The organism is Streptomyces sp. NPDC057302 (genome assembly GCF_042667685.1).
Lineage (GTDB): Bacteria > Actinomycetota > Actinomycetes > Streptomycetales > Streptomycetaceae > Streptomyces.
The window spans coordinates 1-57,671 of the sequence record NZ_JBHUZJ010000052.1 but is presented as its reverse complement, the minus strand read 5'-3'; the positions used below and the strand labels follow the sequence as shown (position 1 = coordinate 57,671).

The window sequence follows — 57,671 nt, the reverse complement described above, 5'->3', positions numbered from 1 at the left end:
GCAGGTCGGCGACCTCGTCCCACATCCGGGCGTTCGACAGCATGCCGTGCAGCAGGACGAACGGCCGGTGCGCGGCCTGCGGCCCGCCCGCGGGCCGGTGCCGGACGTTGAGGGAGACGCTCTCTGACACGGGGATACGAAGGGATTTCACAGGCGGGCCCTTGGGATGGGGGGCGAGGCGATGACGTGGGGCGGGGACGGGGCCGGCCGTGCGCGGCGACGCACGGCCGGGGCCGGGTCCGGGCGGCACGGAGTCAGGGGCGCTGCGCCGTGGCGAAGATGTAGCCGAGCTCGGGCATCTTGCCGAGCGCTGCCTGGTTGTGCAGGAAGAGGTCGTATCCCTCGACGCCGATGATGTCGACGTACTCGTCCCGGTGGGCGCGGATCCACTCGACGTAGCCGTCGTAGGTCTTGGCGGTCTCACGGGTGATGTCGGTCAGCTCCAGGACCGTGAAGCCGGCCGCGCGGAAGATGCCGGGGTAGTCCCCGATGTCGGTCAGCGAGGCGTAGATGGTGGTGTCGCTGACGGTCGCGGTCCGCGGCTGGCCGGGGTCGGGGTTGAGATAGACCATGTCGGCGATGGGCATCCGCGCACCGGAGCACACCACGCGGTTCACCTGGGTGAGGACCTGCTGCTTGTCGGGCATGTGGAGCATGGACTCCAAGGCCCAGGCGTGGTCGAAGGAGCCGTTGTCGAACGGCAGGTTCATGGCGTCGATCTGCTCGAACCTGACCCGGTCGCCGAGGCCGGCCTCCTGCGCCCGCCGGTTGCCGCGCTCGACCTGCCGGGCGCTGACGGAGATGCCGACCACCTCGACGTCGCGGGCGCGGGCCAGCTGCATGGCCGGAGTGCCGTTGCCGCAGCCGACGTCGAGGATGCGGTCGCCGGGGCGCGGGTCGAGGCGCCGGATCATCTCGTCGGTCATCTGGACCATGGCCTGGTCGAACGTCGCCGTGTCGTTGTCGTCGAACCAGTAGCCGTAGTGCAGGTTGCCGTCCCCGAGCTGGGTCATCAGGTCGAAGACCTTGTGGTCGTAGTAGTCGCCGATCTTGCTGGGCTCGGGGGCGACGGTCTTGTTCACCGTCGGGGGCTTCTTGGTCGTCGCGTTCTTCGTCATGCCGCCAGCGTCACGGCGCCCCTGAGGCCGTCACAACCCCACCCCCGCCCCTCAACAACCCCACCCCGCCCCCACCCACCCCTTCTCGTGAAGGGGGTCCGTCGCGTTCTTGTCGGGATCCATACGGGGCCGGTGGTACCCAGCGGAAAAAAATGAGAGTACGCTCCGACTAGATATTGAACTCTCGTTAGGAGGTGGACTCTCGTGTCTGATCTGGGTTCCCGCAGGTGGTGGGCCGTCGGAGCGCTTGTGCTCGCGTCGATGGTCGTGGGCTTCGATGTGACGATCCTGAGCCTGGCGCTGCCGGCCATGGCCGACGACATGAACGCGAACAACGTCGAGCTCCAGTGGTTCGTCACGTCGTACACGCTGGTGTTCGCGGCCGGGATGATCCCCGCCGGGATGCTCGGGGACCGGTTCGGGCGCAAGAAGGTGCTGCTCACAGCCCTGGTGATCTTCGGCGTGGCCTCGCTGGCCTGCGCCTACTCCACGGACTCGGGCACTTTCATCGCCGCGCGTGCGGTGCTCGGCCTGGGCGCCGCGCTGATCATGCCGACCACGCTGTCGCTGCTGCCGGTGATGTTCTCCGACGAGGAGCGGCCCAAGGCGATCGGAGCCGTGGCGGGTGCGGCGATGCTCGCCTACCCCCTGGGGCCGATCCTGGGCGGGTACCTCCTCAACCACTTCTGGTGGGGATCGGTCTTCCTCATCAACGTGCCGGTCGTGATCCTCGCCTTCATGGCGGTGTCCGCGTGGCTGCCGGAGTCGAAGGCCAAGGAGGCCAAGCGGTTCGACGTGGGCGGCCTGGTGTTCTCCAGCGTCGGCCTGGCCGCGCTGACCTACGGAGTGATCCAGGGCGGCGAGAAGGGCTGGACGGACGTCACGACGCTGGCGCCGATGATCGGCGGTCTGCTCGCCCTGGTGGTGTTCGTGCTCTGGGAGAAGAGGGTGACCGACCCGCTGGTCGACCTGGCCCTGTTCCGCTCGGCACGGTTCACCTCGGGCACCGTGATGGGCACACTGATCAACTTCACCATGTTCGGTGTGCTGTTCACGATGCCGCAGTACTACCAGGCGGTCCTGGGCACCGACGCCATGGGCAGCGGATTCCGGCTCCTTCCGATGGTCGGCGGTCTGCTCGTGGGCGTGACGGTCGCCAACAAGGTCGCCAAGGCGGTCGGACCGAAGACCGCGGTCGGCATCGGCTTCGCGCTGCTGGCCGCCGCCCTGTTCTACGGCGCCACCACGGACACCAGCAGCGGCACAGGACTCGCGGCCGCGTGGACAGCGGCCTACGGACTCGGACTCGGCCTCGCGCTTCCCACGGTCATGGACTCGGCCCTCGGCGCGCTGTCGGAGGACAGTGCCGGTGTCGGCTCCGGCGTCAACCAGGCCATCCGTACGCTCGGCGGAAGCTTCGGTGCCGCCATCCTGGGATCCATCCTCAACTCCGGTTACCGCGGCCAGCTCGACCTTGACGGAGTGCCCGCAGCCGCCAAGGAGGCGACGCAGGACTCCGTGTTCGGTGGCCTGGGAGTGGCCAAGGCGATCAAGTCCTCGGATCTCGCCGACTCGGTGCGCTCCGCGTTCGTCCACGGTCTGGACATCGTCCTGGTGGTCTCCGCGGCCCTCGGCCTGGTCGGAGTGCTGCTGGCCGTCGTGTGGCTGCCGCGCAATGTTGGCCAGAGCACCCCGAAGACCGCAGAATCTGAGCATGAAGCCGCAGACGCAGTCTGACCAGGCCAAAACGGTGCCTGGCCTGAGAGAACGCAAGAAAGCCAGGACCAAGGCCGCAATCCAGCGGGAGGCGGTGCGGTTGTTCAGGGAACAGGGCTACTCGGCCACGACCATCGAGCAGATCGCCGAGGCCGCCGAGGTCGCTCCCAGCACCGTCTTCCGCTACTTCGCGACCAAGCAGGACCTGGTCTTCTCTCACGACTACGACCTGCCCTTCGCGATGATGTTCCAGGCACAGTCGCCCGACCTGACGCCGATTCAGGCCGAGCGGCAGGCGATCAGCTCGATGCTGAAGGACATCAGCGAGCAGGAACTGGCCCTGCAGCGTGAGCGGTGGGTGCTGATCATCTCGGAGCCGGAGCTCTGGGGGGCCAGCCTGGGCAACATCAGCCGGACCATGCAGGTGATGACCGAGCAAGTGGCCAAGCGGGCGGGACGCGCACCGGGCGATGCCTCGGTACGTGCCTACACCGGGGCCGTGTTCGGAGTGATGCTGCAGATCTCGCTGGAGTGGGCGAACGATCCGGAGATGGACTTCGCCACGGCCCTGGACGAGGCGCTGTACTGCCTGGAAGCCCTGAAGCCCTGAAGCCCTGACCAAGGCTGTCGCCGATATCGGACAGCCACCGAAGGAAGGGGCGGGACAGCACCCCGCCCCCACCAGAACGTCGTACGCGGCGGCCCCCCGTCCGCCACGTGCGGCCCCCGCGTGCCCCCGGAGCCAACCCGCGGGGCACGCGGGACCCCACAAGAAAAGACGACCGCGCGCGCCCACCGTCCCCCCGGCTGCCGCGTACGGTCCCCCCTGGCGCGCTCCGACCTCCCCCGGCCGAGCGCGCCAGGGACTTTCCCCGTCAGGTGCCCGTGACCGCCGGCGCCGTGGGGCGCCCCGCCCCCAGGGCGGCGGTGATGATGCCGGCCACCTGCTCCTGACAGGTGTCGAGATAGAAGTGGCCGCCGGGCAGCACCCGCAGGTCGAAGGCGGCGCTGGTGCGCTCCTGCCAGGTCGCGGCCTGCTCGGGCGAGGTCCGCCCGTCCGCGTCACCGATCAGCGCCGTGATCGGACAGCCGAGCCGCTCAGGACCGGGCGGCTGGTAAGTGCCCACGGCCCGGTAGTCGGCCCGCAGCGGCGGCAGGACGAGGGCCTGCAGCTCCGGGCTGCTGAAGAACCGCTCGTCGGTGCCGCCCATCGCCCGCAGATGCGCCAAGAGGTCCCCGTCGCCGAGCGCCCGCGCCGAGCCGGCCGGCCGGTAGGGCCGCGCGAGGCCCCCGGAGGCAAACAGGTGCGCCGGCAGACCGGGACCCGCCGAGTCACCAGGACCCGCCGTGTCCCGAAGCCGCCGCGCCACCTCGAAGGCGACGATGGCACCCAGACTGTGCCCGAACAGGGCGAACGGAAGCCCGTCGGAGGGCAGTTGGCCGACGACGCCGTCGGCGAGGGCGGCCACCGATTCCAGGCACGGCTCCTGATGACGGTCCTGCCGCCCCGGATACTGCACGGCCAGGACCTCGATGCCGGGGGCGAGCAGCCGCGAGAGACCGAAGAAGTAACTCGCCGAGCCGCCCGCGAACGGAAAACACACCAGCCGCACCGGTGCCCGCGCGGTGTCGTGGTACCGGCGCAACCACACCCCGGTCCCGGTCGTCCCCGCCGCCTGAACCGTGCCCCTGTCCATCGCTCTCCCTCTCGTCCTCGTCCCGCTGCCGGTGCCGCTCGCGGGCGATGCTGGCGGCAGGCCATAGCGCCCGGCTAAAGCGGCAGGCGGCAAGGCGCGGTTTGGTTCGCCTTTAGAGACCCCGCCCACGATGAGCCCGGTACTCGTAGCGATCTCCGATTTCGGACCGGGAGCGCCTTTAATGTTTTGTGGCAGCCAGTTGTCCCCCTCGCGACAGCAACTGACGTGATGGCCACGTCCTCCACCGGCACGGGTGTCAGCCACGAGCCGATCGCCGTCGTCGGGATGGCTTGCCGACTGCCCAAGGCGCCTGATCCGGCCACTTTCTGGCAGCTGCTGCGTGAGGGTCGCAGCGCTGTGGACGACGCCCCGCCCCGGCGTCGGCAGGAGGACTCGGGGCTGTACGGGCCTGGCGGCTACCTGGACCGCATCGACGGCTTCGACGCCGCCTTCTTCAACATCAGCCCGCGCGAAGCAGTGGCGATGGACCCGCAGCAGCGGCTGCTCCTCGAACTGAGCTGGGAGGCTCTCGAGGACGCGGGCATCCGCCCGCCGACCCTGGCACGAAGCCGCACCGGTGTCTTCGTGGGCGCGTTCTGGGACGACTACACCCACGTACTGCGGCGGCAGACGGCGCAGGGCGTCTCCCGGCACACCATGACCGGCGTGCACCGCAGCATTCTGGCCAACCGCGTCTCGTACACCTATCACCTGGCCGGGCCGAGTCTGACCGTGGACACCGCCCAGTCCTCCTCGCTGGTCGCCGTGCACCTGGCCTGCGAGAGCCTGGCGCGCGGCGAGTCCGAGCTCGCGTTCGCGGGCGGGGTCAACCTCAGCTGCTCCCCGGAGACCACGGAGCTTGCCGCGGCCCGCTTCGGCGGCCTCTCGGCGAGCGGCCGCTGCCACACCTTCGACGCACGCGCAGACGGTTTCGTACGCGGTGAAGGCGGCGGCCTCGTGGTGCTCAAGCCGCTCGCGGCGGCACTGCGCGACGGCGACACCGTGTACTGCGTGATCCGGGGCAGCGCCGTCAACAGCGACGGCGCCACCGACGGCCTGACCCTGCCCAGCGGGCAGGCGCAGCAGGACGTGGTGCGCCTCGCCTGCGAAGAGGCGGGGGTGCGGCCGGACGAGATCCAGTACGTCGAACTGCACGGCACCGGCACCCCGGTCGGGGACCCGATCGAGGCCGCCGCACTCGGCGCCGCCCTCGGCCGCGACAAGGCGCGCGCGACACCGCTGGCGGTCGGCTCCGCCAAGACGAACGTGGGCCACCTCGAAGCCGCCGCCGGGATCGTCGGACTGCTCAAGACGGCCCTGAGCATCCACCACCGGCAGTTGGTGCCGAGCCTGAATTTCACCACCCCCAATCCGGCCATCCCGCTGGGCGAGCTCGGTCTGGCCGTCCAGGAGGAACCGGGAGGCTGGCCGCGCCCCGATCAGCCCCTGATCGCCGGGGTGTCCTCCTTCGGCATGGGCGGCACCAACGCCCATCTCATCGTGGCCGCGGCACCCACCCGGCCCGTCGCCCCGGCACCGAAGGAGCCTGCCCGGCCCATGGCCGCGCCACCGGTGCCGTGGACGGTCAGCGCCCACAGCGCCCCCGCGCTGCGCGCACAGGCCGGCCGGCTGCGCGCACATCTGGCCGCCCGCCCCGCTCCCGACGCCGCGCAGGTGGGACACGCGCTGGCCGCCACCCGCGCACCTCTCGCCCACCGCGCGGTCCTGCTCGGCGGCGACACCACCGACCTGCTCGATTCCCTCGGCGCGCTGGCCGAAGGCGGCGAGAGCGCCTCCGTGGTGAGCGGCGAGGCGGACAACGACGGCAAGCTGGCCTTCCTGTTCAGCGGCCAGGGAGCACAACGCCTGGGCATGGGGCGTGAGTTGTACGCCGCGTTCCCGGTCTTCGCCGAGGCCCTCGACGAGGCGTTCGCGGCGCTCGACGTCCATCTGGACCGCCCGCTGCGCGAGATCGTCTTCGGTGGCGGCGACCGCGTTGGTGACGGCGACCCTGCTGCTGACGGCGGCGCTGCCCAGCAGCAGGCGCTGCTCGACCAGACCGCCTACACCCAGCCCGCGCTCTTCGCCATCGAGACGAGCCTGTACCGCCTGGTGACCTCCTTCGGCCTGAAGCCCGACTACCTACTGGGCCATTCGGTCGGCGAGATCGCCGCCGCCCACGTGGCCGGCTGCCTTTCGCTGGAGGACGCCAGTGCCCTCGTGACCGCACGCGGACGCCTCATGCAGGCGGTGCACGCGTCCGGCGCGATGGCGGCATGGCAGGCGAGCGCGGACGAGGCGGCCGACATGCTCGCCGGGCACGAGGAGTCCGCCACCGTGGCCGCCCTCAACGGCCCCGCCTCCGTGGTGATTTCCGGCGACCGCCACACCGTCGAGGAATTGACCGCCGCCTGGCGGGAACGCGGCCGCAAGGCGAGCCTCCTGAAGGTCAGTCACGCCTTCCACTCGCCGCACATGGACTCCGTACTCGACGACCTGCGCGCAGTCGCCGACCGCCTGACCTTCCGTACGCCGGTCATCCCTGTGGTCTCCAACGTCACGGGCCGGCCCGTGACCGGGGACGAGCTGGCCGGTGCGGACTACTGGGCGCGGCATGTGCGCGAGCCCGTGCAGTTCCTCGCGGGTGTGCGCGGGCTGTGCGAGAAGGGCGTGACCACCTTCGTGGAGCTCGGACCGGACGCGCCGCTGTCCGCGATGGCCCGCGAGTGCTTCCCCGTGGCCGCGGACACGAACCGACCGCGTCCCGCGGCCGTGGCGGTCTGCCGCCGAGGCCGCGACGAGCCGCTCACGTTGCTGACGGCCCTGGCGCAGGCGTATGTGCGCGGCGCCGACGTCGACTTCACGAGCGCCTGCGACGAGCCCGCCGCGGAGCGCCGCGTGAGCTTGCCCACGTACGCCTTCCAGCGCGAACGCCACTGGCCCGATGCGGCACCTGCCCTGGAACGGGCAACGCACGTCGAGGAAGCGGAGGCGGGGCGCGTCGAGGAAGCGGAGCACGCCGCTGGGCAGGCCGAGCACACGGTGCTCGCCGGGCGGCTCGCCGGGCTTTCGGTCGCCGACCAGGAGCGCACCCTGCTCGGTCTGGTCGCCAAGCAGGTGGCGGTGGTGCTCGGTTCCCCCTCCGGCACCGTCGAGACCGCCCGGACCTTCAAGCAGTTGGGCTTCGACTCGATGGCCGCCGCGGAGCTGAGCGAGCGGCTCGGCACGGTGACCGGCCTGCCGCTGCCCGCCACGCTCACCTTCGACCACCCGACCCCCCTGGCCGTCGCCGGACACCTGCGCGCGCAGATCACCGGTACGTCGGCCCAGGCCGCCTCCGTTCCCCTGCGCGCGAGCGATACCGACGTGGACGCGGGCACCGACGCGGACACGGATCCGGTCGTCATCGTGGCCATGAGCTGCCGGTATCCGGGCGGCGCCAATTCACCGGAGGACCTGTGGCGCCTTGTCGCCCAGGGAGGCGACGCGGTCGGTGCGTTCCCCACCGACCGCGGCTGGGACCTGGAGCGGCTCTTCCATCCCGATGCTGCGCAGTCGGGCACCAGCTCCACGCGCCAGGGCGGATTCCTCTACGACGCCGCCGACTTCGACGCGGAGTTCTTCGACATCAGCCCGCGCGAGGCACTGGCCATCGACCCGCAGCAGCGCCTGCTCCTGGAGTGCGCGTGGGAGGCGTTCGAACGGGCCGGCCTGGACCCGCGTGCGCTCAAGGGCAGCCCCACCGGCGTCTTCGTCGGCATGACCGGGCAGGACTACGGGCCGCGGCTGCACGAACCTTCCCAGTCCACCGACGGCTACCTCCTGACCGGCAACACCCCCAGCGTGGCCTCGGGCCGTCTCTCGTTCAGCTTCGGCCTGGAAGGTCCCGCCCTGACGGTGGACACCGCCTGCTCCTCCTCCCTGGTCACGCTGCATCTGGCGGCCCAGGCGCTGCGGCGCGGCGAGTGCGACCTGGCCCTGGCCGGGGGCGCCACCGTGCTTGCCGGACCGGGCATGTTCACCGAATTCTCCCGTCAGCGCGGGCTCGCCCCTGACGGACGCTGCAAGCCGTTCGCGGACGGCGCCGACGGCACGGGCTGGGCCGAGGGCGTCGGCCTGGTCCTCCTTGAACGTCAATCCGAGGCACGGCGCAAAGGCCACAAAGTCCTGGCCGTCCTTCGTGGCTCGGCCATCAACCAGGACGGTGCCAGCAACGGCCTGACCGCACCGAACGGCCCGTCTCAGCAGCGCGTCATCCGCGCCGCGCTCACGGACGCCCGTCTCGAGGCGGACGGGGTCGACGTGGTCGAGGCACACGGCACCGGCACCACGCTGGGCGACCCGATCGAGGCGCAGGCGCTGCTTGCCGTGTACGGGCAGGGCCGCCCGGCGGAACGGCCGTTGTGGCTGGGCTCGGTGAAGTCCAACATCGGTCATACGCAGGCCGCCGCCGGTGTGGCCGGTGTGATCAAGATGGTGATGGCGCTGCGGCGCGAACTGCTGCCCGCCACCCTGCACGTCGACGAGCCGAGCGGGCACGTGGACTGGTCCGCGGGTGCGGTACGGCTGCTCACCGAGCCGGTCGCCTGGGCGCGCGGCGAACGTCCGCGCCGTGCCGCGGTGTCCTCCTTCGGCATCTCCGGTACGAACGCGCATCTGGTTCTGGAAGAGGCGCGGCAGGAGGCGCAGGAGGAGGGAACGGAGCAGGAGGAAGGGCCGGGATCCGTGGACGGCGCGGTGGTGCCGTGGGTGGTATCCGGCCGCACCGCGGAGGCGCTGCGCGAACAGGCCCGCCGCCTGGACGAGTTCGCGGCCGAGGGTGCGTCCACGGTGGATGTGGGCCGGTCGCTGGCCACCACGCGGTCGGTGTTCGAGCACCGGGCGGTGGTCGTGGGCCGTGATCGGGAAGCACTCCTTGCCGGACTCGCGGCGCTGGCCGAGGGCAAGGTGTCGCCGGACGTGGTGTCAGGAGCGGCGGCCGGTGCCCCCGGTCCGGGGCCGGTCCTCGTGTTTCCGGGGCAGGGCTCGCAGTGGGTGGGCATGGGCGCTCAACTCCTGGCGGAGTCAACGGTGTTCGCGGCACGGATCGCCGAATGCGAGCAGGCTCTCTCTCCGTACGTCGACTGGTCCCTGGCCGAAGTGCTGAGCGGAGACGGCAGCGAACTGTCGCGCGTGGAGGTCGTGCAGCCGGCCCTGTGGGCGGTCATGGTCTCGTTGGCCGCCATGTGGGCCGAGTACGGGGTCATCCCGGCCGCGGTCGTCGGCCACTCCCAGGGCGAGATCGCCGCGGCCTGCGTGGCCGGTGCGCTCACCCTGGAGGACGGCGCCAAGATCGTGGCGCTGCGCAGCCTCGCGCTCAGGAAACTCTCCGGGTCCGGCGCGATGGCCTCCCTCGGGGTGGGTCAGGAGCAGGCCGCGAAGCTCATCGACGGGCACCCCGGGGTGGGCATCGCAGCGGTCAACGGGCCCTCCTCCACAGTCATTTCGGGCCCACCGGACCAGGTGGCCGCCGTGGTGGCCGACGCCGAGGCGCGCGAGATGCGGGGCCGCGTCATCGACGTGGACTACGCCTCGCACAGTCGGCAGGTCGACGCCATCACCGATGAACTGACCCGCACCTTGGCGGGCATCCGCCCCGCATCGGCCTCCGTCGCGTTCTACTCGGCGGTGACCGGATCCCGGATCGACACCGAGGGTCTGGACACCGACTACTGGGTCACCAATCTGCGCCGACCGGTCCGCTTCGCCGACGCCGTCGCCGCGCTCCTCACCGACGGCCACCGGATCTTCATCGAGTCCAGCAGCCACCCGGTGCTGACGCTGGGCCTGCAGGAAACCTTCGAAGAGGCAGACATCGACGCCGCAGTCACCGTCCCCACGCTGCGACGCGAGGACGGCGGACTGTCCCGCCTCGGCCTCTCGCTGGCACAAGCCTTCACCGCCGGGTGCGCGGTCAGGTGGGCGAGCTGGTTCCCGGCCACGCGCACCGCCGCCCTCGAATTGCCCACGTATGCCTTCCAGCGTTCCCGCTACTGGCTGGATGCCCCGGTCGGCACCCAGGACGCGGCCGGTCTGGGCCTGGCCACGGCCGGGCACCCGCTCCTCGGCGCGGCCGCCGACCTCGCCGAGGGCGGCATACGCCTGTTCACCGGCCGCATCAGCCGGCACAGCCACCCGTGGCTCGCGCAGCACACGCTCTTCGGTCACGCCGTCGTGCCCGCATCGGTCCTCACGGAGTGGGCGCTGCGGGCCGCGGACGAAGCCGGGTGCGCGGCCATCGACGACCTCACGCTCGAGTCCCCGCTGGTGCTGCCCGAAGCCGCGGGTGTGCAGGTGCAGATCGTGGTGGGCCCGGACGACCGGCAGGGCGGGCAGCGTCAGCGTGACCTCCACATCTACGCCCGTCCTGACGGGGCGGCAGCCCTCGACGGGGACGCGCCCTGGACCTGCCACGCCAGGGGTCAGCTGGTCGCCGAGTCTCCTGGGCAGCCGACCGCGAAGGCTCCGGACGCGGTGTGGCCGCCGTCCGGCGCCGAACCCGTCGACCTGAGCGGCTTCTACGAGCGCGCGGACGCGACCGGTGTCGGCTACGGTCCCGTCTTCCAGGGGCTGCGCGCCCTGTGGCGACGGGGTGCGGAGCTGTTCGCCGAGGCGGTACTGCCGCAAGAGGCACCTGACGCCGACGGATTCGGCATCCACCCCGCCCTCCTCGACGCCGTACTGCAACCGGCGGTCCTTGGTGTGCGCCCACCCGAGGCCGGTCAGGTGTGGCTCCCCTTCGCGCTGAGCGGGGTGTCCCTGTGGGCGACCGGCGCGACCTCCGTGCGTGTGCGTCTTTCGCCGCTGGACGGTCAAGCGGATCAAGCGGATCGAGTGGATCGAGTGGAAGGAGCGGGAGGAGCGGAGCGGGCGAAGTCGGCGGGATCGGAGGGGGAGCCCGGGGGCTTCGCCGACCAGGCCGGGCGTACTTGGCAGGTAAGTGTCAGTGATCCGACCGGGGCCGACGTACTCACCTGCGAGGGGCTCGTCCTCGTAGCGGCGGAATCGCGGCAGCTGCGGGCCGTCGGCGAGCGCACTCCCGATCTGTACGCGCTGCGGTGGATCCCGGTATCGGCCTCGGTACCGGCCTCGGTACAGGCGCAGGGTTCGGCCTCGGACCCGGCCGACCCGTCCACTTGGGCGAGCCTGGGTGAGGAGTACTCGGGCCTGGATGCCCTGATGGCGGCCCTGGACTCCGGGGCTCCGGCTCCGCCCGTCGTCCTTGCCACCACCGGCGGCAGCTTGACCGGGGACGAGGCAGCCGACGGCTTGGTCGCGGCGGAGCGGACCGACACGTTGATCGAGCGCTGGCTCGCCGACGCGCGCCTCGCCGGCACCCGTCTGGTGCTGACCACCCATGGTGCAGTCGCCACCGGCGACGGACGTCTCCCAGCCCCTGCGGCCGCCGCGGTCTGGGGCCTCGTCCGCAACGCGCAGGCCCAACACCCCGGCCACTTCATCCTCATCGACACCGACACCGACACGGGTGCTGGGATCGGGGCAGGCGCGGAGGCGCTGGAGCAAGCCGTGGCAACGGCGATCGCAGCCGACGAGCCCCAACTCGCCCTGCGCGCCGGTCGGGTCCTTGCACCCCGCTTTGCACCCCCCACTCAGCCCGCCGTGGACGAGCCGCAGCCGCTCGACCCGGAAGGCACCGTGCTGCTCACGGGGTCCGCCGGTGGCCTGGTAGGCGCGCTCGCCGAATATCTCGTACACACCGGGCAGTCAAGGAACCTGCTCATCGTCTCCGGTGGCGTGGGCGGTGAACTCGCGGAGGTTGCGGACCGGTTGATGGAGCAGGGTGCCACCGTTCAGTTGGCTGCCGCGGACGTGGCCGACGCGTCCGCCTTCGCCGAAACCATCGTGGAAGCCATCGCCGGTATCGACGCGAACCACCCCCTCACCGGAGTCATCCACGCCACCGCCACCGCCACCGACACCGACACCGACAACGAGACCGCCGCCAACCCCGCCGGCGACACTGCTACGGACAAGGACGCCTCCCTGCACGGCGCGTTCGGCCGGACATGGGCGGCGACGGCAGGGGCCGCGGCTGCCCTGGCCGCCGCGACGGCCCACTTGCCCCGGCCCCTCGCCCTGTTCGCCCACCTTTCCCCGGCCCAGGCGGCCCTCGGCATCCCCCAGCCGGCGGCAGACGCCGCAGCCGACGCCTTCTGCGAGGCACTCGCCCTGCAGCGGCACGTAACCGGCACGACAGGTCTGGCCCTGGCCTACGGACCGCCCGCCGCCCCGAGGCCCGGCATCCAGGAGACGGCACCCGGCCAGGTGCCCGCCCTGCTCGACACCGCACGCGCGCATGGCGGCCCCCTCCTGCTGGCGGTTCCGCTGGCAGCCCGAGCCCTGGCCGCAGAGGGCGCCGCGACCCTGCCCGCACCGCTGCGTGCCCTGGTCGCCGCGCAGACCCCCGTCCGGCGCACCGCCGCGAGCCGCAGGCCTCCCACGGACTGGGCAGGCCGCCTGGCCCCCCTGTCCGCCGCCGAACAGCTGCGCCTGCTCATCGATGCCGTACGCACGCACGCCGCCGGAGTCCTCGGCCGCACCGACCCGGGCGCGCTGCGCGGCGACGCGACGTTCAAGCAACTGGGTCTGGACTCGCTGACCGCAGTCGAGCTGCGCAACCGGCTGGTCGAGGACACCGGACTGCGCCTGCCCACCGCCCTCGTCTTCCGATACCCCACCCCCGCGGCCATCGCCGGGCACCTGCGCGAGCGGCTGACCGGGCAGGACAAGGACAAGGACCACGTCGGCGGGGAAGCCCCCCAAGCGCCCAGCGGACCTCTTACCGCCGGGTCCGTGCTGAGCGACCTGACCCGTATGGAGAACACGCTGACCGCGGCCGCCGACCAGCTTCCCCACGGGGACACGGGCGAGATCACCACCCGGCTCGAGGCGCTCCTGGCCCGGTGGAAGACCACGAACATCGGGGCGGACGACGACAGCGCCGCCCATCGGCTCAAGGCCGCGTCCGCGGATCAGATCTTCGACTTCATCGACAACGAGCTTGGTGTCACGCACGACACCTCGCGCGCGACCCCCACTCCGAAGGCCGGGTGACCCCACATGGCTAGCGAAGAGCAACTGGTCGAATATCTGCGCCGGGTGACCACCGAACTCCACGACACGCGGCAGCGCCTGTTGCAGGCGGAGGACCGACGGCAGGAACCGGTGGCCCTGGTCGGCATGGCCTGCCGCTTCCCGGGCGGCGTGGCCTCGCCGGAGGATCTGTGGGACCTGGTCGCTGCGGGCAAGGACGCGATCGAGGACTTCCCCACGGACCGGGGCTGGGACCTGGAGGGGCTCTACCACCCCGACCCCGCCCACTACGCCACCAGTTACGTGCGCCACGGCGGGTTCGTGGACGACGCGAGCTCCTTCGACGCCGACTTCTTCGGCATCAGCCCGCGCGAGGCGCTGGCGATGGATCCGCAGCAGCGCTTGATGCTGGAGACGTCCTGGGAGCTGTTCGAGCGCTCCGGCATCGACCCCGTCACCCTCAAGGGCAGTCGCACCGGCGTCTACGCCGGGGTGTCCAGCGAGGACTACATGTCCCAACTGCCGCGCATCCCCGAGGGGTTCGAAGGACACGCCACCACCGGCAGCCTCACCAGCGTCATCTCGGGCCGGGTGGCCTACAACTACGGCCTGGAAGGGCCCGCGGTCACCGTCGACACGGCCTGCTCCGCCTCCCTGGTGGCGATCCACCTGGCAGGCCGGGCGCTGCGCCAGCGCGAGTGCGACCTGGCCGTCGCGGGCGGTGTGCTCGTGCTGTCCAGCCCTCTGATGTTCACCGAGTTCTCCCGTCAGCGCGGGCTGGCCCCCGACGGCCGCTGCAAGCCGTTCGCAGCCGCGGCCGACGGCACCGGCTTCTCCGAGGGCATCGGCCTCATCCTGCTCGAACGGCTCTCCGACGCCCGCCGCAACGGCCACAACATCTTGGCCGTCATCCGCGGCTCCGCCGTCAACCAGGACGGCGCGAGCAACGGCCTGACCGCCCCCAACGACGCCGCGCAGGAACAGGTCATCCGTGCCGCCCTGGCCGACGCCCGGCTGGCCCCAGCCGATGTGGACGCGGTCGAGGCGCACGGTACCGGCACCAAGCTCGGGGACCCCATCGAGGCCGGAGCCCTGCTCGCCACCTACGGCCAGCACCGCGATCGCCCTCTCCTGCTCGGCTCCCTCAAGTCGAACATCGGCCACACCCACGCCACCGCCGGTGTGGCGGGCGTCATCAAGACCGTCATGGCGATCCGCAACGGCGTGGTGCCCGCCACCCTCCACGTCGAGGACCTGAGCCCGCATGTCGACTGGGACGCCGGAGCGGTCGAGGTGGTCACCGAGCCCACTATGTGGCCCGACACCGGCCACGCCCGTCGCGCCGGGGTCTCGGCGTTCGGGATCTCGGGTACGAACGCACATCTGATCCTGGAGCAGGCGCCTACGCCGGACGAGGAGTCCGACGAGGTCGTGCGGCGAAAGTCACCGGAGCCCTCGCAGGGTTCGGTGGTTCCGTGGGTGGTCTCCGGCCGGACCGAGGACGCACTGCGCGAACAGGCCCGCCGCTTGGGTGAGTTCGTGGCGGGCGACGCCGAGGCGCTGCCCGCGGAGGTCGGCTGGTCGCTGGCCACGACGCGGTCGGTGCTGGAACACCGGGCCGTGGTGGTGGGCCGGGATCGCGAGGCGCTGAGTGCTGGGCTTGAGGCGTTGGCTTCGGGTGAGGCGAGTGCCGGTGTGGTGTCGGGGGTGGCTGGGGACGTAGGGCCTGGTCCGGTGCTGGTGTTTCCGGGACAGGGTTCGCAGTGGGTGGGCATGGGTGCCCAGCTGCTTGATGAGTCGCCGGTGTTCGCGGCGCGTATCGGTGAGTGTGAGCGGGCTCTTTCGCCGTACGTGGAGTGGTCGCTGACCGGGGTGTTGCGCGGGGATGGCGCGGAGCTGTCGCGGGTGGAGGTTGTGCAGCCGGTGCTGTGGGCGGTCATGGTCTCACTGGCTGCTGTGTGGGCCGACCACGGGATCACCCCGGCCGCGGTCATCGGCCACTCACAGGGCGAGATGGCCGCCGCGTGTGTGGCCGGGGCGCTGTCTCTGGAGGATGCGGCACGCATTGTGGCTGTACGCAGTGACGCGCTGCGGCAGTTGGCCGGGCACGGCGACATGGCCTCTGTGGGCACGGGGGCCGAGCAGGCTGCTGAGCTGATCGGAGACCGGCCCGGAGTATGCATCGCCGCTGTCAACGGGCCCTCCTCTACGGTGATTTCTGGGCCGCCCGAGCACGTCGCTGCGGTGGTCGCCGAGGCCGAGGCACGCGGCCTGCGGGCCCGCGTCATCGACGTCGGCTACGCCTCCCATGGACCGCAGATCGACCAACTCCGCGACGAACTCACCGAACGGTTGAGCGGCATCCGGCCCACGGCCACCGAGGTGGCGTTCTACTCCACGGTTACCGCTGAACGTACCGACACGACTGCCCTGGACACCGAGTACTGGGTCACCAACCTGCGCCAACCAGTCCGGTTCGCGGACACCATTCAGGCCCTGCTCGAAGACGGCTACCGCCTCTTCATCGAAGCCAGCCCCCACCCCGTACTCAACCTCGGCATGGAAGAGACCATCGAACAGGCGCAGATATCCGCCTCCGTGGTCCCCACCCTCCGCCGTCACCACGGCGACACGACTCAACTCGCTCGGTCCGCCGCCCAGGCCTTCACCGCGGGCGCGGACATCGACTGGCGTCGCTGGTTCCCGACCGACCCCACCCCCCGCACCATCGACCTGCCCACCTACGCCTTCCAGCGTCGCCGCTACTGGCTTGCCGACACCGTGGGGCGTGACGCTGATGGGGCTCGGGCCGGGTCGGGGCACGCGCAGTTGCCCACCGCTGTCGCCCTCGCCGACGGGGGAGTGGTGCTCAACGGCAGGGTCTCGGCCAAGAGCGGTGACTGGCTGAGTGGGCATGTGGTGGCGGGCACGACGCTTGTGCCGGGTGCCGCGCTGGTGGAGTGGGTGCTGCGGGCTGCCGACGAGGCGGGCTGCCCCACTCTGGAGGAACTGACCCTTCAGGCACCGCTCGTGTTGCCCGAAACCGGTGGCCTACAGGTCCAGGTCGTCGTGGGCGCGGCGGACGAGCAGGGCCGACGCGACGTACGCGTACATTCGCGTCCGGAGCAGGACGCGGCGGTGTGGGTGTGTCACGCCGTGGGTGAGCTCGGCCGCGAGTCGGCTGTCCGGCCGTCCCAGCAGGTCGGGCAGTGGCCCCCGCCGAATGCCGAGCCGGTGGACGTGACCGGCTTCTACGAGCGAGTCGCCGCTGACGGATACGCATACGGCCCCGCGTTCCAGGGCCTGCGGACGCTGTGGCGGCACGGTCAGGATCTGCTGGCCGAGGTCGAGCTGCCCGAGCAGGCCGGTTCGTCGTCCGGATTCGGGATCCACCCTGCCCTGCTGGACGCCGCCTTGCACCCGCTCCTCGCGCAGCGAAGCCAGGCGGCGTCCGATGACGGGCAGGTGCTGCTGCCGTTCACCTGGGGCGGTGTTTCGCTGTGGGCCACCGAAGCGACCACCGTGCGGGTACGGCTTGCGGGGCTGAGCGGGGGCGCCGAGGAGACCGTGCGCCTGACGGTGACCGACCCCGCCGGCGGCCCTGTGGTGGACGTGGCGGAGCTGCGGTTGCGGTCGACCAGTGCCCAGCAGGTGCGGGCCGCCGCCGCGGGGGCGGGCACGGACGGGCTCTACGAACTGCGGTGGAATCCGCTCGCGCTGCCGGCTGCCGTGGACGGCCGTGGAGCGGTCGGCAACGCCGCTTCGGTGACCCTTGGCGATCTCGACTTGGGCCTGGAGAGTTACCGGGACATGAGTGCGCTCGCCGACGCCACGGCTTCCGGCACTCCCGCGCCCGACACGATCCTTGCGGCCGTTGACCCCACCAGTGAGGACGAACTCGCCGTCACAGTAGGCGTATTGGCACTCGTTCAGGAATTCCTGGGAGCGCCGAGCCTTGAGCAGGCGCGGCTCGTGCTGGCGACGCGTGGCGCGGTTGATGTGGCCGACCTAGGAGACGGCACAGGGACAGGCGAAGGCGCGGGCACGCTGCGTGCGCCCGACCTGGCGGGTGCGGCCGTGTGGGGTCTCGTGCGCAGTGCGCAGTCGGAGAACCCGGGGCGGTTCGTGCTGCTGGACACCGACGGGCCGCTCACTCCCGCGAGCCACGACTTCGTCGTGGACGCGGTGCGGTGCGCCGTGGACGCACAGGAGCCGCAAGTGGCCCTGCGCGGCGACCGGGTGTTCGTCCCCAGGTGGGCGCGGGCCACCGAACCCGCGGAGCTGGCGGGGCCTGACGGGACGCCGGCCTGGCGCCTTGTGGGCGGGCGGACCGGAACGCTGGACGCCGTCACGGCGGTCGCCTGCGAGGAGGTGCTGCTGCCGCTGGAGCCGGGGCAGGTCCGCATCGCCGTACACACGGCAGGCGTCAATTTCCGCGACGTGCTGATCGCGCTGGGAATGTACCCGGACGCGGGCGCACTGCCGGGTACCGAGGCGGCCGGTGTGGTGACCGGGATCGGGCAGGGCGTCACGCATCTGTCGGTCGGCGACCGCGTGATGGGAATGGCGGACGGCGTGTTCGGGCCGTGGGCGGTCGCTGACGCGCGGATGCTGGCCCCCGTCCCCGAGGGATGGGACATGCGGCAGTCGGCCGCTGCTCCGGCGGCGTTCCTGACGGCTTGGTACGGCCTTGTGGAGTTGGGTCGTCTGCGGGCGGGCGAGTCGGTGTTGATCCATGCCGGTACGGGTGGTGTGGGGATGGCGGCGGTGCAGATCGCCCGTCATCTGGGTGCTGAGGTGTATGCCACAGCGAGTCCTGCCAAGCATGGTGTGTTGGAGGGCATGGGTGTCGATGCCGCTCATCGTGCTTCCTCGCGCGACCTGGAGTTCGAGGAGTCGATCCGCCGGGCCACCGGTGGGCGAGGAGTCGACGTCGTACTCAACAGCCTCACCGGTGAACTCCTTGACGGATCACTGCGGTTGCTGGGCAGGGGCGGCCGGTTCCTTGAGATGGGCAAGAGCGACGTACGCGATCCCGAGCTGGTCGAGCTCGAGTACCGCGGGGTGGAGTACACGGCATTCGACCTGGTCGCCGATGCCGGGCCGGACCTGATCAAGGTCATGATGAGTGAACTGGGCGAGCGGTTCGCCTCCGGCGCCCTCGCACCCCTGCCCGTACGCGCGTGGCCGTTGGGCCGGGCGCGGGAGGCGTTCCGTTTCATGAGCCAGGCCAGGCACACCGGCAAACTGGTCCTCGACGTGCCCGCCCCGCTCGACCCCGACGGCACCGTCCTCATCACCGGCGGCACCGGCACCATCGGCGCAGCCGTGGCCGAACACCTGGCACGTACCGGCGAGAGCGCCCACCTGCTGCTGGTCAGCCGCAGTGGCTCCGCCGCCGACGGCGCGGCCGAGTTGGCCGCCCGCCTGGAAGCCCTGGGAGCAGAGGCCACCTTCGTGGCGGCCGACCTGAGTGAGCCCGGTGCGGTGGCCGAACTGATCGCCGGGGTCGATCCTGCGCATCCGCTGACCGGTGTGGTGCACGCCGCCGGGGTGCTCGACAACGCCCTGATCGGCTCGCAGAGCCCCGAGCGGCTTGCCCGCGTGTGGGCGGCCAAGGCGGCTGCCGCACGTCAACTGCACGAGGCGACAAGGGAGATGAGGCTGGCCATGTTCGTGATGTTCTCCTCCTTCGCCTCCACGCTGGGCACACCAGGGCAGGCCAACTACGCGTCGGCCAACGCCTATTGCGACGCCCTCGCCGTGCACCGCCGGGCACAGGGCCGGGCGGGCCTGTCCGTGGCATGGGGGCTGTGGGAGGCCGCCAGCGGTCTGACCGGGACACTGTCCGCGGCCGACCGGGCCCGCATCGACCGCTACGGCATCAAGCCGACCAGCGCGGCGCGGGGTTGTGCGCTGCTGGCCGCGGCCTTCGCCCATGGGCGGCCGGACCTGCTCGCCCTGGATCTGGACGCCCGTGTCCCGGCGAGCTCAGATGCGGCGGTCCCCGCCGTCCTGCGCGCCCTGGCGGCAGCCGGTGCGCCCACCACCGCCCGCCCCACGGCGGCAGCGGTCGGCGAGGCAGCGGACTGGCCCGCCAGGCTCGCCGCCCTGACCGGCGAGGAACGACTGGAGCTGATGGCCCGCCTGGTGCGCACCCACGCGGCCGGCGTGCTCGGCCATGCCGATCCGAACGCCGTGCAGCTGGACACGCCCTTCAAGGACCTCGGCTTCGACTCGCTGACCGCCGTCGAGCTGCGCAACCGGCTCGCCGCGGCGACCGGTCTGAAGCTGCCCGCGGCCCTGGTCTTCGACTATCCGCAGACCCAGGGGCTCGCCGCCCATCTGGTCCAGCGCCTGGCTCCCGACGGCGCACCGGCCCCGTCCGGTGATGTGACCGCCCAGGTCCTGCGGGAAGTGGCCCGGGTCGAGCACGCCCTCTCCGACGCCGTCGCGCAGGGCCTGGACCAGGCGGCCGTCGCGGCCCGCCTGGAGGAGCTGCTCGCCCGCTTCACGACGGCGGCGGACGGTGACGACGGCGCGGTGGACCAACTGGAGGCAGCCACGGCCGAGCAAGTCCTTGACTTCATAGACAACGAACTGGGGGTGTGAGGCGCGTGTCGGCCGAACACCTGGGGACCACGGGCGGGGAGCGGAAGCGCACATGGTGAGCGAAGAGAAACTGGTCGACTACCTCAAGCGTGTCTCCACGGACCTGCACGCCACCCGGCAGCGGCTGCGCGAGGCGGAGGAGCGCGGCCAGGAACCGGTGGCCGTGGTGGAAATGGCCTGCCGCTACCCCGGCGGAGTGCACACCCCCGAAGACCTGTGGAACCTGGTCTCGGCGGGCAGCCACGCCCTGGGCCCCTTCCCCGAGAACCGTGGCTGGGACCTGCGGCGGCTCTTCCACGCAGACCCCGACCACACCGGCACCACCTACGCGAGCGAGGGCGGCTTCGTCCACGACGCCGACCTCTTCGACCCGGAGTTCTTCGGCATCAGCCCGCGCGAGGCACAGGTCCTCGACCCGCAGCAGCGGCTGCTCCTGGAGTGCGCCTGGGAGGCCCTGGAGCGAGCAGGCATCGACCCTCACTCGCTGCAGGGAAGCCGCACCGGCGTCTACGCGGGCGCGGCCCTGCCCGGCTTCGGCACCCCGCACATCGACGCGGCGGCCGAGGGCTACCTGGTCACCGGCAACGCCCCCAGCGTGCTCTCGGGCCGCCTGTCCTACACCTTCGGCCTCGAGGGCCCGGCGGTCACCATCGACACGGCATGCTCGTCGTCCCTGGTCGCCGTGCACCTGGCGGCCCACGCGCTGCGCGGCCACGAGTGCGACCTGGCGCTCGCGGGCGGTGTCACGGTGATGAGCACTCCCTATGTGTTCACCGAGTTCTCCCGCCAGCGCGGTCTGGCCGCCGACGGGCGGTGCAAGCCCTTCGCGGCCGCCGCCGACGGCACCGCCTTCTCCGAGGGCGCGGGCCTGCTCGTACTGGAGCGGCTCTCCGACGCGCGCAAGGCCGGACACCGGGTGCTCGCCGTGATCCGCGGCTCGGCCGTCAACCAGGACGGCGCGAGCAACGGGCTCACCGCACCCAACGGCCCCTCCCAGCAGCGCGTGATCCGCGCCGCGCTCGCCGGGGCCAGGCTCTCGCCCGCCGAGGTCGACGCCGTCGAGGCGCACGGCACCGGCACGAGACTCGGCGACCCCATCGAAGCCGACGCGCTCCTCGCCACGTACGGCCAGGAACGGCACGAGAACAAGCCGTTGTGGCTCGGCTCGGTCAAGTCCAACATCGGCCACACCCAGGGCGCCGCGGGCGCCGCAGGGCTGATCAAGATGATCCTGGCGCTGCGGCACCAGACCCTGCCCGCCACCCTGTACGCCGACGAGCCCACCCCGCACGCCGACTGGGAGTCGGGCGCGGTGCGCCTGCTCACCGAGCCGGTCGCCTGGCCGCAGGGGGAACGCACCCGCCGCGCGGGCATCTCCTCCTTCGGCATCTCGGGCACGAACGCGCACCTCATCCTGGAAGAAGCGCCCGCCGCCGAGGCCGAAGAAGCCGTGGGAGCCGGACCGCGGGCCGCGACCCGCACGGGCGCCCGGAAGGACGAGGGCACCGACGACGGCATCCGGGAAGAACAGCGGCTGTTGCCGTGGGTGCTCTCCGCCCGCAACGCCCCCGCGCTGGCCGCCCAGGCAGAGGCCCTGTCCGGCCATCTCGCCACCCACGCGCAGAGCCCCGCGGCAGACATCGCCGGCACCCTGCTGCGCCGCTCCCTGTTCGAGCACCGTGCCGTGGTGCTCGGAGCGGACGGAGAAGAGCGGGCCGAGGCCCTCGCCGCCCTCGCGGCAGGCCGCACCCACCCCGCCCTCACGCGCGCCGCAGGCCCGGCCCGCCCAGGCGGCACCGCCTTCCTGTTCACCGGTCAGGGCAGCCAACGCCACGGCATGGGCGCCCAGTTGTACGCCACCTTCGACGTCTTCGCCCAAGCCCTGGACGAGGTCTGCGCCCACCTGGACCCGCTGCTCGAACAGCCCCTGAAAGACCTCCTGTTCGCCCCGGCCGACGCCCCACAGGCGGCCGATCTGCACCGGACCGGCGTGACCCAGGCCGCGCTGTTCGCCCTCGAAATGGCCCTGTACCGCCTTGTCACCTCCTTCGGAGTCACTCCCAGCCACCTGACCGGACACTCCGTCGGCGAGATCGCCGCCGCGCACGCGGCCGGCGTGCTCTCGCTGCCGGACGCCTGCACGCTGGTCGCCGCCCGCGGACGCCTGATGCAGGCCCTGCCCGCCGGTGGCGCCATGCTCGCCGTCCAGGCCGGCGAGGACGACGTGCTTCCGCTGCTCGCGGGCCGCGAGGAGACCCTCTCCCTCGCCGCGGTCAACGGCCCCGCGGCCGTCGTCGTATCCGGCGACGCCGACGCCGTCACGGACCTCGATCAGCTCCTGCGGGGGCGCGGACTCAAGACGAAGCGCCTCAACGTCAGCCACGCCTTCCACTCGCCTCTGATGGAGCCGATGCTGGACGACTTCCGCCGTGTCGTCCGCACGTTGACCTTCCACGCCCCGACGCTGCCCGTCGTCTCCAACCTCACGGGCCGAATCGCCGACGCGGAGCTCCTCTCCGACCCCGAGTACTGGGTACGCCACGTCCGCCGACCCGTGCGCTTCTTCGACGGGCTGCGCACCCTCGACGGCCAGGACGTGGTGCGCTACCTGGAACTTGGACCCGACCCCGTCCTCGCCACCATGGTCCAGGACTGCCTCACCCACCCCACGTCGGACGAGGCCGCCGAGCCGGCCGTCGCCGCCGCGCTGCGCGCCGGACACGACGAGGCCCGCACCTTCCTCACGGCTCTCGCCGCGCTCCACACCGACGGGCAACCGGCCGACTTCGCCTCCCTCCTCCCGGCCGACACCGTCCAACTGCCGCTGCCCACCTACCGGTTCCAGCGCAGCCGCTACTGGCGTGCCACCCCCGACGCCTCGGCCCCGGCCCGCGCCGCCGACCTCGGCGAGACCGGCCACCCGCTCCTGCCGGCCGTCATCCAGCAAGCCGACGGCGGCCTGCTGCTCGCCGGGCGCCTCTCGCTGCGTACGCACCCCTGGCTCGCCGACCACTCCATCGCGGGCAGCGTCCCGCTGCCGGGCACGGCCTTCGTGGAACTCGCGCTGCTCGCAGGCCGGTACGCCGACTGCGACACCATCGACGACCTGACGCTGGAAACCCCGCTGCTGCTCGACGACACCGGCACGATCAGCGTCCAGCTCGCCCTCGCCGCCCCGGACGCCACCGGCCGCCGCACCCTGACCATCCATGCCCGCCCCGCCGACGACGCCGACGACGGCGATGCGGACGGCGGCACCACGCACGGCTGGCGCAGGCACGCCACCGGCATCCTCACCACCGGCCAGGCCACCGAACCGCCCGCCCCCGACAGCGCCCCCTGGCCGCCCGCCGACGCCACCGCCCTCGACGTGGACACGCTGTACGCCCGCCTCGACGAGCAGGGCTACCGCTACGGGCCCGCCTTCCGCGCCGTCCACGCCGCCTGGCGGCACGGCGACGACGTGTACGCCGACGTCCGCCTCGCCGACGAACAACTCGACGACGCCGACGCCTTCGCGCTCCACCCCGCACTGCTGGACGCCGCGCTGCACGCCGTCGACGACCTCTACCGTGACCGCGACGGCGACGTGGACGCTCCGGTACGGCTGCCGTTCTCCTTCAGCAACGTCCGCCACCACGCCACAGGGCCGAAACGCCTTCGCGTCCACCTCAGCCCCCAAGGCGACGACCAACTGCGGCTGCACCTGACCGACACCGACGGCGCCCCCGTGGCCACGGTCGACGCCCTGCGGCTGCGGCTGATCCCCGCCGATCGCTGGCGCTCCGCGCGTCCCGCCACCACGACCCCCCTGCACCACGTGGACTGGCAGGAGCTGGCGCTGCCCGCCCCGGAGACGACCGCCGGTGCCTGGGCCGTGCTCGGAGCCGATGACGCGGGCCTCGCCCAGGCGGCGCACCACCGGGGTCTGACCGCCCTGATCGCTGCCGTCGCGGCGGGGGAGCCCGTACCGGACCTCGTCTTCGCCCCGTTCCCCACCAGCACATCCGGCAGCGTCCCCGAGCGTGCGCGGACCCACGCCCACCATGTCCTGGAGCTGCTGCGCGAATGGCTCGCGGCGGACAGCATCGCCTCCGCCAGGCTCGTCATCCTGACCACCGGCGCAGTCGCCGCCCACGCGGACGACGCACCGGCCGACCCCGCCACCGCACCTCTGTGGGGACTGGTCCGCGCAGCCCAGGCCGAACAGCCGGGCCGCATCCTGCTCCTGGACACGGACGCCGCATCGCCCCACGCCCTGCCCGCTGCCTCGGCCGCCGCGACCGCCCACGGGGAGTCAGAGGTCGCCCTGCGCGCGGGCACCGCCCTCGTACCGCGACTCGCCGTCACCGGTCCACAGCCCGACGCCCCCGCACCGCACCTCGACCCCGAGGGCACCGCGCCGCACCTCGACCCCGAGGGCACCGCGCCGCACCTCGACCCCGAGGGCACCGTGCTGATCACCGGCGGTACCGGCGGCCTGGGCCGGGCCGTCGCCCGCCACCTGGCCACCGCACACGGCTCCCGTCACCTGCTCCTCGCCAGCCGCCGGGGCGAGGCCGCCGACGGCCTCGCCGACCTGCGCTCCGACCTCGCGGCCGATGGCGTCGACGTACGCGTCGCGGCCTGCGACATCACCGACCCCGACGCGCTGGCCGGACTCCTGGCCGACATCCCCGCCGCGCACCCGCTGACCGCCGTCGTCCACACCGCGGGCGTCATCGACGACAGTCTCATCGCGACGATGACCCCCGAACGGCTCGACGCCGTCCTCGCGCCGAAGGTCGACGCCGCTTGGCACCTGCACGAACTCACCCGAGAGCGGGACCTGGCGGCCTTCGTCCTGTTCTCCTCCGCCGCCTCCGTCCTGGGCAACGGCGGCCAGGCCAACTACGCGGCAGCGAACACCTTCCTCAACGCCCTGGCCGAACACCGCCGCGCCCACGGCCTCGCGGCCACTTCGCTGGCCTGGGGCCTGTGGGAGTCCGCGTCCGGCGGCATGGCGGCCAGGCTCGGCGACACCGACCGTGCGCGCATCCACCGCACCGGCGTGGCCGGCCTCACCGACGCGCAGGCCCTGTCCCTCTTCGACGCGGCCCTCACGGCCCCGCATCCCACGGTCCTCGCCACCCGCTTCGACCGCGCCGTACTGCGCGGCCAGGCCGCCGCCCACACCCTGCCGCCCCTCCTGCGCGGCCTGGTGCGCGCTCCCCGCCCCGGCACGGCCACCGCGGAGGAGACCAGGACCTCCTCCTGGAGCGCCCGCCTGACCCTGCTGTCGGCCGCCGACCAGGACCGTGCCCTGAGCGATCTGATCCGCGAGCAGATCGCGACCGTCCTCGCCCACCCCTCACCCCAGTCCATCGAACTGGGCCGCGCCTTCCAGGAACTGGGCTTCGACTCGCTGACCGCCCTGGAACTGCGCAACCGGCTGTCCACGGCGACCGGCATCCGGCTGCCCGCCACCCTCATCTTCGACCACCCGAACCCCGGCGCCCTCGCCCGCCACCTGCGCAGCCACCTGCCCGACGCCGACCAGCACACCTCTCCGGCCACGCCCGTACCGGCGGTGCGCACCACGGCCACCGACGACGACCCCATCGCCATCGTCGGCATGGCCTGCCGCTACCCCGGCGGCGTGGCCTCGCCGCAGGACCTGTGGCAGCTCGTGGCCACCGGCACGGACGCCATCGGCCCGTTCCCCGCGGACCGCGGCTGGGACGTGGCCGACCTGTTCGACCCCGACCCCGACCAGGTCGGCCACAGCTACACCCGAGAAGGCGGATTCCTCTACGACGCCGCCCAGTTCGACGCCGGCTTCTTCGGCATCAGCCCGCGTGAAGCGGCCGCCACCGACCCGCAGCAGCGGCTGCTCCTGGAGACCACCTGGCAGGCCTTCGAGCATGCGGGCATCGACCCGGCCACCCTGCGCGGCACCCCGTGCGGAGTCATCACCGGGATCATGTACGACGACTACGGCTCCCGGTTCCTCGCCCGCAAGCCGGACGGCTACGAGGGACGCATCATGACCGGCAGCACGCCGAGTGTGGCGTCCGGCCGCGTCGCGTACACCTTCGGCCTCGAAGGACCCGCCATCACGGTGGACACCGCCTGCTCCTCCTCGCTGGTGGCGATGCACCTGGCGTCCCAGGCGCTGCGGCAGGGCGAATGCGACCTGGCCCTGGCCGGCGGCGTGACCGTGATGGCCACCCCGAACACCTTCGTGGAGTTCTCCCGCCAGCGCGGCCTGGCCCCGGACGGCCGCTGCAAGCCGTTCGCCGCCACGGCCGACGGGACCGGCTGGGGCGAGGGGGCGGGCCTGGTCGTCCTGGAGCGCCTCTCGGACGCCCGCCGCAAGGGCCACAACGTCCTTGCCCTGCTGCGTGGTTCGGCCGTCAACCAGGACGGCGCGAGCAACGGAATGACCGCCCCGAACGGACCCTCGCAGGAGCGCGTCATCCGCGCGGCCCTGGCCGGCGCCGGGCGGAGCCCCGATGACGTCGACGTGGTGGAGGCACACGGCACCGGCACCACACTGGGCGACCCGATCGAGGCACAGGCGCTGCTCACCGCGTACGGGCAAGGACGCTCTGCGGAGCGCCCGTTGTGGCTCGGCTCGATCAAGTCGAACATCGGCCACACGCAGGCTGCCGCGGGTGTGGCCGGTGTGATCAAGATGGTGATGGCGATGCGGCACGAGCAACTGCCCGCCACCCTCCACGTCGACGAACCGACCCCGCATGTGGAGTGGAGCGACGGCGGTGTGCGGCTGCTGACCGAGCCCGTCCCCTGGGCGCGCGGCGAGCGTACCCGCCGTGCCGGAGTGTCGTCCTTCGGCATCTCCGGGACGAACGCGCACCTGATTCTGGAGGAGGCCCCCGAGGAGGCACAGCTCAAGGAGTCGGAGCCCTCGCCGGGTTCGGTGGTTCCGTGGGTGCTCTCGGGCCGGACCGACGCGGCCCTTCGCGAACAGGCGGCCCACTTGGCCGAGTTCGCCACCGACCACGCGGATGAATCTGTGGTGGAGGTCGGCCGGTCCCTGGTCGAAAGCCGGTCGGTGTTCGAGAACCGGGCGGTGGTGGTGGGCCGGGACCGCGAGGATCTTCTTGCCGGTCTGCGGTCGTTGGCGGCGGGTGAACCGTCGTCGTATGTCGTCGAGGGCGTGGTGCAGGGCGCATCCGGCGCCGGTCCGGTGCTGGTGTTTCCGGGGCAGGGTTCGCAGTGGGTGGGCATGGGTGCCCAGCTTCTTGATGAATCCCCGGTGTTCGCGGCGCGTATTGGTGAGTGTGAGCGGGCTCTTTCGCCGTACGTGGAGTGGTCGCTGACCGGGGTGTTGCGCGGGGATGGCGCGGAGCTGTCCCGGGTGGAGGTTGTGCAGCCGGTGCTGTGGGCGGTCATGGTCTCGCTCGCCGCAGTGTGGGCCGATCACGGGATCAAGCCTGCTGCGGTCATCGGTCATTCGCAGGGCGAGATGGCGGCCGCGTGTGTGGCTGGTGCGCTGTCTCTGGAGGATGCGGCGCGGATTGTGGCTGTACGCAGTGACGCGTTGCGGCAGTTGGCCGGGCACGGCGACATGGCCTCTGTGGGTACGGGGGCCCAGCAAGCCGCCGAGCTGATCGGAGACCGGCCCGGAGTATGCATTGCCGCCGTCAACGGCCCCTCTTCTACGGTGATTTCGGGGCCGCCCGAGCACGTCGCTGCGGTGGTCGCCGCAGCCGAGGCGGAAGGCCTGCGGGCCCGGGTCATCGACGTCGGCTACGCCTCCCACGGACCCCAGATCGACCAACTCCGCGATGAACTCACCGAACGGCTCTCCGGCATTCAGCCGACGGCCACCGGGGTTGCGTTCTACTCCACGGTCACCGCCGAACGTACTGACACGACCGCCCTGGACACCGAGTACTGGGTCACCAACCTGCGTCAACCAGTCCGGTTCGCGGACACCATTCAGGCCCTGCTCGAAGACGGCTACCGCCTCTTCATCGAAGCCAGCCCCCACCCCGTACTCAACCTGGGCATGGAAGAGACCATCGAGCAGGCGCAGATTTCCGCCTCCGTGGTTCCTACTCTGCGCCGCGACCATGGCGACACCACCCAGCTCGCTCGTGCCGCCGCCCAGGCCTTCACCGCGGGCGCGGACATCGACTGGCGTCGCTGGTTCCCGAGCGACCCCACCCCCCGCACCATCGACCTGCCCACCTACGCCTTCCAGCGCCAGCACTACTGGCTGGAGGCACCCGCAGGGCTCAACGGTGACGCCGCCGATCTCGGCATGGCTTCTGCCGGTCACCCGCTTCTTGGCGCCTGCGTGGAACTGGCCGAAGCCGACTCGTACTTGCTCACCGGTCGCCTCTCCCGCAAAGCTCCCTCCTGGCCCGCCGATCATGTGGTGGCCGGTGCCGTCCTCGTACCTGGCGCGGCGCTGGTGGAGTGGGCGCTGCGGGCCGCCGACGAGGCGGGCTGCCCCACTCTGGAGGAACTGACTCTCCAGGCACCGCTCGTGCTGCCCGAAACCGGTGGCCTACAGGTCCAGGTCGTCGTGGGCGCGGCGGACGAGCAGGGCCGACGCGACGTACGCGTGTACTCGCGTCCGCAGGAGCAGTCGGGCGGCACCGCCTGGCTGTGCCATGCCGTCGGGCTGCTGAGCCCCGAGCCTGCCTCTGTGCCGGACGAGCTGAGCGGGCAGTGGCCCCCGGCCGGTGCTGAGGCGGTAGACGTCGAGGACTTCTACGCCAAGGCGGCGGAGGCCGGTTATGCGTACGGTCCGGCGTTCCAGGGGCTGCGGGCACTGTGGCGGCACGGATCGGAGCTGCTCGCCGAGGTGGAGTTGCCCGAAGTGGCGGGCGCCCACGACGGCTTCGGTATCCACCCGGCGCTGCTGGACGCGGCTCTGCATCCGCTGATGCTCCTTGAACGGCCCGGAGACGGGAAGCTGTGGCTGCCCTTCGCATGGAGCGGGGTGACGTTGCACGCGGAGCAGGCCACCCATGTCCGTGTCCGGTTGTCCCCTCAGGGTGAGTCAGCCGAGCAGGATCTGCGGGTGGTGATCGCCGACGGTACCGGCGCAACTGTCCTCGGTATCGACGCGCTGACGTTGCGGGCAGCCGACCCCGCTCAGTTGGCGGCGCCGCGCGGTGGTGGTGTGGACGGGCTCTACACCGTGGATTGGACGCCCCTTCCGGTGCCAGAGCGGTGGGACATGCCGGATGCCGGCGGCTGGCTGACACTCACAGAGGGTGTCGGTCCGGCTGGTGTGGTGCGGGCTGGTGGTGAGGCTCCGTGGGCGGTCGTTGCTCCGGTCGCAGCGGCCGCTGCCGGTGATGGTCTCTTGGTGGCTGAGCAGGTGCTGGCCCTGGTGCAGGAGTTCTTGGCGGCGGAGGAGTTGTCGGAGTCACGTCTGCTGGTGGTGACGCGAGATGCGGTGGCTGTTGATCGTGACAGCGCGGTGGATGCGTCTGCCGCCGCGGTGTGGGGCTTGGTGCGTAGTGCCCAGTCGGAGAACCCGGGCCGCTTCGTCCTGGTCGACGACGGGGATCACGACGGCGCTGAGTTGCCGCAGGCCCTCCTCCGTCACGCCGTCGAAGAGCTGGAAGAACCCCAACTCGCCCTGCGTGACGGCATTGTGCTCGTACCCCGGATGATGACCGCAGGCCTCCCCGAGGAGCTGGTCGCGCCGGTCGGTACGCCCGCCTGGCGCCTCGGCACCGCGGGCACGGCCACCCTGGAGAACCTGGCAGTGGTCGACGCCCCGGAGGCGCTGGTGCCGCTGGAGCCCGGCCAGGTGCGGATCTCCGTACGGGCGGCCGGCATGAACTTCCGCGATGTGTTGATCGCGGTGGGCATGTATCCCGACAAGGGCACGTTCGCGGGCAGTGAGGGTGCGGGTCATGTGACGGAGGTCGGTCCCGGCGTCACCCACCTGTCGGTCGGTGACCGTGTGATGGGCCTGTTCGAGGGCGCGTTCGCCCCGCTGGCGATCGCCGACGCCCGCATGGTGGTCCCCGTGCCCGAGGGCTGGAGCCTCCAGGAGGCCGCAGCCGTGCCCGTGGTGTTCCTGACCGCCTGGTACGGACTGGTGGACCTGGGCCGCCTCCAGGCGGGCGAAGCGCTGCTCGTCCACGCCGGAACCGGCGGGGTGGGCATGGCAGCCACCCAGATCGCCCGCCATCTGGGCGCCGAGGTGTACGCCACGGCGAGCCCCGCCAAGCACGGTGTCCTGGAGGACATGGGCATCGACGCCACTCACCGGGCCTCTTCCCGTGACCTCGACTTCGAGGAGACCCTGCGGGAGGTCACCGGAGGGCGGGGCATGGACGTCGTACTGAACAGCCTGGCCGGTGAGTTCACCGACGCGTCCCTTCGGCTGCTCGCCGATGGCGGGCGCATGGTCGACATGGGCAAGACCGACAAGCGTGACCCCGAACAGGTCGCGGCCGACCATGCGGGAGCGTGGTACCGGGCGTTCGACCTCGTGCCGCACGCCGGTCCCGACCGGATCGGGGAGATGCTCGCGGAGATGGGCGAGTTGTTCGCCTCCGGTGTCCTGGCCCCGCTGCCGGTCACCACCTGGCCGTTGGGCCGGGCGCGGGAGGCGTTCCGGTTCATGAGCCAGGCCAGGCACACCGGGAAGCTGGTCCTGGAGATCCCTCCCGCCCTCGACCCGGACGGCACGGTCCTGATCACCGGCGGCACCGGCGTCCTCGCCGCCGCGGTGGCCGAGCATCTGGTGCGGGAGTGGGGAGTGCGGCATCTCATGCTGGTGAGCCGCCGCGGTCTTGAAGCCTCTGGTGCTACTGAACTAGCTGCCAGGCTGAGCGAGTTGGGTGCCGACGTCGCCGTCACCGCAGCCGATGTCAGTGACCCGGAGTCGGTGGCGGAGCTGGTCGGCAAGACCGACCCGGACCACCCGCTGACCGGTGTGATCCATGCAGCGGGCGTTCTGGACGATGCCGTGGTGACGGCACAGTCGCCGGAGGGTCTTGCCCGGGTGTGGGGGGCGAAGGCTACTGCCGCGCGTCATCTGCATGAGGCGACGCGGGGGATGCGGCTGGGTCTGTTCGTGGTGTTCTCCTCGGCTGCCGCGACACTCGGCAGCCCGGGGCAGGCCAACTATGCCGCGGCGAACGCCTATTGCGATGCGCTGGTGCAGCAGCGCCGGGCCGACGGCCTGGCCGGGCTTTCGGTCGGCTGGGGCCTGTGGCAGGCCGCCAGCGGCATGACCGGCCATCTGAGCGAGGCGGACCTGGGACGCATGAAGCGCACCGGGTTCACCCCGTTGAGTACCGGAAACGGACTGGCGCTCCTTGACGCCGCCCGAGCCCACGGCCGCCCCCATGCGGTCGCGGTCGACCTCGACGTACGGTCCTTCGCCGCACAGCCCATCGCATCCCGGCCCGCGCTCCTGCGCGCCCTGGCCACCACCGCCACAGGCGGCCGGAACAGCCGGCGGACCGCCGCAGCGGGCTCCGCCCCGGCCGAGGGTCTCGTCGCCCGGCTCGCCGGACTGCGGCCCGCCGAACGGCGGCGCCTGCTGCTCGACCTGGTCCGCGGCAACGTCGCCGGGGTCCTCGGCCACTCCGATCACGACGCCATCCGTCCTGACACCTCGTTCAAGGAGCTCGGCTTCGACTCCCTGACCGCCGTGGAACTGCGCAACCGCCTGTCGGCGGCGACCGGACTCAAGCTGCCGCCGGCAGTCGTCTTCGACTACCCGGAGTCCGCCACCCTCGTCGACCACCTCCTGGTGCGTCTGTCGCCCGACGGCGACCCGCCGCCCCTCAAGGACGCGGCCGATCCCGTACTCAACGAACTGGGCCGGATCGAGTCCACCTTGGACGCCCTCGCCCTGGACGACGAGGCACGCGGCCGGGTCACCAGACGACTCAACACCCTGCTGTCGAAGCTGAACGGCGCCGCGGGCTCCGCGGCGGGCGTGGCGGACCTCGACGGACTCGACGCCGTCTCCGACGACGAGATGTTCGAGTTCATCGACCGAGAGCTGTGACCTGCTGTTCCTCCAGTTCCTTTCTCTCAGTTTCGTTCTCTCAGTTCCTTCTGGGCCCTTCGCTGATGGAGAAGTGACGTTCGATGTCGACTACTGAAGAAAAGCTTCGTCAGTATCTGAAGCGGGTGACGGTGGACCTCGGCCAGACGCGCCAGCGTCTGCGCGAGGTGGAGGAGCGCGCCCAGGAGCCGATCGCCATCGTCTCCATGGCGTGCCGCTTCCCCGGCGACACCAGCTCGCCCGAGGCTCTGTGGGAACTGGTCGCCGACGGCGGCGACGCCATCGGCGACTTCCCCACGAACCGGGGCTGGGACCTGGAAAGCCTCTGCCACCCGGACCCCGAGCACCCGGGCACCAGCTACGTGAGCCGCGGCGGATTCCTGTACGACGCCCCCGGCTTCGACGCCTCCTTCTTCGGGATCAGCCCGCGCGAGGCGCTGGCCATGGACCCGCAGCAGCGGGTGCTCATGGAGACGGCCTGGCAGCTCCTCGAACGGGCCGGCATCGACCCCGCCACGCTGAAGCTGAGCCCCACCGGTGTCTACATCGGCGCGGGCGTGCTCGGATTCGGCGGGGCGCAGCCGGACAAGACGGTGGAGGGCCACCTCCTGACCGGCAACGCCCTGAGCGTCCTGTCCGGCCGCATTTCCTTCACCCTCGGCCTTGAGGGCCCGTCGGTGAGCGTCGACACCGCCTGCTCCTCCTCGCTGGTGGCGATGCACCTGGCGTCCCAGGCGCTGCGGATGGGCGAGTGCGACCTGGCCATGGCCGGTGGCGTGACCCTGATGTCGACGCCCGGCGCGTTCACCGAGTTCTCCCGCCAGGGCGCGCTGTCGCCCGACGGCCGGTCCAAGGCGTTCGCGGCCTCGGCCGACGGCACCGGATTCTCCGAGGGCGCGGGGCTGCTCCTGCTGGAGCGGCTGTCCGACGCCCGTCGCAACGGCCACCAGGTCCTCGCGGTGATCCGGGGGTCGGCCGTCAACCAGGACGGCGCGAGCAACGGCCTGACCGCCCCCAACGGGCCCTCGCAGGAACGCGTCATCCGCGCCGCCCTCACCAACGCGGGCCTGGGCGCGGCCGAGGTGGACGCGGTCGAGGCGCACGGCACCGGCACCAAGCTCGGCGACCCCATCGAGGCCGGAGCCCTGCTCGCCACCTACGGACGCGACCGGGAAGAGGACCGGCCGCTGTGGCTGGGCTCGGTCAAGTCGAACATCGGCCACCCGCAGGGCGCCGCAGGTGTCGCGGGCGTCATCAAGATGGTCATGGCACTGCGGCGCGAACTCCTGCCCGCCACCTTGTACGTCGACGAGCCCACCCCGCACGTGGACTGGTCGTCGGGCACGGTCAAGCTCCTGACCGAGCCGGTCCAGTGGACGCGCGGTGAACGCGCGCGTCGCGCCGGGGTCTCCGCCTTCGGCATGTCGGGCACGAACGCCCACGTGATCATCGAGGAAGCGCCCGTGGAGGAAGCGCCAGTGGAGGAGGCGCCCCTGGAGGAAACTCCCCCAGAGGCGCTCGCGCCCGCATCGCGGGAACCCGTGGCGAGCCTCCTGGTGCCGTGGGTGGTCTCGGGGCGCGGCGAGGACGCGTTGCGGGCCCAGGCCGCACTGCTCGCCGAGCGCGTGAGCGACGACCCGCGGCTGACGTCGCCCGTGGAGGTGGGCTGGTCGCTGTCCACGACACGGTCGGCGTTCGAGAACCGGGCCGTGGTCGTGGGCCAGGACCGCGAGACGCTCCTCGACGGACTGCGGTCGCTCGCCGCGGGCGAGGCGTCACCGGACGTGGTGTCCGGCGCGACCGGCACCACGGGCCCGGGGCCGGGGCCGGTCCTGGTCTTCCCCGGGCAGGGGGGACAGTGGGTCGGCATGGGCGTCCGGCTCCTGGAGGAGTCGCCGGTGTTCGCGGCCCGGATCGCCGAGTGCGAGCAGGCCCTTTCGCCCTACGTGGACTGGTCCTTGACCGACGTGCTGCGTTCGGACGGGGCCGAGCTGGCCCGGATCGACGTGGTCCAGCCGGTGCTGTGGGCCGTCATGGTCTCGCTCGCCGCCGTCTGGGCCGACCAGGGGATCAAGCCCGCCGCGGTCGTCGGGCACTCGCAGGGCGAGATAGCCGCCGCGTGCGTCGTGGGTGCCATCTCCCTCGAAGACGCGGCACGCATCGTCGCCGTACGCAGTGTCCTTCTGCGGCAGTTGTCAGGACAGGGGGCCATGGCGTCCCTGGGCGTGGACCAGGAGCTGGCCGCCGAGCTGATCGAGACACATCCGGGTGTGGTCGTCGCCGCCGTCAACGGGCCCTCCTCCACGGTCATTTCAGGACCGCCCGAGGGTGTCGCCGCCGTCGTCGCCGAAGCGCAGGCACGCGAGCTGCGCGCCCGCGCCGTCAACTCGGACGTCGCCGGCCACGGCCCGCAGATCGACCAGCTCCGCGAGGAACTCACCGAGCGGCTCTCCGGCATCCGGCCCGCCGGGACCGATGTCGCCTTCTACTCCACCGTCACCGCGGGGCACCTCGCCGACACCACCACCCTGGACACCGAGTACTGGGTGACGAACGTGCGTCAGCCGGTGCGCTTCGCGGACACGGTCGACGCCCTCATCGCGGACGGCTACCGCCTCTTCGTCGAGGTCAGCCCCCACCCCGTACTCAACCTGGCGATGGAGGGCCTCTTCGAGCGTGCGGACGTGTCCGCCACGGTGGTGCCGACCCTGCGCCGTGACCACGGCGACGCGACCCAGCTGGCCCGCGCCGCGGCGCAGGCCTTCGCGGCGGGCGCCGCGGTGGACTGGCGGCGCTGGTTCCCGGCCGACCCCACCCCTCGCACCGTCGACCTGCCCACCTACGCCTTCCAGCACCAGGAGTTCTGGATCGCACCCTCCAGCGGGCGGGCCGGTGACCCCGCCGGGCTCGGCCTCGCCGCGTCGGGCCACCCGCTCCTGGGCGCGTCCGTGGGCCTCGCCAGCGGGGACGTACATCTGCTGAGCGGCAGGGTGTCCCGGCAGTCGGCCTCCTGGCTGGACGACCACGTCGTGGCCGGCCACGCCCTTGTGCCCGGCGCGGCGCAGGTGGAGTGGGTGCTGCGGGCCGCCGACGAGGCGGGCTGCCCCGCCCTGGAGGAGCTGACGCTCCAGACGCCGCTCGTCCTGCCCGAATCCGGCGGCCTGCAGATCCAGGTCGTCGTGGCAGCGGCCGAGGCAGGCGGGCGACGCGACGTTCAGGTGTTCTCCCGCCCCGACGACGACACCTTCACCGCGTCGCAGCCGTGGACCTGCCACGCGACCGGTGTGCTCGGCCCCGAGCAGACGGACGAAGCGGCCGAGGCCCTGGACGGAGCGTGGCCCCCGCCCGGAGCCGAGTCGGTGGACGTCGCCGACCTCTACGCGCAGGCCGACCGGACCGGATACGGATACGGTCCCGCGTTCCGCGGGGTGCGGGCGCTGTGGCGCCACGGCAAGGACGTTCTCGCCGAGGTGACGCTGCCCAAGGAGGCCGGCGACCCGGACGGGTTCGGTATCCACCCGGCCCTCCTCGACGCGGTCCTCCAGCCCGCCGCACTGCTGCTCTCGCCCACCGACAGCGGGCAGATCTGGCTGCCATTCGCCTGGAACGACACCGCGCTGCACGCGGTGCGGGCCACCACGGTCCGCGTACGCCTCACGCCGCTCGGCGAGCGGGTGGACCAGGGGCTGCGGATCACCGTGGCCGACGCCGTCGGCGCCCCGGTGCTCACCGTGCGCGACCTGCGCTCACGCCCGACCGACACCGGCCGCCTCGCCGCCGCGGGGACCCGCGACCGGCACGGCCTGTTCGACCTGGAGTGGATCGCGCCTGAAGGCGCCGATGGGGTGCTCCAGGCCACGCACGACGACTGGGTGACGCTCGGCCAGGAGACCACCGCCCTCACCGACCTGGTGGCGTCCGTCGCGGCAGGCGCCCCGGTGCCGTCGCTGGTGGCCAGCTCCGTCGAGCCCGGCCCGGACGACGACGGCCTGTCACTCGCCACCCGCGTCCTGAGCCTCGCACAAGCCTGGCTCGACTCACCTCAACTCACCGACTCACGCCTCGTGTTCGTGACACGAGGCGCCATGGCCGTGGACGGCGACAGTACTGTGGACGCGGCGGCCGCAGCTGTCTGGGGCCTCATCCGCAGTGCCCAGACGGAACACCCCGACCGCTTCACGCTGATGGACCTCGGCCCGCACGACGAGCTGCCCACAGCCATGGCCGCCGCCCACCTGGGCGAGCCCCAACTCGCCGTGCACAACGGTGAGATACGCGTGCCCCGCTTGACCCGCGCCACGACCGCGGCACCGAGTGAGGAGCTCGACACGGCCGAGGGGCTCGACCCCGAAGGCACCGTCCTGATCACCGGCGGAAGCGGGGTGCTCGGCCGGGCAGTGGCCGAACACCTGGTGCGGGAGTGCGGCGTACGCCATCTGCTACTGGCCGGCCGAAGCGGTGCGCAGGCGCCTGGCAGCGCCGAACTGGCCACCCTGCTCACTGAGTTGGGTGCCGAGGTCGTCATCGCCTCAGCCGACGTCAGTGATCCGGACTCGGTCGCCGACCTGGTCGCGGCGGTCGACCCGGACCATCCACTGACCGGCGTGATCCATTCCGCGGGTGTTCTGGACGATGCCGTGATCACGGCGCAGACGCCCGAAAGTCTTGCCCGGGTGTGGGGGGCGAAGGCCGCCGCCGCGCAACATCTGCACGAGGCGACACGAGAGCTGCGGCTGGGTCTGTTCGTGGTGTTCTCCTCGGCTGCCGCGACACTCGGCAGTCCGGGACAGGGCAACTACGCCGCAGCGAACGCCTACTGCGACGCTTTGGTCCAGCAGCGCCGCGCCGACGGCCTGGCCGGGCTCTCGATCGGCTGGGGCCTGTGGCTGGCCGCCAGCGGCATGACCGGGCAACTGGGCCAGACGGAACTGGCCCGCATCAAGCGCACCGGGTTCACCCCGCTGAGCACCGAAAACGGACTGGCACTCCTGGACGCCGCCCGCACACACGACCACCCGTACGTGATCGCGGCCGACCTCGACCCGCGCGCCACGACCGGTGACCTCTCCCCGCTGCTCCGCACACTCGCCGCCCCGACGACGCAGCGCCGCGTGGCATCGGCGGGCCAATCCGAGGGGGCACTCGCCGCGCGTCTGACAGGCCTCGACGCGGACGGACGCCAGCAGGTCGTCACCGATGTCGTACGTGAGTACGTCGCGGCAGTGCTCGGCCACGGCTCGGCGGCCCAAGTGAAGGTCGAAACCGCCTTCAAGGACCTGGGATTCGACTCGCTGACGGCGGTGGAGCTGCGCAACCGCCTGTCGGCGGCCTGTGGCGTGCGGCTGCCCGCCACCCTCATCTTCGACCACCCCACCCCCCAGGCGCTGGCCGCCGAACTGGTGCGCCGCCTGGCCGGCACATCCGCTGCAGCGGCCAAAGCCCCGGCGCCGAAGCCGACACCGACCGGCGCCGACGAGCCGATCGCCATCGTCTCCATGGCCTGCCGCTTCCCGGGCGGGGTGACCTCCGCCGACGAACTGTGGAACCTGGTCGACTCGGGCAAGGACGCGATGGGCGCCTTCCCCACCGACCGGGGCTGGGACCTGGAGCGGCTCTTCCACCCCGACCCCGAGCACGCGGGCACCAGCTACGCCGACCAAGGCGGATTCCTCCCCGACGCGGGCGACTTCGACGCCGCGTTCTTCGGGATCAACCCGCGCGAGGCCCTGGCGATGGACCCGCAGCAACGGCTGCTCCTCGAGACGTCCTGGGAGGTGTTCGAGCGTGCGGGCATCGACCCGACCACGCTCAAGGGCAGCCTGACCGGTACGTACGTGGGCGTGATGTACCACGACTACGCCAAGTCGTTCCCCGAAGCCGACGCCCAACTGGAGGGGTACGCCTACCTGGCGAGCTCGGGCAGTGTGGTGTCGGGTCGGGTTTCCTACACCTTGGGCCTGGAGGGTCCTGCGGTGACGGTGGACACGGCGTGTTCTTCCTCGTTGGTGTCGATCCACTTGGCGGCGCAGGCGTTGCGTCAGGGCGAGTGCAATCTCGCCCTCGCGGGCGGCGTGACCGTCATGGCCGACCCCGACGTGTTCGCGGGCTTCTCACGTCAGCGAGGCCTCGCCCCCGACGGCCGCTGCAAGCCGTACGCCGCCGCAGCCGACGGGGTCGGCTTCTCCGAGGGCGTCGGCATGATCCTGCTCGAACGCCTCTCGGACGCACGCCGGCACGGGCACCAGATACTCGCGGTGGTGCGCGGATCGGCGGTGAACCAGGACGGTGCGAGCAATGGTCTGACGGCTCCGCATGGTCCGTCGCAGGAGCGGGTGATTCGTCAGGCGTTGGCCAGTGGCCGTCTGGCGGCGGCTGAGGTGGACGCGGTCGAGGGTCATGGCACGGGTACGACGTTGGGTGATCCGATTGAGGCGCAGGCGTTGTTGGCGACGTATGGGCAGGGTCGGTCGGTGGAGCGTCCGTTGTGGCTGGGTTCGGTGAAGTCGAACATTGGTCATACGCAGGCTGCGGCGGGTGTGGCGGGTGTCATCAAGATGGTGATGGCGATGCGGCATGGTGTGGTGCCGGGGAGTTTGCATGTGGATGAGCCGTCGCCGCATGTGGATTGGGATGCGGGTTCGGTGCGGTTGGCGGACGAGTCGGTGCCGTGGCCGGAGGTGGATCGTCCGAGGCGAGCGGGTGTCTCCTCCTTCGGCGCCTCGGGAACCAACGCCCACCTGATCATCGAGTACGTTCCCGAGTCGACGGATGGCTCGGAGGCCATCGATACACAGGACGGTGGGGGCACGCTGGTGCCCTGGGTGCTTTCGGCTCGAAGCCCGCACGCCCTGCACAACCAGGCGCGTCGCCTGAGCACCTTCGCCGAAGACGCGTCCCACGCACCGGTCGCCGATCTGGGTTGGTCGTTGTTGAAGTCGCGTGCGGTGCATGAGCATCGGGCTGTGGTGGTGGGTGCGGAGCGTGCTGAGTTGGTGGCCGCTCTGGAGGCGTTGGCCGCCGGTGAGACGCATCCCGCACTGATCGGTCCTAGCGCTTCGCCGGCTGTTGCGGGCGGGGATGTGGTGTGGCTGTTCAGTGGCCAGGGGAGCCAGCTGGTCGGGATGGGTGCTGGGCTGTACGAACGCTTCCCGGTGTTTGCGGGGGTGTTCGATGAGGTGTGTTCCCTTGTGGAGGGGGAGTTGGGGGTTGGGTCGGGGGCTCTGCGGGAGGTGGTTTTCCGTGGCCCTGCCGAGCGGTTGGATCACACGATGTGGGCGCAGGCGGGGTTGTTTGCGCTGCAGGTGGCTTTGGCTCGGTTGTGGGAGTCGGTGGGGGTGCGTCCCGATGTGGTGATCGGGCATTCCATCGGGGAGATCGCGGCTGCTCATGTGGCGGGAGTTTTCGATCTGGCTGATGGGTGCCGTGTGGTGGGTGCGCGGGCCCGGTTGATGGGTGGGTTGCCTGCGGGTGGTGCGATGTGTGCGGTGCAGGCGACACCTGAGGAGTTGTCCGATGGGCTTGAGGGTTCGGGTGTGAGTGTGGCGGCTGTCAATACGCCTGAGTCCACGGTGATTTCGGGTGCGACAGCAGATGTTGAGCGGATCGCCGAAGTGTGGAGGGGGCGGGGGCGCAAGACGAAGGCCCTGAAGGTCAGCCACGCTTTCCACTCCGCGTTGATGGAGCCGATGCTGGAGGAGTTCACCGAGGCGATCGGCACGGTGGAGTTCAAGGCACCGGTCATTGAGCTGATCAGCAATGTGTCTGGTCTGCCTGCGGGCGAGGAGATCACGTCCCCGGAGTATTGGGCTCGGCACGTGCGGCAGGCGGTGCTGTTCCAGCCCGCGATCGCCCAAGTGGCCGAGCGCGCCGGTGTGTTTGTCGAGCTGGGCCCGGCGCCGGTACTGACCACCGCCGCCCAGCACACCCTGGACGATGCGGTCCGGGGCGATGGGTCCGAGCCGGTTCTTGTGTCCTCGCTGGCGGGAGAGCGGCCGGAGGATGAGGCGTTCTTGCAGGCGATGGCCCGCCTGCACACGGCGGGGATGGCGGTGGACTGGACCGGCTGGTTCCCGTCTGATCCTGCGCCTCGTGTTGTCGATTTGCCGACGTATGCGTTTCAGCGGGAGCGGTTTTGGCTGGCGGGTAGGTCTGGTGGTGGGGATGTTGCGGGTCTGGGGTTGGTGGCGGCTGGGCATCCGTTGTTGGGTGCGGCGGTGGAGTTCGCTGACCGGGGTGGTTGTCTGCTGACGGGTCGGGTGTCGCGGTCAGGTGTGTCGTGGCTGGGCGACCACGTCGTGGCGGGCACGGTGTTGGTGCCGGGTGCGGCGTTGGTGGAGTGGGCGCTGCGGGCCGGTGATGAGGTCGGCTGTGCGCTGCTGGAGGAGTTGATGTTGCAGGCGCCCGTGGTGGTGCCTGAAGCATCCGGGCTGCGGGTGCAGGTCGTCGTGGACGCTCCTGCGGAAGACGCACGCCGCGAGGTGCGGATCTACAGCCGCGCCGACGCGGAAGCCGGGGCCGACGACTCCTGGGTGTGCCACGCCACCGGCGTGCTGAGCCCCGAACCTGTCGCTGTATCCGAGGAGATGAGCGGCCAGTGGCCGCCCGCCGATGCCGAACCCGTCGATGTGGAGGGCTTCTACGCGCAGGCGGCGGAGGCCGGCTACACGTATGGGCCGTCGTTCCAGGGGCTGCGCAAGGTGTGGCGGCACGGCAAGGACCTGTTGGCCGAAGTCGCCTTGCCGGAGGCCGCAGGCGTCCACGACGGCTATGGCATCCACCCCGCACTACTGGACGCAGCGCTCCACCCGGCCCTGGCCGCCCGCTTCCAGGAGGGCACTGACGGCGACGACCAGATCCACGTGCCCTTCGCGTGGAGCGGCGTATCGCTTCAGGCGGTGGAAGCCACGACCGTCCGCGTACGGCTCCGCCCGGCCGGCGAGAGCGCAGAGCAGGGACTGCAGCTGACGGTCACCGACGCGACCGGCGGCTCGGTCCTGAGCGTCGATGCAGTACAGACACGCCCCGTGAGGCCCGGCCAGCTTCTGGCTGCCCAACAGCGTGATGTGCGCGGCCTGTTCACGGTGGATTGGACGCCGCTTCCGGTGCCTGAGCTGCTGGATGTGTCGGATACCGGTGGTTGGGTGAGGCTCGCAGAGGGTGTGGGTCTGGCTGGTCTGGTGCGGGCTGGTGGTGAGGCTCCGTGGGCGGTCGTTGCTCCGGTCGAAGCGGTCGCTGCCGGTGATGGTCTTCCGGTGGCTGAGCGGGTGTTGGCTCTGGTGCAGGAGTTCTTGGCGGCGGAGGAGTTGTCGGAGTCGCGTCTGCTGGTGGTGACCCGGGGTGCGGTGTCTGTTGATGGTGACAGCACAGTGGATGCGTCTGCCGCTGCTGTGTGGGGTCTGGTGCGTAGTGCCCAGTCGGAGAACCCGGGCCGCTTCGTCCTGGTCGACGACATGGACTACGACGGCGCTGAGTTGCCGCAGGCCCTCCTTCGTCACGCCGTCGAAGAGCTGGACGAACCCCAACTCGCCCTGCACGAAGGCCGCGTGTACGTACCTCGACTGACCCAGGCACGTCGGTCGGACGCACTGATCGCCCCGCCCGGCGAACCGGCGTGGCGCCTCCAGATGCTGACGGGAGGCTCGCTCGAGGACCTGTCAGTGGTCGCCTGCCCCCAGGTCCTTGAGCCCCTGGCACCCGGGCAGGTCCGGGTCTCGGTGAACATCGCGGGAGTCAACTTCCGTGACGTACTGGTCGCGTTGGGCATGGTCTCCGCGTACGGAGCCATGGGCGGTGAAGGCGCTGGTGTCGTGACGGAGGTCGGCTCCGGGGTCACACACCTGTCGGCAGGAGACCGCGTCATGGGTGTGTTCGAGGGCGCGTTCGGCTCCTTGGTGGTCGCCGAGGCGCAGATGGTCACCCCCATCCCGCCGGGATGGGACGTGCGCGAGGCGGCGGGTGCCCCCGTGGCGTTCCTGACGGCTTGGTACGGCTTGGTGGAGTTGGGTCGTCTGCGGGCGGGCGAGTCGGTGTTGATCCATGCCGGTACGGGTGGTGTGGGGATGGCGGCGGTGCAGATCGCGCGTCATCTGGGTGCTGAGGTGTATGCCACGGCGAGTCCTGCCAAGCATGGCGTGTTGGAGGGCATGGGTGTCGATGCCGCTCATCGTGCTTCCTCGCGCGATCTCGATTTCGAGGAGTCGATTCGCCGGGCCACTGGTGGGCGAGGTGTCGACGTCGTACTCAACAGCCTGACCGGCGAGTTCATCGACGCCTCGCTGCGACTCCTGGCGGACGGCGGCCGGTTCCTGGAAATGGGCAAGACGGATGTGCGCGACTCCGAAGAGGTCTGTGCCACGCGTTCCGGAGTGACCTATCAGGTCTACGACTTGATCGCGGATGCGGGCGTGGAGCTGATCGGACGGATGCTGGAGCACCTCGCCGAGTTGTTCACCTCAGATCGGCTTAAGCCGCTCCCGGTACGTTCCTGGCCGTTGGACAAGGCGCGGGAGGCGTTCCGGTTCATGAGCCAGGCGAAGCACACGGGCAAGCTGGTCCTTGAGGTCCCGCCTGCCCTCGATCCCGAGGGCACGGTGCTGATCACCGGTGGTACCGGTGCGCTGGGGCAGCAGGTCGCCGAGCATCTCGTACGGGAATGGGGAGTACGGCACCTGCTGCTCACCAGCCGGCGTGGCATCGAAGCGCCTGGGGCCGAAGAGCTTGCCGACAAGTTGGGCGGGCTGGGAGCCGAGGTCTCCATCGTGGCGGCCGATGTCAGCGACGCCGACTCGGCTGCCGAGCTGGTGGGGAAGACGGACCCCGCCCACCCGCTCACCGGCGTGATCCATGCCGCGGGTGTGGTGGAGGACGCGGTGGTGACGGCGCAGACTGCCGATGGTCTTGCCCGGGTGTGGGGGGCGAAGGCCGGTGCCGCGCATCATCTGCACGAGGCGACACGAGAGCTGCGGCTGGGTCTGTTCGTGGTGTTCTCCTCGGCTGCCGCGACACTCGGCAGCCCGGGCCAGGCCAACTACGCGGCGGCGAACGCCTACTGCGACGCCTTGGTCCAGCAGCGCCGGGCCGACGGCCTGGCCGGGCTTTCGGTCGGCTGGGGCCTGTGGCAGACGTCGAGTGGAGCGTCGGGCGGTATGACCGCCGGGCTGAGCGACACCGACGTCGCCCGGATGGGCCGCAGCGGGGTCAAGGCCATGAGCAGCGAACAAGGCCTGGCCCTGCTGGACGCCGCGCACCGGCACGGTCGCCCCCACCTCGTGGGACTCAACCTCGACCTGCGGACTCTGGCCACCCACCCCGTGGACACCCGTCCCACCCTCCTGCGCGGCCTCGCCGCCCCCGTCAAGGGCGGCTCGAACAGGCCGACCGCGACGGCTGGCGGGCAGCCCGCGGATCTGGCCGGCCGACTGGCCGCCCTGCCGCCGTCCGACCGGCACCACGCGCTGGTGAGGATCATCCGGGAGCAGGCCGCCACCGTCCTTGGGCAGCACACCGACAGCCTCACCACGGGCAGCACCTTCAAGGAACTCGGCTTTGACTCCCTCACCGCGGTCGAACTGCGCAACAGGATGTCCGCCGCCACAGGCCTGCGCCTGCCTGCCGGGCTCGTCTTCGACTACCCGGACGCCGACACACTGGCCGACCACCTCGGTGAGCAACTCGCTCCCGACGGTCATGCACCTGCCGGGCAGGAAGCCACTGACCCGATCCTCCGGGAGATGGCCAAACTCGAGAACACCCTGTCCTCCGCCCTCATCGAGCACCTCGACGCCGACGCGGTCACGGCCCGGTTGGAAGCCCTCCTGTCGAAGTGGAAGGCGGCCGGCGCGTCGCACGACTCGGGCAGTGCGAAGGAACAGCTCCAGGTCGCCACGACCGACCAGGTCCTCGACTTCATCGACAAAGAACTGGGTGTGTGATCCGACCGTGCAGGGCGCGACAACCACGCTGAAGGCTGGGGTGAACTCTCATGGCGAGTGAAGAGCAACTGGTCGACTACCTCAAGAGGGTCGCCGGCGAACTGCATGACACCCGGCAGCGACTGCGTGAGGTGGAGGAGCGCCACCAGGAGCCGGTGGCCGTCGTCGGCATGGCCTGCCGTTTCCCCGGCGGCGTCGAGTCGCCGGAGGGCCTGTGGGATCTGGTCGCCGAGCGCGGCGACGCCATCGAGGCGTTCCCCACCGACCGGGGCTGGGACCTGGAGGGCATCTACCACCCGGACCCCGACCACCCGGGTACCTGCTACGTCCGCGAGGGCGGATTCCTCGGCGCCGCCGACCAGTTCGACTCCGGGTTCTTCGGTTTCAGCCCGCGTGAGGCCCTGGCCAGCAGCCCACAGCTGCGCCTGCTCCTGGAGACGTCCTGGGAGGCGCTCGAACGGGCGGGCATCGACCCCGCCTCGCTCAAAGGCAGCCCCACCGGTGTCTACGTCGGCGCCGCGACGACCGGCAATCAGACCCAGGGCGACCTCGCGGGCAAGGCGACCGAGGGGTACGCGGGCACGGCGCCCAGCGTCCTGTCCGGCCGGGTCTCCTTCACCCTCGGCCTCGAGGGCCCGGCGGTGACCGTCGAAACCGCCTGCTCCTCCTCACTCGTCGCGATGCACCTCGCGGCGCAGGCGCTGCGCCAGGGCGAGTGCGATCTGGCCTTCGCGGGCGGCGTGACCGTGATGTCCACGCCCGAGGTGTTCACCGGCTTCTCGCGCCAGCGCGGCCTGGCCCCCAACGGCCGCTGCAAGCCGTTCGCCGCCGCCGCGGACGGCACCGGCTGGGGCGAAGGCGCAGGGCTGATTCTCCTGGAGCGGCTGTCCGACGCCCGCCGCAACGGCCACCAGGTCCTCGCGGTGATGCGCGGTTCGGCCATCAACCAGGACGGTGCGAGCAACGGCTTCACCGCCCCCAACGGGCCGTCGCAGCGCCGGGTCATCCGCCAGGCGCTCTCCAGCGCGCAGCTCTCCACCTCCGAGATCGACGTCGTGGAGGCGCACGGCACCGGCACCAAGCTGGGTGACCCCATCGAGGCCGAAGCTCTCATCGCGACGTACGGCAAGGAGCGCGAGGAAGAGCGGCCGCTGTGGCTCGGTTCGGTGAAGTCGAACATCGGTCATACGCAGGCCGCCGCCGGTGTGGCCGGTGTGATCAAGATGGTGATGGCGCTCCAGCGTGAACTGCTGCCCGCCACCCTGAACGTCGACGAGCCGACCCCGCACGTTCAGTGGGAGGGGGGCGGCGTACGGCTGCTCACCGAGCCGGTCCCGTGGGCACGCGGCGAACGCCCGCGCCGCGCGGGCGTGTCGTCCTTCGGTATCTCGGGCACGAACGCGCACGTGATCCTGGAGGAGGCACCGGAGCAAGCGCCCTCAGGCACGGAGCAGGTCAGGCCCGAGCCCGCGCAGGGTGCGGTGCTCCCGTGGCTGATCTCCGGGCGGACAGAGGGGGCGCTGCGGGAACAGGCGTGTCGTCTGGGCGAGTTCGTGGGTGCGGATACACATGCGGAAGCGGCGGAGGTGGGCTGGTCACTCGCCACCGGTCGATCCGCCTTCGAGCACCGGGCGGTCGTCCTTGGCCAGGGCCGGGAGTCGCTGAGTGCTGGGCTTGAGGCTTTGGCTTCGGGTGAGGCGAGTGCCGGTGTGGTGTCGGGGGTGGCTGGGGACACGGGTCCCGGTCCGGTGCTGGTGTTTCCGGGGCAGGGTTCGCAGTGGGTGGGCATGGGTGCCCAACTCCTGGATGAATCACCGGTGTTCGCGGCTCGGATCGACGAGTGTGAGCAGGCTCTTTCGCCGTACGTGGAGTGGTCGCTGGCCGAGGTGCTGCGCGGGGATGGCACGGAGCTGTCCCGGGTGGAGGTCGTGCAGCCGGTGTTGTGGGCGGTCATGGTCTCACTGGCTGCTGTGTGGGCTGATCACGGGATCAAGCCTGCTGCGGTCATCGGTCACTCGCAGGGAGAGATGGCCGCCGCGTGTGTTGCCGGGGCTTTGTCGCTGGAGGATGCGGCACGCATCGTCGCCGTACGCAGTGACGCGTTGCGGCAGTTGGCCGGGCACGGCGACATGGCCTCTGTGGGCACGGGCGCAGAGCAGGCCGCCGAGCTGATCGGAGACCGACCCGGAGTCTGTATCGCCGCCGTCAACGGGCCCTCCTCCACAGTGATTTCGGGCCCGCCCGAGCATGTCGCTGCGGTGGTCGCCGAAGCCGAGACGCAAGGCCTGCGGGCCCGCGTCATCGACGTCGGCTACGCCTCCCACGGACCCCAGATCGACCAACTCCGCGACGAACTCACCGAACGACTCTCCGGCATCCAGCCCATTTCCACCGACGTGGGCTTCTACTCCACCGTCACCGCCGAACGTACCGACACGACCGCCCTGGACACCGACTACTGGGTCACCAACCTGCGCCAACCGGTCCGCTTCGCCGACACGATCGAAGCCCTGCTGCAAGACGGCTATCGCCTCTTCATCGAAGCCAGCCCCCACCCCGTACTCAACCTCGGCATACAGGAGACCATCGACGAGACCGGCACTGCGGCCACCACAATCCCTACCCTGCGCCGTGACCACGGAGGCCGTACCCAGCTCGCCCACGCCGCCGCCCAGGCATACGCCGCGGGCGCGGACATCGACTGGCGTCGCTGGTTCCCGACCGAGCCCGTCCCCCGCACCGTCGACCTGCCCACCTACGCCTTCCAGCACAAGCACTACTGGGTGGAAGGGCCCGCGGCAGTGACATCGTCGGGCAGTGGTCACGATGCGGTCGAGGCCCAGGTGTGGCAGGCGATCGAGGACTTGGACATCGACGCCCTCGCCGCCAGTCTGGAAATCGAGGGCGAGGCGGAGACGGTACAGGCGCTGGAGCCCGCGCTGCCGGTTCTCTCGGCCTGGCGGCGACGGCATCGGCTGCAGTCCACGATCGACTCCTGGCGCTATCACGTCACGTGGAAGCATTTGGCCGACACCGTGGCGCCGGAACTGAGCGGGGCCTGGCTGCTGCTCGTCCCCGCCGCTCACCCCGATCACCCCGCCGTCCTCGCGACCGCGCAGACGCTGGCCACCCACGGCGGCGAGGCAAGGCGACACGTGGTCGACTCACGGGCCGTGGAGCGCGACGCCTTCGCCCAGGAACTTCTCTCCCTGATGGGTGACGACTCGTACGTCGGGATCGTCAATCTGTTGGCCTTGGATGAAGAAGCCCATCCCGACCACCCGGCCGTGCCCGCCGGGCTGGCCGCGACGACCGCGCTCGTGCAGGCCCTCAGCGACAACGGCGCCACCACTCCCGTTCACACCATTACCCAGGGCGCCGTCTCCACCAGCGCCACCGACCCCCTCACGCACCCTGTCCAGGCACATGTCTGGGGGCTTGGTCGCGTCGCCGCCCTGGAGCACCCCCACCTCTGGGCGGGGCTCATCGACCTGCCCGCGCGTATCGACCACCACACGCTCACACGCCTGGCCACCAGTCTGACCCCGCAGGACGAGGACCAGATCTCCATCCGGCCGTCGGGCGCCCACGCACGGCGCCTCACCCATGCCCCCGCCACGACCGGCACCCCCCTTGCCGACAGGATCAGTTGGCGGCCGGAGGGCACCACCCTCATCACCGGTGGAACCGGCGGCATCGGCGCCGTCCTGGCCCGCTGGCTCGCCCACCAAGGCGCACCCCACCTCCACCTCACCAGCCGCCGCGGACCCCACGCCCCCGGCGCCCAGGAACTCACCACCGAACTCACCCAACTCGGCACCACCGTCACCATCACCGCCTGCGACGTCAGCGACCCCGACCAAATCCAACACCTCCTCGACAACATCCCCGACCAACACCCCCTCACCGCCGTCATCCACGCCGCAGGCGTGCCGAACTACATCGCGTTGGGTGATCTGTCGGGCGCCGAGCTGGACGAGGTGTTGCAGCCCAAGTCACGTGCCGCGCTGAATCTGCATGAGATGACACGGGACCTGGACCTGTCGGCGTTCGTCATGTTCTCCTCCGGCGCCGGCGTATGGGGCAGCGGCCAGCAAGGCGCCTACGGAGCCGCCAACCACTTCCTCGACGCACTCGCCGAACACCGCCGCTCCCAGGGACTCCCCGCCACCTCCATCGCCTGGGGACCCTGGGCCGAAGCCGGTATGGCCTCCGATCAGGCCGCGTTGACGTTCTTCAGCCGATTCGGTCTGCACCCGCTCGGCCCGGACCTGTGCATCAAGGCATTGCAGCAGGCCCTCGACTCGGGCGAGACCACGCTGACCGTGGCCAACTTCGACTGGGCACAGTTCACGCCGACGTTCACCGCACAGCGGCCCAGCCCCCTCCTTGCCGATCTGCCCGAGAACCGGCGGACGAGCACGCCCGTGTCGCAGGAGGAGTCGGCGGAGACGTCGTCGCTCCAGCGGGAGCTGACCGAGGCGAAACCGGCACAGCAGCGGCAGTTGCTGCTCCAGCATGTGCGCTCGCAGGCCGCGGCGACGCTGGGGCACTCGGATGTCGACGCCGTACCGGCCACGAAGCCGTTCCAGGAACTCGGCTTCGACTCGCTGACCGCAGTGGAGCTGCGCAACCGGCTCAACAAGAGCACGGGCCTGACGCTGCCGACCACGGTGGTCTTCGACCACCCCACACCCGACGCGCTCACCGACGTCCTGCGGGCCGAGCTGTCGGGTGACACGGCGAGCGCCGACGCGACGCACGCGGCCACCGCCGCGGCCAACGACGAGCCGATAGCGATCGTCGGCATGGCCTGCCGCTATCCGGGAGAAGTCCGCTCCCCCGAGGAGCTGTGGGACCTGGTCGTGGCCCGCAAGGACGCCATGGGGGACTTCCCCGAGGACCGGGGCTGGGACCTGGAGGCGCTGTACGACCCGGATCCGGAGAGCCGCGGCACGAGCTATGTCCGCGAGGGTGGGTTCCTCTATGACGCGGGCGACTTCGACGCCGGGTTCTTCGGCATCAGCCCGCGCGAGGCCATCGCGATGGACCCGCAGCAGCGGCTGCTCCTCGAGACGGCGTGGGAGGCGATCGAACGCGCCGGGCTCGACCGCGACACCCTCAAGGGCAGCAACGCCGGGGTGTACGCCGGGTTGACCATCTTCGACTACCTGGCGCTCGTCGGTGAGCAGCCCACCGAGGTGGAGGGGTACATCGGAACCGGCAACCTGGGCTGTGTCGCCTCCGGCCGGGTGTCGTACGTCCTGGGCCTCGAAGGCCCTGCCATGACGCTGGACACCGGATGCTCGTCCTCTCTGGTGGCGATCCACCAGGCGGCGCACGCGCTGCGGCAGGGCGAGTGCTCGCTGGCGCTCGCGGGCGGTGCGACGGTGATGGCCACGCCTGGCGCGTTCGTCGAGTTCTCCCTGCAGCGGGGCCTCGCCAAGAACGGGCGGTGCAAGCCGTTCGCCGCCGCCGCGGACGGCACCGGCTGGGCCGAGGGAGTCGGCCTTGTCGTCCTCGAGCGGCTCTCCGAGGCACGGCGCAACGGCCACAAGGTCCTCGCGGTGATCCGGGGCTCGGCCATCAACCAGGACGGCACGAGCAACGGGCTCACGGCGCCCAACGGACAGGCGCAGCAGCGGGTGATCAGGCAGGCGCTCGCCAACGCCCGCCTTTCCGCCGATGAGGTCGACGCGGTGGAGGCGCACGGCACCGGCACCATGCTGGGCGATCCCATCGAAGCCGGCGCGCTCGTGGCGACGTACGGAAAGGACCGGCCCGAGGACCGGCCGCTGTGGCTCGGCTCGATCAAGTCGAACATCGGCCACGCGCAGGCTTCGGCCGGTGTCGCCGGTGTGATCAAGATGGTGATGGCGATGCGGCACGAGCAGCTGCCCGCCTCGCTGCACATCGACGCGCCCACACCGCACGTGAACTGGGACGGCAGCGGAGTGCGGCTCCTGTCCGAGCCGGTCGCCTGGCCGCGCGGCGAACGCCCGCTCCGGGCCGGGGTGTCCGCCTTCGGGATCTCGGGCACGAACGCGCACGTGATCCTGGAGCAGGCCCCGGACGTTCCGGAGCCGGTGAGCGCGCCCACGGCCGACGCACCGGCCGGGGTGGTGCCGTGGGTGGTGTCGGGCCGCGGCGAGGAGGCATTGCGGGCACAGGCCGGACTGCTCGCCGAGCACGTGTCCACGGATGCGCAGCCGGCGTCGCCCCTCGATGTGGGCTGGTCCCTGGTCAAGAGCCGGTCGGTGTTCGAGAACCGGGCGGTGGTGGTGGGCCGGGACCGCGAGGATCTTCTTGCCGGTCTGCGGTCGTTGGCGGCGGGTGAACCGTCGCCGTATGTCGTCGAGGGCGTGGTGCAGGGCGCATCCGGCGCCGGTCCTGTGCTGGTGTTTCCGGGTCAGGGTTCGCAGTGGGTGGGCATGGGTGCCCAACTCCTGGATGAATCACCAGTGTTCGCGGCACGTATCGATGAGTGTGAGCAGGCCCTTTCACCGTACGTGGAGTGGTCGCTGACCGAGGTGCTGCGCGGGGACGGCACGGAGCTGTCCCGGGTGGAGGTCGTGCAGCCGGTGCTGTGGGCGGTCATGGTCTCACTGGCTGCCGTGTGGGCCGACCACGGGATCACCCCGGCCGCGGTCATCGGCCACTCGCAGGGCGAGATGGCCGCCGCGTGTGTGGCCGGGGCGCTGTCCCTGGAAGATGCCGCACGCATCGTCGCCGTACGCAGTGACGCACTGCGACAGCTGGCCGGGCACGGCGACATGGCTTCTCTGGGTACGGGAGCCGAGCAGGCAGCCGAGCTGATCGGAGACCGGCCCGGAGTATGCATCGCCGCCGTCAACGGGCCCTCCTCCACCGTGATTTCAGGACCTCCCGAGCACGTCGCGGCCGTGGTCGCCGCAGCCGAGGCGGAAGGCCTGCGGGCCCGGGTCATTGATGTGGGCTACGCCTCCCACGGACCCCAGATCGACCAACTCCGCGACGAACTCACCGAACGGTTGAGCGGCATCCGGCCAACGGCCACGGACGTGAGCTTCTACTCCACCGTCACCGCCGAACGCCTCGACGACACGACCGCCCTGGACACCGACTACTGGGTCACCAACCTGCGCCAGCCTGTCCGATTCGCCGACACCATCCAGGCCCTGCTCGAAGACGGCTATCGCCTCTTCATCGAGGCCAGCCCCCACCCCGTACTCAACCTCGGCATGGAAGAGACCATCGAGCAGGCAGACATGCCCGCCACCGTGATCCCCACCCTCCGTCGCGACCACGGCGACACCACCCAGCTCACCCGTGCCGCCGCCCAGGCCTTCACCGCGGGTGCCGACATCGACTGGACGGGCTGGTTCCCGGCCGTTCCTCTGCCGCAGGTGGTGGATCTGCCGACGTACGCCTTCCAGCGGGAGCGGTTCTGGCTGGAAGGCGGCAGGGTGCTCGCCGGGGATCCGGCGGGGCTCGGGCTCTCCTCGGCGGGACATCCGCTGCTGGGGGCCGCAGTCGAGCTTGCCGACGGCAGCAGCCATCTGCTGACCGGGCGGATCTCTCCCCGGGACCAGTCGTGGCTGGCCGAGCACCGGGTCATGGACACCGTGTTGCTGCCGGGTTCGGCCTTCGTGGAGCTCGCGTTGCAGGCCGGTGTGCGCAGTGGCTGCGAGCGGCTGGCGGAGTTGACGCTGCACACACCGCTGGCCTTCGGGGACGAGGGTGCGGGGGCGGTCGACCTACAGGTGACGGTCGGCGCCTTGGCCGGGGACGGGCAGCGCCCCGTGTCCGTCTACTCGCGGCCCACGCGCGAGGAGGAGGCCGTGTGGACCCGGCACGCCGCGGGTGTGCTGGCACCCGGCGCCCGTGACACCGCGGACGCCCCGCTCGGCGGTGCCTGGCCGCCGCCCGGTGCCACGCCGGTCGCCGGGCCCGACCCATACGGCGAACTCGCCTCGTACGGCTATGACTTCGGGGCCTCCTCTCAAGGGCTGACGACTGCCTGGCGGCTCGGGGACGACATCTTCGCCGAGGTGCAACTGCCCGAGACGGAGAGCGGCCGGGCCGACCGCTACCAGGTGCACCCGGTGCTCCTCGACGCCACGTTGCACGCGCTGATCCTGGACGCGGTCACGTCGTCCGCCGACACCGATCAGGTGCTGCTGCCGTTCTCCTGGAGCGGATTGCAGGTGCACGCTCCGGGTGCGCAGAGGCTGCGGGTGCGTATCGCGCGGACCGCGCCGGATCAGCTGGCCCTGACGGCCGTGGACACCGCCGGGTCTCTGGTCCTGACGCTCGATGCGCTCACCGTACGTCCGGTCGCGGCGCATCAGATCGCGGGTGCGCGGGCCGTGGATCGTGACGCGCTCTTCCGGCTGGTCTGGACGGAGTCGGCCGCGCGGGCGGAGGAGGGCGACGATGCCACGCGTTGCGCCCTCGTCACGCCGGACGGGGACCCGCTGGGCGCGGCCCTTGCCCGTACGCTGCCCGCCGAAGGCGTCCAGGACTCGTTCACCGAGCTGCGGGCGCGGGTGGCGGCCGGGGCCCAGGCGCCTGATGTCGTACTCGCCGTGTGTGCCACTTCCGAGGAGGGGGCGAGCGGCGATACCGCTAAGTACGCGCGGCTGGCGACCGTTTCTCTGCTGTCCTTGCTCCAGGAGTGGCTCGACGACTCCGCGTTCGAGGCGAGTCGGCTCGTCGTCGTCACTCGGGGCGCGGTTGCCACGCGGCCCGGCGAGAAGACCGGTGATCTGCCCGGCGCGTCCCTGTGGGGTCTGGTGCGCAGCGCACAGGCCGAGAACCCGGGCCGCCTGGCGCTGCTGGACGTGGACGGGTCGGAGGCTTCCCTCTCTGCGGTGGCGTACGCGTCGGCGTCCGGTGAACCGGAGTCGGCGCTGCGCGAGGGGCAGGTGTTTGTCCCGCGGCTCGCACGCGACGACGCCTCCAGGCGGCTCGCACCGCCGGTCGGGTCCCTCACGTGGCGTCTGGCGCAGGTCGAGGGCGAGGGTGCGGGGCGGTCCCTGGCCCTCGTCGACGCTCCCGAGGCCGGGCGCGCACTGGCCCCGCACGAGGTGCGGGTGGCGCTGCGGGCCGCCGCGCCCGATCCGGGCTTCCCGGACGCGCCCCGGGTCGAGGGCGCCGGTGTGGTGACCGAGGTGGGCGCCGAGGTGGCTGCCGTGGCCGTGGGCGACCGTGTGATGGGCGTGTTCGGCGCGGTGGGGCCGGTGGCCGTCACCGAGGCGGGCCTGCTCACGCCGGTGCCGGCCGGCTGGAGTTGGGCGGAGGCCGCCGGGGCCGTGGGCGCCTATGTGGCCGCGTTCCACGCCCTCGCGGACGTGGCGGCGCCGCGCGCCGGTGATTCGCTGCTCATCGAGGAGGGGACGGGCCCCGTGGGCTGGGCCGCGATGCGCCTCGCCCGCCATTGGCAGGCGGATGTCGTCGACGGCACGCCGCTCACGGGCGGCGCGGTCCGCGACCACGATCCGGCGGTGGTCCTCGTCCAGCAGGACGGCGACGGTGCGCTGGTGATCAGCCGTGTGGGTGGCGCGGACGCCGGGCAGGTGGTGCAGCCGCCCGCACCCGAGCGCGTACGGGAAATCCTTTACGAACTGGCGGAGTTGAGTGCGCAGGGCGGTCTGACGCCGCTCGATGTGACCGTGTGGGACATCCGGCAGGCGCCCACGGCGTGGGCCGCACCGTCCACCGCGGGCAGGACCGTGTTCACGCTGCCCGTCGCGTTCGATCCCGAGGGCACGGTGGTGATCACCGGCGGTACGGGCGCCCTGGGCGCCCTGACGGCCCGCCACCTGGTCGGCCACTACGGAGCCCGGCACCTGCTCCTGTCCAGCAGGCGCGGCGCCGATGCCCCCGGAGCGCTGGAGCTCGCGGCCGAACTGGCCGCGCTCGGCTCGCGGGTCACCTTCGCCGCCTGCGACCCGGGCGACCGGGACGCGGCCGCCGCCCTGCTGGAGTCCGTGCCGAGGGAGCATCCGCTGAACGCCGTCTTCCACTGCGCGGGCACCGTGAGCGACGCGGTGGTGCAGAACCTCACGGCCGAGCAGGTCGAGGAGGTGATGCGGGTGAAGGCGGACGCCGCCTGGAACCTGCACGAGCTGACGCGCGACGCGGACCTGTCCGCCTTCGTCCTGTACTCCTCGGTCGCCGGGTTGCTCGGCGGTCCCGGCCAGGGCAGCTACACGGCCGCCAACGCCTTCCTGGACGCCCTGGCCGGGCACCGGCACAGCGGCGGGGCCTCGGCGACGTCCCTGGCGTGGGGCTACTGGGACCTGGAGAGCGGGATGTCCGGTCGGCTCACCGATGCCGACCGGGCGCGCCATGCCCGCGCCGGTGTGATCGGGCTCGGCGCCGACGAGGGTCTCGCCCTCCTCGACACCGCGTGGGCCAGTGGTCTGCCGCTCCTCGCGCCGGTCCGCCTCGACCTGGCCCGGATGCGCAGGCAGGCCCAGAGCCACGCCGCTCCGGCGCTGCTGCGGGACCTGGTGCGCGGCGAGAGCAGGAGCGGCGGCTCCGGCACGGCGGGCACGTCCGCGCTCCTCAAGGCGCTGGGCGCGATGTCCGACGCGGAGCGGGAGCAGACCCTGCTCGACCTGGTGTGCACGAACATCGCGGCGGTGCTCGGCTACGACGCGGCCACGCCCGTCAACGCCACCCAAGGGCTGCGGGACCTCGGCTTCGACTCGCTGACCGCCGTGGAGCTGCGCAACCGGCTCGCTGCGGCGACCGGCCTGAAGCTGCCCGCCACGTTCGTCTTCGACCATCCCAACCCGGTGGAGCTGGCCGGTCATCTGCGGCAGGAGCTGACGCCGCGCGCGGCGGATCCGCTCGCCGACGTCCTGGAGGAGTTCGAGCGCCTGGAGACCTCACTGCTCTCGGTCTCCTCGAAGGACGGCACGGCGCGGGCCGAGCTCGCGGGGCGGTTGCGCGCCACGCTGGCCCGTCTCGACGTGTCGGAAAGCACCGCCGACGAAGCCGCGGTGGCAGCCCGTATCCAGGACGCGTCGGCCGACGAGATCTTCGCGTTCATCGACCGGGACCTCGGCAGGGACAGCGGCAACGGACAGGGCAACGGACAGACAGTGGAGGGACAGCGATGAACGAGTTCGCGCGCAAGAAGCGCGCCCTGGAGCACAATCGCCGGATCAACGCCGGGGACCTGGACGCGATCGTGGAGCTGTACGCGCCCGACGCCGTCGTCGAGGACCCGGTCGGCCTGCCGCCGCTCGGCGGGCACGACGCCCTGCGCACGCACTATGGGCTGCTCCTCGCCGCGCACCTGCGCGAGGAGGCGGCCGAGCCCGTGGCCGGGCAGGACGGCACGCACGTGCTGCTCCAGGTCACCTCGGTCATGGACTACCTGCCCGTGGGCCCGCCGTACGCCGAGCGGGGTTGGCTCAAGGGTCCCGACGCCCCGGAGGCGGCGCGTCTTCGGCGCACGGCCATGCTCGTGATGCGCCTCGACGCGTCCGGCCTGATCCGGCACCTGAAGTCGTACTGGGGCACGTCCGACCTCACGCTCCTCGGCTGACCCGCAGCCCGCATCTGTCCATTCCTGTTGGAGTCCTGTTGGAGGAGCCGTGCCCGACGAGGCCGCGCGCAAGAAGATGGCACTGGATTACGCCCAGCGGATCAACGCCGGCGACATCGAAGGCGTTCTCGACCTGTTCACGGACGACGTCGTCTTCGAGGACCCGGTGGGACGCCCGCCCATGGTGGGCAAGGACGATCTGCGCCGGCACCTGGAACTGGCCGTCTCCTGCGGGACGCACGAGGTTCCGGGACCGCCGATGACCTCGATGGACGACCGCTTCGTGGTGACGCCGACGGTGGTGACCGTGCAGCGTCCGCGGCCGATGACCTTCCGCATCGTCGGCATCGTCGAACTCGACGAGGACGGGCTCGGCCGCCGGGTCCAGGCGTTCTGGGGAGTGACGGACGTGACCATGGACGAGCCCGCCGACACCAGCCACTCCGAAGGGATCCGCGCGTGACCACCACCCGACCAGCACACGCCGTCGTACTGGGCGCCAGCATGGCAGGAACGTTGGCGGCCCATGTCCTGGCCCGCCACGTGGAGAGCGTCACCGTCGTGGAACGTGACGCCCTGCCCGACGAGCCCCGGCACCGCAAGGGAGTTCCGCAGGGCCGCCACGCCCACTTGCTGTGGTCCAACGGTGCCCGCCTCATCGAGGACATGCTGCCCGGCACCGCCGACAGGCTCCTGGCGGCGGGCGCCCGCCGCCTCGGATTCCCCGAGGACCTGGTGACCCTGACCGGGCAGGGCTGGCAGCATCGCTTCCCCGCCACCCAGTTCGCGCTCCTCGCCAGCCGCCCGCTGCTCGACCTGACCGTACGTCAGCAGGCCCTGGCTCCCGCGAACATCACCGTCCTGCAGCGCACCGAGGCCGTCGAGCTGACCGGTGGCGAAGGCCGCGTCACCGGCGTCGTCGTACGAGACCTCGACAGCGACCGCCGTACGCCGCTGCAGGCCGACTTGGTGATCGACGCCACCGGCCGCGGCTCCCGGCTCAAGCAGTGGCTCTCGGCGCTCGGGGTTCCCGCCCTCCAGGAAGACGTGGTGGACGCGGGCGTCGCCTACGCCACGCGGCTCTTCCAGGCGCCGCCCGGAGCGACGGCGCGCTTCCCCGCCGTCAACATCGCCGCCGACGACAGGGTCCGCGAGCCAGGCCGCTTCGGCGTGGTCTACCCCATCGAGGGCGGGCGCTGGATCGCGACACTCTCGTGTACGCGGGGCGCCCATCTGCCCACCGACGAAGAGGGGTTCCTGCCGTTCGCGCAGAACCTGAGCCACCCTCTCGTCGCCGAACTGCTGCGGGACGCCGAGCCGCTCACCCCCGTCTTCGGCTCCCGCTCCGGCGCCAACCGTCGCCTGTACCCGGAGCGGCTCGAACAGTGGCCCGACGGTCTGCTCGTCGTCGGTGACTCCTTGACCGCGTTCAATCCGATCTACGGTCACGGCATGAGCTCGGCCGCGCGCTGCGCCGCCACCCTGGATCGCGAACTCGGCCGCGACGGGCAGCTGGACTCGGGAGCCGGTGTCGGCCGCCGTATCCAGCAGGCGATCGGCGCGACCGTCGACGACCCGTGGATCCTCGCCTCGTCCAAGGACATCGACTACGTCAACTGCCGTGTGGACGCGGCGGATCCACGGCTCATCGGTGTCGACACGGAGCAGCGCCTGCGGTTCGCCGACGCCATCACCGCCGCGTCGATCCGCTCCCCGAAGGCGTCCGAGATCGTCACGGACGTGATGAGCCTCAACGCCCCGCAGACCGAGCTCGGCTCCAACCGCTTCCTGATGGCGATGCGCGCCGACGAACGCCACCCGGAGCTGACCGCCCCTCCCCTGCTCCCCGAGGAACTGGCCCTGGTGAACCTGGATCCCGCCGCGCTCACACCTGCGGCGGCGCGCTCCTGACCTCGGTCTCTTCGCACGCGTACGGCGGCCCCCACATCGGATGCGATG

General features: G+C 71.5%; 13 protein-coding genes (1 of these 13 running past the window's edge). 10 read left to right on the top strand and 3 right to left on the bottom strand.

Annotation, left to right across the window (positions count from 1 at the left end; genetic code table 11):
- Together ACFUPX_RS29530 and ACFUPX_RS29525 are read right to left on the bottom strand one after the other, a co-directional pair.
- Positions 1 to 130, bottom strand: partial view of an alpha/beta fold hydrolase gene (locus ACFUPX_RS29530; protein WP_383329234.1) — the beginning only. Its footprint begins 734 nt before the window's first position; only the first 130 of its 864 coding nucleotides appear in the window; the start codon lies at positions 128 to 130; its stop codon lies off the left edge, out of view.
- Between the two features lie 124 nt (positions 131 to 254).
- On the bottom strand, positions 255 to 1,118 hold the full coding sequence (locus ACFUPX_RS29525) for an SAM-dependent methyltransferase (protein WP_383329231.1): 864 nt from the start codon (positions 1,116 to 1,118) through the stop codon (positions 255 to 257).
- Positions 1,119 to 1,322: 204 nt separating this feature from the next.
- On the opposite strand from ACFUPX_RS29525, the gene ACFUPX_RS29520 reads away from it, so the two are divergent.
- Positions 1,323 to 2,855 carry a DHA2 family efflux MFS transporter permease subunit gene (locus tag ACFUPX_RS29520; RefSeq protein ID WP_383329228.1) on the top strand — a complete coding sequence of 511 codons (1,533 nt, stop codon included), beginning with the start codon at positions 1,323 to 1,325 and terminating at the stop codon, positions 2,853 to 2,855.
- Positions 2,833 to 3,444 carry a TetR/AcrR family transcriptional regulator gene (locus tag ACFUPX_RS29515; protein WP_383329225.1) on the top strand — a complete coding sequence of 204 codons (612 nt, stop codon included), beginning with the start codon at positions 2,833 to 2,835 and terminating at the stop codon, positions 3,442 to 3,444. Before ACFUPX_RS29520 ends, ACFUPX_RS29515 begins: the two co-directional genes overlap by 23 nt.
- Before the next feature lie 265 nt (positions 3,445 to 3,709).
- Here ACFUPX_RS29515 and ACFUPX_RS29510 read toward each other — a convergent pair whose 3' ends face one another.
- Positions 3,710 to 4,531 (bottom strand): thioesterase II family protein, encoded by an 822-nt coding sequence (locus tag ACFUPX_RS29510; protein WP_383329222.1) that lies wholly within the window; start codon positions 4,529 to 4,531, stop codon positions 3,710 to 3,712.
- Positions 4,532 to 4,759: 228 nt separating this feature from the next.
- Between ACFUPX_RS29510 and ACFUPX_RS29505 the strand changes: the two genes are divergently transcribed.
- The 8 genes from ACFUPX_RS29505 (at position 4,760) to ACFUPX_RS29470 (ending at position 57,623) form a co-directional block, all read left to right on the top strand.
- Positions 4,760 to 13,645 carry a beta-ketoacyl synthase N-terminal-like domain-containing protein gene (locus ACFUPX_RS29505; RefSeq protein WP_383329219.1) on the top strand — a complete coding sequence of 2,962 codons (8,886 nt, stop codon included), beginning with the start codon at positions 4,760 to 4,762 and terminating at the stop codon, positions 13,643 to 13,645.
- A 24-nt stretch (positions 13,646 to 13,669) separates the two neighbouring features.
- Positions 13,670 to 20,236, top strand: coding sequence for an SDR family NAD(P)-dependent oxidoreductase (locus ACFUPX_RS29500; RefSeq protein ID WP_383329261.1), 6,567 nt, complete (start codon positions 13,670 to 13,672; stop codon positions 20,234 to 20,236).
- Positions 20,237 to 20,288: 52 nt separating this feature from the next.
- Positions 20,289 to 32,240: an SDR family NAD(P)-dependent oxidoreductase gene (locus tag ACFUPX_RS29495; RefSeq protein ID WP_383329216.1), complete on the top strand. Its 11,952-nt coding sequence runs from the start codon at positions 20,289 to 20,291 to the stop codon at positions 32,238 to 32,240.
- A gap of 83 nt (positions 32,241 to 32,323) precedes the next feature.
- Positions 32,324 to 44,170: an SDR family NAD(P)-dependent oxidoreductase gene (locus ACFUPX_RS29490; protein ID WP_383329213.1), complete on the top strand. Its 11,847-nt coding sequence runs from the start codon at positions 32,324 to 32,326 to the stop codon at positions 44,168 to 44,170.
- 50 nt (positions 44,171 to 44,220) lie between these two features.
- Positions 44,221 to 55,281: a type I polyketide synthase gene (locus tag ACFUPX_RS29485; RefSeq protein ID WP_383329210.1), complete on the top strand. Its 11,061-nt coding sequence runs from the start codon at positions 44,221 to 44,223 to the stop codon at positions 55,279 to 55,281.
- Entirely contained in the window at positions 55,278 to 55,712 is a 435-nt protein-coding gene (locus tag ACFUPX_RS29480) for a nuclear transport factor 2 family protein (RefSeq protein ID WP_383329208.1), read from the top strand. The genes ACFUPX_RS29485 and ACFUPX_RS29480 overlap by 4 nt, the downstream gene beginning before the upstream one ends.
- A 49-nt stretch (positions 55,713 to 55,761) precedes the next feature.
- Positions 55,762 to 56,175: a nuclear transport factor 2 family protein gene (locus tag ACFUPX_RS29475; RefSeq protein WP_383329205.1), complete on the top strand. Its 414-nt coding sequence runs from the start codon at positions 55,762 to 55,764 to the stop codon at positions 56,173 to 56,175.
- Positions 56,172 to 57,623, top strand: coding sequence for an NAD(P)/FAD-dependent oxidoreductase (locus ACFUPX_RS29470; protein WP_383329202.1), 1,452 nt, complete (start codon positions 56,172 to 56,174; stop codon positions 57,621 to 57,623). Before ACFUPX_RS29475 ends, ACFUPX_RS29470 begins: the two co-directional genes overlap by 4 nt.
- Positions 57,624 to 57,671: the final 48 nt, after the last annotated feature.

What these genes read in the sequence shown, in the direction of transcription:
- ACFUPX_RS29480 (WP_383329208.1), top strand. Translation starts at nt 55,278, where the DNA reads ATGAACGAGTTCGCGCGCAAGAAGCGCGCCCTGGAGCACAATCGCCGG.
- ACFUPX_RS29515 (WP_383329225.1), top strand. Translation starts at nt 2,833, where the DNA reads ATGAAGCCGCAGACGCAGTCTGACCAGGCCAAAACGGTGCCTGGCCTG.
- ACFUPX_RS29485 (WP_383329210.1), top strand. Translation starts at nt 44,221, where the DNA reads ATGGCGAGTGAAGAGCAACTGGTCGACTACCTCAAGAGGGTCGCCGGC.
- ACFUPX_RS29525 (WP_383329231.1), bottom strand. Translation starts at nt 1,118, where the DNA reads ATGACGAAGAACGCGACGACCAAGAAGCCCCCGACGGTGAACAAGACC.
- ACFUPX_RS29510 (WP_383329222.1), bottom strand. Translation starts at nt 4,531, where the DNA reads ATGGACAGGGGCACGGTTCAGGCGGCGGGGACGACCGGGACCGGGGTG.
- ACFUPX_RS29490 (WP_383329213.1), top strand. Translation starts at nt 32,324, where the DNA reads ATGTCGACTACTGAAGAAAAGCTTCGTCAGTATCTGAAGCGGGTGACG.
- ACFUPX_RS29495 (WP_383329216.1), top strand. Translation starts at nt 20,289, where the DNA reads ATGGTGAGCGAAGAGAAACTGGTCGACTACCTCAAGCGTGTCTCCACG.
- ACFUPX_RS29505 (WP_383329219.1), top strand. Translation starts at nt 4,760, where the DNA reads ATGGCCACGTCCTCCACCGGCACGGGTGTCAGCCACGAGCCGATCGCC.